The organism is Amycolatopsis sp. NPDC045836, assembly GCF_056431745.1.
The window spans coordinates 381,862-439,532 of sequence record NZ_JBWKKF010000005.1 but is presented as its reverse complement, the minus strand read 5'-3'; the positions used below and the strand labels follow the sequence as shown (position 1 = coordinate 439,532).

The window sequence follows — 57,671 nt, the reverse complement described above, 5'->3', positions numbered from 1 at the left end:
CTGGCCGGCATCGGCCTCACCCAGCTGCACCTCGGCGCCGCGCCGGAGGCGGCGGAGACCGGGCAGCGGCTGGTGCGGTTGCTGCCCCAGGCGGCTCCCGTGCCCACCGCCGGGCTGGAGAACGGCTGGGCGGGGGCGGCGCTGCTGTTCGTGCGGCTGTACGAGCACAGCGGCGACCCGAGCTGGCTCGACCACGCCGACCGGGCGCTGCGGCGGGACCTGAGCACGTGCGAAGCGGTGCCGGGGGGTGGCCTGCAGGCCAGGGACACCGAGGCCGACAGGGTGCTGCCCTACCTCGGTGCAGGCTCGGCGGGCATCGCGCTGGCCGCCGCGGCGCTGGCGGTCCACCGCCCCGGCGCCCCGGCCGTGGCCCGCCTGCCCGAACTGCTCCACGCCTGCGAGGTCGAATTCACCATCCACCCGGGGCTGATGCAGGGCCGGGCGGGGCTGATCCTCACCCTCGCTTCGGCCGGTGACCGCGCCGGTGACCCGCTCGCGCGGCACCTGTCCGGCCTCGGCCTGCACGCGGTCACCGAGCACGGCGCCCTCTGCTTCCCCGGCCACCAGCTCCTGCGCCTGTCGACGGATCTGGCCACCGGCAGCGCCGGGATCCTGCTCGCCCTGCACACGGCCATCGGCGTCAATGAGACCAGTGCCGCCGGTGCCGCCCTGCCGTTCCTGCCGCACCAAGACCGGGTGCCGGCGGGAACGCCCTGAACTCGGCCGACCGGCCGGGAAGCCACACACACCGTTCCACGAAAGGGGACACCATGGAATCCATCTTCGACCTCCAGGCACTGCCGGTGGCGCACCACCGGCACACCGAGGCCGCACCGAACGGCAGCGTGCTCAGCCTGCTCATCTGCGAGGTCGACGACGACCACTGGTGGGACGACTGAGTCTCGCCCCCAGACCGCGGGAGTGGCCAGCACGGCCACTCCCGCGGTCGGCCTACGGGTGGGTCAGCCCCGCCATCAGCAGGCCGGTGAAGTGCTTCATGTCGGCCTTGAGGCAGGCGGGCTGCGCGTGCTTGCCGTTGCAGCCCTCGGCCCAGGTGCTGCCGTCGCCGTAGTCGATGAAGGTGTGCGGGATACCGGCCGCCACCAGGTTGTCCCGCGTGACGAGGTTCGTGTCGCGCGCCACGCTCTCGGTCACCGCCTGCGGTGCGTTGTCGGCCAGGTTCCCGCCGTTGCCGGTGTACATCGCCACGCCCATGCCCCGCAGCGACCGCACGTGCTGCGCCGGGCTTGTGGCGTTCCACACCGCGTCCAGCGGCCAGACCGGCACGCCGAAGATGGCGTCCGCCGGCACCGTCGGGGTGCCGCTGCCCGCCAGTTGCGTGGTGGCCACGACCGCCGCGCGCTGCACCTGGTTCAGCAGGTCGAGCCCGCCGGAGAAGCTACCGGCGTAGGCGAACAGCTCGGGCCTGCGCTCGGCGTAGTGGAACGCGCCGAACCCGCCCATCGAATGCCCCGAAATCGCCCGGCCGTCCCGTGACGCGATCGTGCGCAGGTTCGCGTCGACGAACGGGATCACCTGGTCCAGGTGGAAGTTCTGCCAGTTCTGCGGCCCGAGCGCGGCGGGCGGGTTGACCCAGTTCGAGTACCAGCCGCGGCCGGAACCGTTGGGCGCCACGGTGATCAGCGGCACGCCACCGGCGGTGGACTCCTCGAACATCTGCTGGTTCAGCGGGTGGTCGGGGTGGCCGTGCAGGTGGTACTGCACCGGGTAGCGGGTGCTGCCGGAGGTGTCGTAACCCTCCGGCAGCGTCACCATGACGACGTGCTCACCGGAGACCTGACCCGGCAGCACCGAGTACCCCGGCACCTCGGCCGTCCGCACGGCGAAGGTGAACGTGCGGTGGTTGCCGTCCACCCACGACGGTTGCCGGACCACGGTCAGCCCGTGACCGTCGGTGAACACCGGTGGCGCGGGCTGCGCCTGCGCGGTGGCGCCGGTGAGGCTCCCGGCCAGCACGACCGCGGCCGTGAACGCCGCCGCCCTCGTCCAGCGCAGCATCAGGACTCTCCTTCACACAGGGCGGCATTGGCCACGTCGATGATCCCCGGGTCGGTGGGCAGGATGTTGGCGTTGGTCAGCACCGAGGCGAACCGGCCGTCGTCGGTGACCATGGTGATCGAGGCGTGCCCGGTCGGCGAAACGCCGTCGTGGCCCCAGGCCGGGACACCGCACGACAGGGGCGTGGTGAAGACGCCGAGGCCGTAACCCGCCGGGGAACCCGGCGCGAACGGCACGGTGGTGCGCATCTGGGCGAGCGCGTTCGCGGATACGACCTCACCGCTGGAAAGGGCGCGGTAGAACCGGGCCAGGTCGGCCAAGGTGGACTCCATCGCGCCCGCCGTGGCTGCCTTGGACAGCTCGTACAGCGTGGTCGCGTCGACCCAGAAGAAGAGGCCGCCGATCCGGCCGCCCTGGTAACCGGGCACGAACGGGGTGCGCAGGGCGCGGTTACCCGGGGCGGGGAACGAGGTGCCGGTGAGCCCGAGCGGGGTGATGATCCGCTCGGTGATCGCGGCACCGGCCGACTGCCCGGTCAGCTTCTCGACCAGCAGGCCGAGCACGAAGTAACCGGCGTTGGAGTACTTGACCTGGCTGCCGGGCGCGGCCTGCGGGGCGTCGTCCATCGCCGCCCGCACCAGTTCGGCCAGCCGGTAGGTGCCGTCCGCCTCCGCCTTCGCCCCGCTGGGGTCGCGGGTCAGCCCGGCCGTGTGGTTGAGCAGCTGCCGCACGGTGATCACGTTGCCGTCGTAGTTGCCGGTGACCACCCCGGGCAGGTACTGCTCGATGGGCGCGTCGAGCGCGACGCGCCCCTCGTCGAACAGCTGGAGCACCACCGCCGCGGTGAAGGTCTTGGTCTGGCTGCCGATCCGGAAGTGGTCGGCCGCGGTGATCGCCCGGTGCTGCTGGGTGCTGGCGGACCCGCTGGCCAGCGTCCAGCCGCCGGTCCCGGCCCCGGCGTGCACGGCCGCGCCGGGACCGGCCTTCGCCTGGTACTGGTCGAGCACGGCCCGGGTGGCCGCGTGGTCCTGGGCGTGCGCGACGGGTGTGCTGAAGACGAGCGCCAGCACGCTTATCCCGGCCAATCGCCGGATGGTTCGGTTCCTCATACCTGGTCCTCCCTGACCGGAATCCACGCACCGTCCAGCGGGTGCTGGACGGTGTCCGCTTCGGTGCCTTCCTGCTCGGTGGCCCCATGGCTGGCCTGACCGGCCTGGCCGGTTTCGCCGCTCTGGCTGCTCTGGCCGATCTGGCTCGCCTGACTGCTCTGGCTGACCTGGCCAATCTGGCTGCTCTGGCCGGTTTGGCTGGCTTGGCCGACCTGGCCGGTCTGGCTGCTCTGGCCGGTCTGGCTGCTCTGGCTGGCCTGACCACTCTGGCCGATCTGGCTCGCCTGGCTGGCCTGGCCACTCTGGCTCGCCTGACTGGTTTCACCGCTCTGGCCGATCTGGCTGCTCTGGCTCGCCTGGCCGGTCTCACCGGCCTGACCGATCTGGCTACTTTGGCTGACCTGGCCGGTCTGGCTGGCCTCGTCGCTATGGCTGGTCTCGCCGGTTTCGCTGGGGCTCGACGAGCCACTGGCCACGTCGCCGATGACGGTGAGCGCCTCCTTGGTGACCTCGAGCACGCCGACCGCGCCCTCGATCAGCTTCACCAGGTTCTCCCCGCTGGTGAGCAGCGCGCCGAGCTTCCCGGCGAGCTGGCCCCCGTAGTCCACCGCGATCGCCACGCACCGCGGGATCGCCTGCGCGATGCTGGCGCCGAAGGTCGCGGGCGCCGCGGCGATCGCCTCGGTCATGATCGGCACGATCTTGCCGACGGCCTCGGTGATCAGCCGGGTGACGATGTCGACGACCTGGGCCACCACCTCACCCGCGGCCACGATCGCCTTCGCGTTGGCCGCCGCCGCCTCGGCGATCACCTTGATCCCGTCGACCACCTTGGTGGCCGTCGCGGTGTAGTCCTCCTTGCCACCACCCGACCATTCGCTGGTCTCGGTGTCCACAGTGGAGTGATAGTCGCCGGCGACGGTGGTGGCGCCGCGGGCGGCCCGCTCGTGCTGCCCGGCGGGCCCCGACACCGAATCCGGTTCACCGCGCAGCTGGCCGAGCGGCTCCTCCAGGAACGAGATGACCGGGGTGAGGAACTCGCAGCCCGCGCTGGCCAGCGCGGACAGCGGGCTCGCCGTCGAACCCAGCATGTCCAGCGAGACAACGGGTTCGCCGGCGAGTTCGGCCGAAACCCAGTCCTTGCCGCCGGCGGAGTCCCCGGCGATCCGCAGCTCCGCGAGCGCGGTGGTGATCTCCAGCGCGGAGGTCTCCGTGGTCGTGCCGTTCATCGGGTCCCCTCCTCGAAACCGGCGATCCGCTGGGCGTTTCCATCGTCCTCGTCCTGGTACCGGTCGGCGGCCTGCCGCAGCCCGTCCCCCAGTTTGTCCACAGTGGACGAGGCTTGGGTGAACGCGGCCGTGGTCGCGGTCATCGCCGCGCCGAGGCCGGTGGTGATGAACTGCGCGAACGCGCCGAGCGACCCGGCACCCAGCTCACCGGGCAGGGCGGCGCCGATCGAGGACAGCTCGTCGGCGTGCGCGGCCAGCCTGCTCGCGTGCCCGCGCAGCTGCTCCGGGTCGACCCGGGCCCCGCCGGGGCCGGTCATCGCACGACCTCCGCGGGCAGGTGCTCGGTGATCCGGGTGAGCGCCTGGTTGTCCCCGAGGTAACCCGCCATCACCTCGGCCACCTGCGTGGCGGCCAGCCGCTGCGCCTCGCGGGCGGTGGCCACGATGAGCGCGGCGAGCGCTCCGGCTTCGAGCTTGCGGGCCATCGGCGTCAGCTGGAGGCCGTCGAGCGCGCCCGTGGCGGTGACCGAGACGGTCACCTCGCCCCGCGGCGACCGCGCGCTCGCCCCGGCCCGCCGCAGGCTGTCCCCGGCCCGCCGGGCGCCGTCCGCCGCGCGTTCGAGGCGGTCGCGGTAGTCCGCGAGCCATTGTGCTGGATCCATGGTCTTCCCCTTGGTGTTGTCGGTCATGACGCCGCCGCCGCCCGCACGGCCCGGACCAGTTCGGCCGGTCGCAGCGGGTTGACGCTCACCCAGTCGCCGTCGTCGCGGTCCACCCGGACTCTCCCTTGTGGACAGTCCAGCCAAGACAGCTCGAACGGGCGCACCGGCTCCCCGGCCGCCGGCCGGACCACGGCGCCGAGCTGCCCCCGGCCCGGCACCGACGACAGCAGGCCGGTGAGCACGTCGACCGCGGCCTCGTCGCCACCGCGTTCGCGGACCAGGGTGCGCACCCGCTGCCGGGGTGCGGTGTTCTCCAGCAGCCGCGTGGCGTCGCCGAGGACCCCGGGTGGCAGGGTGACCGGCATGGTGGGTGCCGCGGCCACCTCCGGGATCCGGCTGGTGAACTCCCCGGTCAGCGCGTCCGCCGCGATCCGGGTGACGGTGACCGGGCCCGGCGTGCCGCCGATCGGCTGGCCGCACACCACGGCGTGGTCCCCGAGCACCATCGCCACCACGCCGGTCACCCCGGTGCGGTCGGCCACCACGAGGTCGACCGCACGCCGGTGCTCGCGCAAGGCGGTGACCAGGTCGGCGGCGAGGCCCTCCGGTCCGTCCGCCCCGGCGAGGCCGCGCCCGATCAGCCGCTGCCCCGCCGCCGTGAGCAGTTCCCGTCGCTCGCCTTCGATCCGGCCGAACGACGGCACCCGCAGCGGGAAGGGGAACCGGGTGCCCGCGCAGGCCCCGAGCAGGTCCAGCTCGACGAGGTCGAAGCGGGCGGTCACGAGGCCCGCCCCGCCGGGCTGAGCCGGTCCGCACCGGTCTCGTCCCCTTTCCGCACATCTTCGCCGGACCGGGTGTCGTGGTCCTGGTACTTGCCCTTGGCCTCGTCGAGCATCTGCTGGAATTCCCGCACCTCCCGCACGGTCGCCTCGATCTCCCCGGCCAGGCCACCGCTGCCCGCCGCCTCACGCAGGCGCACCGCCAGGTGCACCGCGGGCGGGGCGGTGCCGAGCATCGGCAGCCGCTCGGCCAGCCTGCTCGCCGTGGCCACCAGGTCGCCGGTCAGGTCGCCGAGTTCGGCCAGCGTCACGATCCGCTGGTCGAGCAGGTCCAGGTCGAGTTCGAGCCCGTTCACCGGTGTTGCTCCGGCGGCAGGCCGATGACCGCTTCACTGGCCGGTTCCTCGATCGGGAACAGGCCGTGGTCGATCGTCGGCAGTGAGTTCTCGTGGTCCTCGTCGGCCGAACCCCGTCCGGCGCCGGCGCCGGGCGGCACCACGCCGGTCATCGCGCCCGACCGGCCCGCGGCCGGCTCCGCCGCGACCCGCGCGGCGGCAGCGGATCCGCCCGGCACCCCCAACGCACCGCTCCGCCTGCCCTGGGCCAGCTGGCTGGTGTAGTTCAGCCCGCCGGTCAGCCCCGCCCCGGCGATGGCACCGGCTGCCAGTCCCCCGGCCACGCCCCCGGTCCGGGCACCGGTGCCGGTTCCCGTCGCGCCGACGAGGCTCCGCCACGACGGCGTGCCCTCGGCCGCCACCACCGCACCCGAGGGCCGGGTGGCCCGGCTGGGCAGCGTCGCGGCGGCGGGAATGGTGCTCCGCGCCTGCCCGATCAGCTCGCTCGAATCGGTCAGGCGGGCTTCGTAGTTCTGCATCGCGTGGACCGCCTGCTGCTTCTGCAGGTCGGTCGCACCGGCGCCGAAGTAGAAGCTGAACCCGGCGCCGCCCACCGCCCCGAACGCGGCACCCGGAGCCGCGGGGGCGGACGGGGTGAAGGGGGCCGGTGCCGCGGTCAGGCCCGCCCAGTTGGTCACCGGGTCGGCCATCGGCGCGGCCGGGTCCCCCGGCGGTGGCGGCATGTTCGCCCGCGCCATCGACAACGCGTCGGCGGCCTGTCCCGCGGCCCGCTCCCCCGCGTGGGCCAGCTCGGCGAGCGTGTCCACCCGGTCGGCGAGCACGCCGAGCCGGCGCGCCGCCTCCTCGGCCCCCGGCCCGCGCCACCCCTCCAGCAGCGCGGCCCGCTGCTCGCGCAGCACCTCGGCGTGGTTGACCAGCGCCGCCCGGTGCTCCGCCCACTCCGCGGCGATCGTGCTGACGTCGGCGACGTCCGCGTCCTGCCACAGCATCTGGTACAGCTCCTCGTGGCTGTACGCCTCCCAGTTCACGCTGCCCGCCGGTGGTGCCGGCAGGCCGAAGTACGAGTCCCACACGCCGGACGTGCCCGTCACGGGTGTCACGGCACTCTCGCTTGCCACCCCGGATCCCCTTTCGAGTTACCTCAGCTCCTCGGTGCGGCCATGCTGGTCCGGCTCGGGGCACGCGGGGAAGGGCAGCGGGCGGCCATCCGTGGCCGGTGGGGCTGATCAGGCGAAACGCCTCAACGACCGGCGCGGTGGGTCTTCGCGAGGTGTTCCTGGAGGCGGGCGTGGCGGAACTGGTAGACCGCGCCCGACTGACGCAGCACCCCCCGCCGGTAGGCGTCTTCGAGGAAAGCGCGGACCGCCCACGGCAGCCTGCCGAGCAGCGGGAGGCGGAAGCGGGCGAAGACCAGCCACTGCCCCCAGGCGGTGAGGGTGACCACGTAGCCGAAGGCGGCCGCGAGGCTCCCGGTCAGGCCGAGCAGCAAGCTCGCTTTGACCGTCCAGGTGAGCGTCAGGGACGGACCCGTCAACCCCTGCAACGCGCTCGCGGCCGCGAAGCCGCCGAAGGCGACGCGAGCCAGAGCGCCACCCCGAGCAACCCGGCCAGGCGGAGCGTGGTCACCCGGTTGACGGTGAGCAGATCGGCGGGGCTGGTGGCGGTGGTCAGGTTCGCGGGTGTCTCCAGCACGACCAGGAACGCCAGCAGTGCCCCGCAGACCGGGCCGAAGATCAGCCCGTAGGCGGCGACGTTGACCGCCACCGCGTGCACGAGCAGCCCGGGGTCGCCGATCAGCGAGGTGTCGGGCGAAAGCGAGGTCACCAGCACGGTCGTGACCGCGTAACCGGCGCCGGCCAGCAGGCCCCCGGCGGTGCCCGCCACGAACCGCGTGACGACCTTCCGCCGGATCCCGGGTTGCCGCGCCGAGCGGCCGATCAACCGCACGCGGACCCGCGTCGGCTCCAGCACCCCGCCCTTGCGGAGCACGGTCAGCCAGTACAGGAGGCCGAACGGCACGGCCAGCACCGGGCCGTTGACCAGCCCGTCCAGCAGCACCAGGTACGGCCGCATGGGCCAGTCGTAGAAGATGGTGTTGATCGGGCTGAACACCAGCACCACGACCAGCGTGGTGACCAGCCACACCAGTGCCGTCACCAGCAGCACGCGGGACCTCGGGCGCAGGTCCGAACTGCCCAGCCGCCACCACTCGAGGTCGCCGGTGCCCCGCCGGTCGAGGTCGTCGGCGAGGAAACCCAGCCAGCGGTGGACGTGCTCGGCCGCCCAGCCCGGGTCGTCGCCGGAACCGGGCTGCTGCCGGTAGACGGTGGGCACGAAGCTGTCGAGCAGGTGCTCCTCCAGCGCCTGCGTGGTGGGGAAGCGGCCGGCGTCCAGCAGGTCCGCCGGATCGCGGTCACGCGGATCGCTGTAGACGGTGCGGGCGAGGCCGACCATGAGCGGGGTGCGCAGCACCTCGGCGAGCTTGGCGGCCGGGTCCGTTTTCCCTTCGCGCAACGCCTCCAGCACCGGGTCCCACGGCGTGGCCGCGCTGCCGGGGGTGACGCGCCGGGCGGTCCGGGGCAGGTACCCGGCCAGGTCGTCCGGAGTGAGGTCGGTCAGTTCGACCACGGCGGCCGAGGTCAGCACGTCGACCACGGTCACCGCGCGCTCGTACTCGCCGAACCGGCTGGTCAGCACCAGGGGCATGGACAGCGAGTTCAGCGTTTCCAGTGCCGGTCGGTGCAGTCCCTCGGCGATCTCGTCGAACCCGTCGAGCACGGGCAGGATGCGGCCGGTGTCGACCAGCACGGCCGCGAGCGTCGCCCCGCCCGGCGCGGAGGCGGCCAGGCCGGGGTGGTCCCGCTGCAGCAGTTCGACCAGCCAGCTGCGCAGGGGCGTCGAGGTCGGGTTCCAGCCGCCGATGTTGAAGATCACCGGGACCGCGTCGCCGGGGGTGCGCGTGGCCAGGGTGTCGAGCACGAACCGCAGGGTCAGCACGGTTTTGCCCGAGCCGGCGCGGCCGAGCACCACCAGCCGCCGCGACGGCACGCGCCGGTAGGCACCGGCCGGGTCCCCCACTTCACCGGAAAGGTCCAATGGGGCGGCGGTCATCCCGGCCGGCACGCGGCAGACGTTGTCCCAGTGGTCCGCCAGGTGTTCCGGTGCCTGCCGCCACCGCACCGGCAGCGGGAACGGGTCGTGCACGCGGCGCAGTTCCTCTTCGCGCCGCAGCCGGGCGGCGATCACCCTGGCCAGGTCGTCGGCCGCCGCGGCGACCTCCGGCGGCACGGCGGGCAGCCTGCTGGGAACCGGGGTGGCCGGAACGGCCGGTGCGGGCGCGGGTTCGGGGTCGGGCGGCGGGGTGCCACCGGCGGCGACCAGGAGGTTGCGCCGTTCGTCGGGACCTACTCCCAGCGCGTCGGCGAGCAGGGTGACCGTGCCGATGCGGGGATCGTTGCCGCTGCCGTTCTCCAGCCGCCGGATGGTCCGCACGCCGACACCGGACCGCGCGGCCAGTTGCTCCTGGGTCAGTTCGGCCCGCCGCCGCGCGTCACGCAGGAGGACGCCGAAACGGTTGGCCACGTCGGGAATCCTCCAGGCAGGCGGTGGGGCGGATCGAGCTTAGTGAAAAACCCACCGCCCGAGAACACCGGCTCGGCCTGCCTGGGGGCCACCGATCGGACCGGCGTCCACTCGCTTTCGCCGCCGTCGCGCACCCTCGCGTTCAGGCCGCGAAGCCCAGCTTGGTTTCGATGGTGTTGCCGAAATCGTTGTCGACGTCGTGGTCCCCCGGCAGCGGATCGCTTGCGGCCCGATCGTGGGCGCGGCGGTGAGTTCACGAGGCCAAGTCCCCGGCCAGGGGAACAGGCGCTGGTAGCGGCCCGGCCGGTTGTCGTTTCCGTCCAAGACCCCGCCCCGCCGCCGCCCTTAGGATCACCGGGACGTTGCCATTCGGTGAAGGAGTTCCCTTGTCTCGAGAACTGGTCTACACGGGTTTCATGTCGCTGGACGGCGTGGTGGATTCGCCGGGCGGCAAGGAGGAGGGGCACCGCAGCGGTGGCTGGGTGATGGAGACGGAGTTCGTGCCGGAGGCGTTCTCGCTCAAGGGCGAGGAACTGGCGGAGACGACCGCGCTGATGTTCGGCCGCCGGAGCTACGAAGCCTTCGCCGCGACCTGGCCCGGCTCGGCGGACCACGCCGACTACCGGGAACTGCCGAAGTACGTGGTCTCGACGAGCCTGTCCGAGGACGAACTGGTCGGGGGCTGGGGCCCGACCACCATCCTGCGGTCGGCCGAGGAGGTCGAGGCGCTCAAGCGGTCCGACGGCGGGGCGATCTTCATCCACGGCAGCGCGGAACTCACGCGGCGCCTGTCGGAGGCGGACCTGGTCGACCGGTACCACCTGCTGGTTTTCCCGGTGCTGCTGGGCGCGGGCAAGAGCGTGTTCAGCCGGGCCGACCGCGACAAGCAGAACCTGCGGCTGCGGGAGTCGGCCGCCTACGCCAACGGGGTGGCCAAGCTGGTCTACGACGTGGTGCGCTGAGCGGGGTCGAGGGCGATCGCACCGCCCTCGCCGGAACGCAGTTGCTGCGCGGTGCGGCCGACGTACCGGCGCAGCGCGCGAGCCAGGTGCGGCTCGTCGTAGAAACCGAGCTTGTCCACCACGTCGGCCGTCTCGGCACCCGAGGTGAGCAGGACCGCGGCGGCACGGCTGCGCTCGATCTGCCGGACGGCGCCTCTGGTCAGGCCGGTCGCCGCCCGGAACCGGCGTTCCAGCGTGCGCTCGGCCACGGCCGGGCGGTGCCCGCGGCGCAGGTCGGCCACCAGCGGGTCGCGGACCACGGTGCCGTGCCGGACCAGCCGCTCGACCAGCGCCTCGGCGTCGTCGGCCCCGGGGGTCTCCCACCGGTCGCCGTCGAGCCAGAACGCCCGGCTGGTCACGTCGGGCAGCACGATGCCGCCGTCGACCACGGATGGCGTCGACACGGCCCGCAGCGAGGTGCCGACGGCGAACTGGATGCCCACGAACGCCGCCCCTTCGGGCACCGGCGCGGTACCGGTCCGGGTTTCCGGGCCGGTGACGGCCGCGTGGTTCCGGCCACGCTGCTGCCAGAACACCAGGCCCCAGGTCTCGGTCGCGACCGAGGTCATCCGGGCGACCCGCTCGCTCCGGCAGGTCCACACGGTGTCCACCCACGCCGAGTCCGACCACCGCGTTTCGAACCGGAGTCCCGTTCCCACCGGTGGATCTTAAGCCGGTGGACCGGAAGGTACAGCTCGCCCCGCAGAAGCGGGCCGAAGGTCACCCGGATCGGCTGCGGGTGCCAGGACTTCAACCGGGTGGGCGTGGTCGGCTGGTCCGGCTGACCGGCACCACCGCGACGGCCTAGAGTCCTCGGCAGGCCGAGCGGAGGAGCAGACCAGTGGTGGACCTCATCGGGGCCGGGTTCGGCAGGACCGGCACCATGTCCCTGCACAGCGCGCTGGAGACCCTGGGGTACGCCCCGTGCCACCACATGAAGGAGGTGCTGGCGCAGCCGGCCACCACCGGTTTGTGGGCCGACGCGCTGCGGGGTGACCGCGAGGCGCTGCGCGCCGCGGTCGACGGCTATCGGGCCACTGTGGACTTCCCCGGCTGCCTGCTGTGGCGGGAAATGCTGGAGTTGTTCCCCGACGCCAAGGTGCTGCTGAGCGTGCGCGACCCGGAGCGGTGGTACCACAGCGCCGCCGCGACCATCTACCACCCGGTGATGGAGCAGGTGGCCGCGAAGTTCGCCGCCGGGGACAGCGGGGTGAGCCCGGACATGATGGAGGCCATGGCCGAACGCGGCTTCGGCGACCGGGGCAAGGACGAGACGATCGCCGGTTTCGTCCAGCACAACACCGAGGTGATGGCCACGGTGCCCGCGGACAAGCTGCTGGTCTACCAGGTGGCCGACGGCTGGGAACCCCTGTGCGAGTTCCTCGGCGCCGGGGTGCCGCAGGAACCGTTCCCACGGGTCAACGATTCCGCGGACTTCGCCGAAAACGTCGACCGCTTCCTGGAAGACGGCACCCTCGGCTGGTGACCAGGACACCAGGCTCGGCCGGAGCCCGGCACGACACGGCTTCCGCACTCCGCCGGAGACCTAACGCACCACAACCTCCCCACCAGCCGTGGCGATCACGGCGCTGTGCAGCTGGGGTGACCCGCCGGTGAAGTGCATCGGCACCTCGATATCAGCCGTCCACCGGCGTACCCCGGCCTCGTCGCCGCCCAGGTTGAGGCGGAGCACCCGGCCGGGCGCGTTCCCGTGCGCGGCCGCGGCGTAATCCCGCCGCCAGCCCGCCAACCGCCGCGAGCGGGGTACGTCGTATTCGATGAGGAAGGGGTGGCTCGGCTCGACCGCGCCGAGCAGTCGCCACCGTCCCGTGTCACCACCGCCGTGCAACGGGGTGAGGCCCAGGTCCGCCGCCCGCGCGTCCAGGTCGCCGGGTTCGATCGCCCAGGTGAACAGCCGGTCACCGGCTTCGATCGCGGCCGCCAGGCCCGCCGCGGCCTCGCTCGCCCCGGCATCGGTGACCGTCACCAGTTCGAGGTACACCGGCGGTTCGAGCGGCACGACGGCGTTGGCGATCCCCGGCGCCGGTGAGCCACCGGGCACCGTGCCCCAGCCCCACTCCCGGCGGATGCGCTCCGCCGCGGCCCGCAGATCACGCACACCGAACAGCAGGTGGTCGAGTAAGTCCATGAGGGCGACGGTAACCAACCCCCACTTTTATTTTATAGCAGATCCGCGCCCCTCATGAGCCGCCGATTTTTGTTCCATACTGCGCGTCCGAAACCGACCGGACCCGAGATGGAGCAACGGAATTGGACCACGTGCTGGGCTTCGAGCAGATCGACCGGAACGCCGCCGCGGTCGGCGGCAAGGGGGTGCACCTGGCCGAACTCGCCCGGATCGACGGCGTCCGCGTGCCCGGCGGCTTCTGCGTGACCACCGGCGCCTACCGCCGGATCCTGGCCTCGGTGCCGTCGATCGACGCCCGGCTCGACCGGCTGTCCCGCGTGCGGCCGGACGACCGCGCGGCGATCAGCACCCTCAGCGCGGAACTCCGCGAGGCGATCGAAGGCGCCGAGGTGCCCGGCGAGCTGGTGGCGGAGATCAACGCCGCGCTGACCCGCCTCGGCGCGCAAGCCGCCTACGCGGTGCGGTCCAGCGCCACGGCCGAGGACCTGCCCACCGCGTCCTTCGCCGGTCAGCAGGATTCGTACCTGAACGTGGTGGGCCCGCAGGAGGTCCTCCGCCACATCCGGCGCTGCTGGGCCTCATTGTTCACCGAACGCGCGGTCACCTACCGGCTGCGCAACGGCTTCGGCCACCGCGACGTGCGGATGGCGGTGGTGGTGCAGCGGATGGTGTTCCCGGACGCGGCCGGAATCCTGTTCACCGCCGACCCGGTCACGTCGAACCGCCGGGTCGCCACCGTGGAAGCGGGCTGGGGCCTCGGCGAGGCACTGGTCTCCGGCCTGGTGAACCCGGACGTCCACACCGTGCGCGACGACCGGCTCGTCACCACGGTGGTCGGCAGCAAGCAGCAGGCCGTGCTCGCGGTGCCGGGCGGCGGCACCCGCGAGGAGCCGGTCGACCCGGAACGGCGGGCGCGGACGGCGCTGACCGAGGCGCAGGTGCTGCGGCTGGTGCGGCTGGGCAGGCGGGTCGAGGCGCACTTCGGCCGTCCCCAGGACATCGAGTGGTGCCTGGCCGGCGACGAGTTCCACCTGGTGCAGAGCCGTCCGATCACCACCCTGTTCCCGATCCCGGAGACCGGGGACGAGGACAACCACGTCTACATCTCCGTCGGCCACCAGCAGATGATGACCGACGCGATGAAACCGCTGGGGTTGTCGGTGTGGCAGCTGACCACCAAGCGGCCGATGCACGAGGCCGGCGGGCGGTTGTTCGTCGACGTCGCCAAGGAACTGGCGACGCCGTCGGGCCGCGCGGCCATCCTGGCGGGCGTCGGCCGGTCCGACCCGCTGATCCACGACGCCCTGCAGACCCTGCTCGACCGCGGTGACTTCGTGCCCACGCTGCCGGACGAGCAACCGGCGGTCACCCCGCCCGCCCCGCCCGCGCCGATCGAGACCGATCCGGCCATCGTCACCGAACTGATCACGCGGAACCGGGAGTCCGTCGCCGCCCTGCGGCGGGAGATCGAGCCGCTGTCCGGAACGGCGCTGCTCGAATTCATCCTGGCCGACCTCAACGAGCTGCAGCGGATCCTGTTCGATCCGCGCAGCAGCCAGGTGATCATGGCCGGGATGGAGGCGAACTGGTGGCTCAACGAGAAGCTGGCGGACTGGCTGGGGGAGAAGAACGCGGCCGACGTGCTCAGCCAGTCCGTGCCCGGCAACGTCACCGCCGAAATGGGGCTGGCGCTGCTCGACGTGGCGGACACGATCCGGCCGCACGCGGAGGTGGTGGCGTTCCTGCAGCGGGTGGCGGACGAGGGCCGCGACGACTTCCTGGACGAACTGGCCGGCCTGCCCGGTGGCGCGGCGGCACGCGACGCCATCCGCGGTTACCTCGACGAGTACGGCATGCGCTGCGCCGGTGAGATCGACCTCACCAGGCCGCGGTGGAGCGAGCGCCCCGCCACGCTGCTGCCCACGCTGCTCGGCAACATCAGGAACTTCGGGCCGGGGGCCGGCAAGCAGCGCTTCGACCAGGGGCTCCGGGAAGCCGAGCGCAAGGAGGAGGACCTGCTGGCACGGCTGGCGGCCCTGCCGGACGGCGAGGGCAAAGCCGCCGAGACCAAGCGGATGATCGACCGCGTCCGCACCTTCGCCGGTTACCGCGAATACCCGAAGTACGGCATGATCAGCCGCTACTTCGTCTACAAGCAGGCGCTGCTGCGAGAAGCCGGGCGCCTGGTGCGCGCCGGTGTCCTGCGCGCGCAGGAGGACGTTTTCTACCTGCGCCTCCAGGAATTCCACGAGGTCGTGCGCACCGGCGAGGTGGACGACCAGCTCATCCGGGAACGGCGTGAGGCGTTCCAGTGGTACGAAACGCTCACGCCGCCCCGGATCCTCACCTCGGACGGCGAGGCCATCACCGGGCAGTACCGGCGCGACGACCTCCCGGCGGGCGCGCTGGCCGGGCTGCCGGTCTCCGCGGGCAGCGTCGAGGGGCGGGCCCGCGTGGTGGTGGACATGGCGCGGGCCGATCTGGCGGCGGGCGACATCCTGGTCACCGCCTACACCGATCCCAGCTGGACCCCGCTGTTCGTCGCGATCGCCGGGCTGGTCACCGAAGTCGGCGGCCTGATGACGCACGGCGCGGTGATCGCCAGGGAGTACGGGCTGCCCGCCGTGGTGGGCGTGGAGCGGGCCACCCGGCTGATCCGGGACGGCCAGCGGATCCGCGTCCACGGCACCGACGGCTACGTCGAACTCCTCGACTGAAACTCAGTGCTCGCCGAACAGGTCGAGCACGGCCTGGGGGACGTCGTCGCCGAAGAGGCTTTCCAGCAGGAGGGCCTCTTCGGCGGGGGTTTCGACGCGGGTGAACATGGCTTGCTCGTACGCGCCGAGCGCGGCTTCGACGTCGCCGGGGTTGGCGGCGAGGGCGGCGCCGTCGAGCATGGCGTGGTTGGTGCCTTCGCCGTCCGGGGCGGCGAGGTGGGCGGCGTCGCCGACCAGGGTCACCCCCGGCACCCGCGGCCACCGGTGTCCCTTCGGCAGCGCGTAGTGGGGGCGCCACACCGGCGCGGTGTCGCCCTCGGTGATCAACGCGGTGATCTCCGGCGCCCACCCGTCGAACCCCCGCGCGATCTCGGCGGTGGCCGCGGCGGCGTCGGTGAAGTCGATGGCGGCGAACCAGTCCGGTGGCCCGGTGAGCGAGACGTGGGTGTGCAGGGTGTCGCCGCTCTCCCGGTGCGCGTTGCTGCCCTTGCCCGCCGCGGGCACGATCAGCATGCCGCCGCCGACCACCTTCGCCGCGGCCGGGTGCCGGGTGCCGGCGTACTCCGGGGTGGCGGGCGAGAGCAGCGGCCGGACCCGTGACCAGGCACCGTCCGCGCCGACCAGCAGGTTCGTCACGACCGCGCTGCCGTCGTCGAAGGTGACCTCGTGGCGGCCGCCGGCCAGGGTGCGGGTGCCGCCGGCCTGGTGCCCCCAGCGGACGGTGCCGTCCGGGAGCGAGTCGAGCAGCAGCAGCCGCAGTTCGCCGCGGTGCACCTCGGGCCGCCCGCCGGTGCCGTCGTCGGCCTTGTCGACCAGGACGGTGCCGTGCGGATCGAGCACCCGCATCGCCTGGCGGCCCTCCAGGCCCAGGCCGCGGAACTCGTCCTCCAGCCCGGCCGCGGCCACCGCGAGCTGGCCGTTGTAGTCGTGGATGCCGAGCAGCCCGCCCTGGCCAGGGCCGCCGGGGACGTGCAGCACCCGGGCGAGGGCGAGGCCGCCGAGACCGGCGCCGATGATGGTGACTGGTTCGTGCACGGTGGCTCCTGCCGCTGGTCGGGGATCGCCCCAGGCTGGCGCCCCACCGGCACGGGACGCACACACCGCTGGTGCCGGCACGCCACCGGTGAGGCGACCGGGCAGATCCCCGTGGCGGATCGGGCAAAGTCGGCGAGTTGCGCCCGGAGCGCCGTCGTTCACCCGGTTGACTCGGGCGGCACGACCCCCGCGACGGACGACAGAAGGCGGAGCTGTGAGCAATCCCCTGGTGGCCGAGGTCAAGGATTCGACCACGGCGATCTCCGGCATCCCGCTGCTGGAATCGGTCAGCGAGACCAGCAAGGCGATCGAAAGCGGTGACTGGGCCGGTGGCGTGCTCGGCGCGGTCGGCACCGCCCTCGACGCCCTGGGCATGGCCATGGACCCCTTCGGCTCCATCCTCGCCGCCGGCGTCGGCTGGCTCATGGAGCACGTCGGCCCCCTCTCCGACGCCCTCGACGCCCTCACCGGCAACCCCGACGAGATCAAGGCCCATTCCGAGACCTGGAAGAACGTCGGCACCGAACTCTCCGCGATCAGCGCCGACCTGGCCAAGATGATCGAAGAGGACACCGCCTCCTGGACCGGACCCGCCGGGGACACCTACCGCACCCGCGGCGCCGACACCGCCACCCTGATCTCCACCGCCCAGACCGCCGCCGAAGGCGCCTCCAGCGGCATCGGCACCGCCGGCGAGGTCGTCGGCGCCGTGCGCAGCCTGGTCCGCGACATCATCGCCGAACTGGTCGGCCACCTCATCAGCTGGGCGCTGCAGGTCCTGTTCACCCTGGGCATCGGCCTGGCCTGGGTCGTGCCCCAGGTGGTGGCCGCGGTCGCCAAGACCGCGGCCAAGATCGCCGACATCACCAAGAAGCTCGTCGACGCCCTGCGCAAGCTCTCCCCCCTGCTCAAAAAACTCGGCGATTCCTTCGACGACGCCACCAAAGCCCTCAAGAACATCAAAAACGGCAAACCCGCCAAGCCCGACGAGGTCAAACCCGGCGGCGGCACCACCCCCAGCGGCGCCGGCCCCACCCCCAAGGACCCGCCCGGCCAGAGCAACGGCGGCACCACGCCCAGCGGGGCCAGGGGTGACTCCGCTTCGGGTGGCGGCACCCCGCCGCCGAACACCAAGGCCGACCCGCCGCCGGACCCGCCGGTGACCAGCCGCGGCCTCGACGGCGGCACCACCCCCTCCGGCGCCAAGGGCGGCGGAGGCAACTCCAAGGGCAACGGCGGCAACGACCCGTCGAAGAACAAGGAGCCGGGCAACAAGGCCTGCGAGTTCGACCCGATCGACGTCGCCACCGGTGACGTGCTGCTCACCGAGGTCGACCTCAAGGTGCCGGGGGCGCTGGGCGAACTGGTCGTGCGCAACCACGTTTCGTCCTATTCGGACGGACGGTGGTTCGGCCGGTCGTGGGCGTCGGTGGTCGACGAGCGGCTGGCGCTGGTGAACGGCGCGATCCGCTACTGCTCCGCGGACGCCATGGTGCTGACCTTCCCGGTGCCCGAGCCGGGGGCCGCGACGGGGCCGGAGTTCGGCCCGCCGCGCCTGCTGCGGACGGACGGCTCGGACTTCGTGCTCACCGACCCCGGCCGCGGCCTGGACCGCCGGTTCGTGCCCGCGCCCGGCGGCTCCGCCGAATACCTGCTGCGCGAGGTGCGTGCCGAGGACGGCGAGTTCGTCGAACTGGAGCGCGACCCCGGCGGTGCGCCCGTCCTGCTGCGGCACTCGGGTGGCGCGCGCCTCGCCTTCGACACCGAAAACGGGCGCGTGCGGGCGATCCGGGCCATCAGCAACAACACCGACAACACCGAGGTGCCGGTCGCCCGGTACGAATACGACCAGCACGGGCACCTGGCGCAGCGCACCAACTCCTCCCCCCGGCCCGCGCGCTACGACCACGACCCCCGTGGCCGGATCCTCGGCTGGACCGACCACAACGGCGCCTGGTACCGCTACGTCTACGACGAAGCGGGCCGCTGCGTGCGCACCGTCGGCGACCAGGGTTACCTCGACGGCACCCTGAGCTACGGCGAAGGCCGCACCACGACCACGGACTCGCTGGGGCACACCAAGGTCTTCGAATTCGACGCCGCGGGCAACGTGGTGGCCGAAACGGACAAGCTGGGGCACACCACCCTCAGCGAATGGGGCAGGCACGACCTGCTGCTGGCCAGGACCGACCCGCTGGGCAGGCGCACGGAGTTCGAGCACGACGCGGCGGGCATCCTGCGTGCGGTGCGCCGTCCCGACGGCACCGAGGTGCTGGTCGTCGAGCGCAGCGAAACCGCGCTGGAGATCGCGGTGACCGTGGACGGGCGCACCTTCCGGCGTCGCTACGCCGCCCCGGCGCTGCCCGACCCCTACGTCGACCCGCTCGGTGTCTTCGACGACTTCGACGAGCTGCCGCTGAACCGGGGTGAGGAGCCGGGCGGGGAAGCACCCGCGCCGCGGCTGGACCTGTTCGGCAGGCCGCGGGTCGTGCACAACTCCGGCGTCGAGACCGCGTTGAGCTGGACGGTCGAAGGCAAGCTGCGGGCGCTGACCGGTCCGGACGGTGCCCACCAGCGGTGGACCTACGACGGCGAGGGCGCCATCGCCTCGCACACCGACCCGCTGAACCGCGTGGTGCGCACCGAGCACGGCCCGTTCGGCCTGGTCACCGCGGTGACCAACGCGGCGGGCGCCCGCACCACCCTGCGCTACGACACCGAGCTGCGGCTGGTCGCGGTGACCAATCCGGCCGGGCAGAACTGGGAGTACAGCTACGACGCCGAGGGACGGCTGGTGGCCCAGACCGACTTCGACGGCCGGGTCACCCGCTGGACCTACGACGCGGCCGGGCAGCTCGTCGGCGCGGTGAACGCGGCGGGCGAGCGGATCGAGTACCGCTACGACGCACTGGGCAACCTGCTCGAACGCACCAGCGCCGGGGTGGGTGAGCGCTACCGCTACGACCCGGTGGGCAGGCTGGTGCACGCGGCGGGGCCGGACCTGGCGATCGAGCTGGCGCACGACGACCAGGGCCGGGTGGTCCGCCAGACCACCGGCGGGCGCACCACCGAATTCGACTACGACGGCGTTTCCGCCACCACCCGCCGCACCCCGTCCGGGGTGGACGTCCGCTGGGCGCGGTTCGAGGAACGACTGGACGAGCTGGTCGTCGGGAGCACCACGCTGCGGTTCCAGCGTGACTCCGCCGGGCGCCCGGTCGCGCTCACCAGCGGGCCGAACGCGTTGCTGCGCCAGGAGTTCGGCGAGACGGGTGCGCTGACCGGCCAGGAGACCCCGGCCGGTGTCCGGCGCTACCACCGCCGCCCGGACGGCAGCATCGCCCGGCGGGAGGACCCGGCCGGTGGCGCGAGCTACGAGTTCGACCAGCTGGGCCGGATCTCGGCGGTGCACAGCCCCGCCGGGGTGGAGCGCTACGCCTACGACGTGCTCGGCAACCTGGTCTCGTCGTCGGCCGGGACCGGTGCGGAAGCCGGGCCGCGGCAGTACCAGGGCGGCGTGCTGCGGTCGGCGGGCGCGGTGCGCTACGCCCACGACGCGCAGGGCCGGTTGACCCAGCGCACGGTGGCCACCGCGCAGGGCGAGCTGACCTGGACGTTCACCTGGGACGCCCACGACCACCTGACCGGTGTCCGCACCCCGGACGGCACCCGGTGGCGCTACCGCTACGACCCGCTGGACCGGCGGGTGGCCAAGCAGCGGCTGGACCCGGCCGGTGGCGTCGCCGAGCAGGTCGACTTCGTCTGGGACGGCAACAAGCTGATCGAGGCGGCGCACACCGTCGGCGGCGTGCCGACGGGCACGCTGACCTGGGTGCACCACCCCGACGACGACCGCCCGGTGGTCCAGGTGTTCACCGCGCCGGACGGCACCACCCGGCTGTCCGCGCTGGTCACCGACGAGGTCGGCACGCCGGTGGAACTCGTCGATGCGAGCACCGGCGCGGTGCGCCCGCTGCGCACCAGCCTGTTCGGCCTGGCGCGGGCGGGTGACGCGGACGCCACCCCGCTGCGCTTCCCCGGCCAGTACCACGACCCGGAGACCGGGCTGCACTACAACGTGTTCCGGTACTACGACCCGGCCAACGGCCGGTACGTCTCCCCCGACCCGCTCGGCCTGGAACCGGCGCCGAACCCGCAGGGGTACGTGGCGGACCCGCTGCGCGCGGCCGACCCGCTGGGCCTGACCGGGCGGTACTCCGAGCGGCTGGCGCTGGAAGCCGCGCTGGAGGCGTCCCGGCGGGAGGCGCAGGCCGCGCAGGCAGCCCAGTCGGCGACCCAGTCGCCCAACCCCTCGGCCGTGGCGGCGGCGCAGTCGGCCACCGGCACCGGCAAGTGCGGCAAGGGCAAGAACACCGGCAACCGGTACAACCCGATGGGCGGGCGCCCGGCGAAGGGCGGCGGCTCCGGGGGCACCTCGTCCAGCGGGCCGAAGGTGCCGCCGGGCGCGAAGGACCCCGACAGCGGGCGGACCGAGGCGCAGGGCGGCGGCCGCAGTTCCGGCAAGCAAACCCTGGACGGGTCCCCGATCAGCCGCAACGCGGACTGGAGCCCGAAGAAGGGCCACCTCACCGACGTCGAAGACCTCAACGGCACCAAGCACAGCAGCTACAGCAAGGAACTGCAGGACAAGCTGGCCGACGTCGACGGCTACCACCCCGACAGCAAGAACCCGCAGTGGGTCAAGGGGCACCTGCAGAACGACAACCTCGACGGGGCGGGCACGAAGGACAACCTGACGCCGCTGACCCAGACCGCGAACAAGAACATGTCGAAGAGCTTCGAAGAGCCGGTGAAGGCGGTCAACGACCAGCTCCGGCTGATCAAGAGCGACGTGCCCAACGACCGGAAGCTGGAAGCCGCCGGAATCGACTCGAAGCAGTTCGAGAAGGTCCGCGACGACCTGAAGAACCTGAAGCTGGACTACCAGGTGGACGTGAGCCCCGGCAAGGAGGGCCTCAAGTTCCCCGATTCGAACAACGCCTTCGAACGGTCCATCCGCGACCACCTCACGCTCAAGGCGGAGTACCAGAACCTGACCCCGGACGTGCAGAAGTACCTCGATTTCCGCTACGGGCCCGGTTACCTGCCGGACTTCCCGCCGCACGGCCAGAAGCTGGACACCCTGACCGGGAAGCTGACCGATCTGCCCGGCCCGGGTGGTTCGCGTTCGTCCACCCCGGACAGCGATGTGGTGATGACCGGGGTGTAGCGGTGGTGGCGGTTCAGCTCGCCGGCGGCGCGAACTCGGGCTGGTCGAGCACCCGGAGCCAGCTGCCGTCCGGCTGGCGGCGGACGACCTGCGCGCGAGCCCCGGTCCCGTCCTTCGGCGGGGTCGAGGTGAGCGCGAGGTCGCCGCTGAGCAGCGTCGGCAGCGGTGGCTCGGGCTCGAACCGCGGCCGGTTGGCGAGCACCTTCTCCCACATCACGCGGATCGCTTCCCGCCCGACGGTCTGGCTGCCGGGCGGGAACGCCACCACCGCGTCCACCTCGTAGAGCTCGGCGACCCCGGCCGCGTCCCCGGCGTTGGAGCGCTCGACGAACAGGCGCGTGAGGTCTTCGGGGCGCATGGCTTTCTCGTACACGGTTCCTCCTGGTTGCTTTTCCTGACAACCAGCGTGACCGCGGATGGCCCAGAAGTCCAACAGATAGAACTCATGGACTCCAGAAGCAGAGCTTCTAGGTTTTGGGCCAGGATCACGCCATGGCTCGACCTGCCCGAAAGCTACGGCCGTGGAAGGCCGCGCACGAGCGGTGGCGCACCATCCCTGAACGCGGCGGCCAGATCGCTCACCGCAAGCCCGGGGCTCGGCCTCGGCAAGCCGCGCAACGTGATCGAGCGATGCGTCAACCGGCTCGAGCCGGGCGGGTCGTATCGGCGCCCCGAGTGGTCGCACCCGCGCTCAGGCGGTGACCAGTTCCCCGTCCACCCGTGGTTTGCGGCGCAGTGCGCTCATGCCGATCACGGCGAACGCCACCACGACGACCGCGCCGAGCACGGCGACGGTGTGCAGGCCGCTGGTGAACGCCTCCCTGGCACCCGCCAGCAGGGAAGCGTCGCCGGTTGCCAGGGCGTCGGTCAGGCTGAGGCCGGCTCGGGGGTCTGCTTCGGCCCGGTAGACGGCGGTGCCGATGCTGCCGAAGACCGCGATCCCCATGGCGATGCCGAATTCGCCGGTGGTCTCCGACATGGCCGAAGCCGCACCCGCCTTGCGCGGCGGCACCGCGCTGATCACCATCTCCGTGCACAGCACCCCCTGCGGCCCCATGCCGAACGCCGCCACCGAGATGCCCAGCACCACCAGCAGCAGGCCGTCACCGGCGTCGACCAGGGTGAACAGCAGCATGCCCGCGGCGGCGACCAGCATTCCGGCGCCGAGCACGAACTCCGGCCGGAAGCGCCGGGCGAACCGGGGGGCGATCAGCGAACCGGCGACCACCGCACCGGCCTGCGGCAGCAGCGCGAACCCGGCCTGGGCCGCCGAAAGCCCCTCGACCAGCTGCAGGTACTGGTTGACCAGCAGGAAGACCCCGCCCATGGTGAGCGCGCCGACCAGCATGATGCTCAGCGCCGCGGTGAACTTCCGGTCGCGGAACAGGCTCAGGTCCAGCATGGGGTGCGCCAGCACCCGCTGCCGCCGCACGAACACCGCGGCGAGCGCGAGGCCGGCGGCCAGCGCGAGCACGCTGACCGGCTCCGGCCCGTCCTTGGCGAACTCCTTCAAGGCGAACACGATCGGCAGCACCGCGCCCAGCCACAGCGCCACGCTGGCCAGGTCCAGCCCGCCCGCCCGCTCGTCGCGGTACTCCGGCAGCAGTTTCGGCGCGGTGACGAGCAGCAGCACCATGACCGGCACGGCCAGCAGGAACACCGCGCCCCAGTGCGCCACCTCGAGCAGCAGCCCGCCTGCCACCGGGCCGATCACCATGCCGCCCATGAAGCAGCTCATCCACACCGCGATCGCCGTGCCGCGCTGCTTCGCGTCGGTGAACATGTTGCTGATCAGGGCCAGCGTCGACGGCATCAGCGTGGCTCCGGCGACACCGAGCACGGCACGCGCGGCGATGAGCACCTCCGGGCTGGTGGCGAACGCCGCCGCGATCGAGGCCAGGCCGAACGCGGCCCCGCCGATCATCAGCAGTTTCCGCCTGCCGATGCGATCCCCGAGCGTGCCCATGGTGACCAGGAACCCGGCGATCATGAAGCCGTAGACGTCGATGATCCACAGCAGTTCGGTACCGCTGGGCCGCAGGTCGGCGGCCAGGTGCGGGACCGCGAGGTGCAGCACGCTCATGTCCAGCGAGAGCAGCAGCGTCGGCAGCGCCAGCACCGCCAGCCCGATCCACTCCCGCCGCCCGGCCCGCCCGGTCGTCTCCATGTTCATGATCCCGTCCTCACCTCGGTGATTTGCTCGCTCACCAAGACGACGAACGGCCCAGCCGGCAACCGACATCCGGCCGCGACTTTTATCCGGCGGACTCCAGTGCGGCGCGCTGGGCCGGGCTCAGGCGCTCCGGGCTGGTGGTGGCGGTGTACCGCCCGTGCCCGGCGCTCCGCAGCACCAGGGGGTCGGCGATCCCGGGCCGGCGGCGGATCAGGTCCAGGGCGGCGGCGGTGCGTTCACCGGACCAGCCGAGCGCGGTGGCCAGCGCGGCCGGGGTGAGCGGCCGCCCGGCGTGCACGAGGGCGGCGAGCACGGTCAGCGCGTCGTGCCCGGCGGGTTCGGTGAGCTCGGCCAGGGCGCTACCGCTCATCTGCGCGCTGAGCCGGGCGAAGAACCGGCCCGTCTGCCCGAGCCGCACACCCGCGGTGGTGCCGGCGCCGAAGATCTCGATGCCTCGCCGGGCCGCGTTGGCGATCTCGCCGTGGGCTCCGGTGTCGGCCTGCCACGCCCGGAGCCAGACGTCGTCGTCGATGCCGTACCGCTCACGGCGGCCACCGGGGTCCGCCCGGCGCACCACCAGTTCCATGGCTTCGAGGAAGCCGATGGACTTGGACACCGAGGCCGGGCTGACCCGGAGCCGGTGCACCAGTTCGGCCGAGGTCAGGCCGTCGGCCTCGGCGGTGAGCAGGCAGGCGAACACCCGGGCGGTCATCCGCGGCAGGCCGGTGGCGGCCAGCAGGGTGGCGAACTCGCCGACGAACCGGTGCCGCTCGTCCGGCACGGGTTCCGGCGGCCGGGCCGGTTTGCGCCGCCGGGCGCGGTGACCGGCGATCCGCTGCGCGTGCTCGGCGAGGTAGTCACCGGAGGCGGCGTTGCGGGCGACCTCACGGCTGATCGTGGACGTCGGCCTGCCGAGGCGCCGCCCGATCTCGGCGTACCCGAGCCCGTCGGCCAGCCACGCCGCGATCCGGCGGCGGTCCTCGTGGGTCAGCCTGCCCCCTGGCACCGATCCCCCCTCCTTTGCCTTCCCGCACAGTACAGTGCAACGCCCGCGGAAGGTAATTGCATTCATTCACAATCCTGTTGCAACGATTGTTGATATACATGGGTTTCTGCGTTGACGACAACTGAAACGCAACGTAGCTTTTCCGCATCCGGAAACAGGGAGGAAAGCCATGATGCAGGTGCTGGCCGTGTCGGCCGTCTCGGACGAGAACGGGTTCTGGACCGGGTTGAAGCAGGCGCACGCCAAGCTGCCCGCGGGAGCCCGGTGGACGCTGGCGGTCGCGAGCACGGACGGGGCCAAGGCGGTGAACATCATCACCCACGAATCCGTCGAAGGTGTCCGGGAATTCTTCGAAGCGCACGCCGGCGCCCACGCCACCACGGAGTACTTCGAGGCGGACGCGGCGAACGCGGTCGGCCTGCCGAAGTGATCCGCGCCGAACTCCTCGCGGAGCACGGGATCCCGAGCGCGGTCGCCGGAATACTCCACAATGGACATATCAGCGAATTCGCCACCGGCGTGAAGAACGTGGAAACCGGTGAGCCCGCGACGGCGGACACCGTCTACCAATGCGGCTCCATGACCAAGACCTGGACCGCGCTGGCCTTCCTGCAACTGGTCGACGAGGGCAAGGTCGAGCTGGACGATCCGGTGCGCACGCACCTGCCCGATTTCGCGGTGGCCGACCCCGGAGCGGGTGCCACGATCACCGTGCGCCAGCTGCTGAACCACACCAACGGGATCGAGGAAGCCTTCGGTGATCCCGGCGAAGGCGACGACGTCTACCAGCGCATGGTGGAGAACATCGCCGACGCGCCCCAGGTGTTCCCGCCCGGGTACACCCACGGCTACAGCGCGGCGCTGGGTTACGCGCTCCTCGGGCGGATCCTGGAGGTCTGCGACGGCAAGAGCTGGGACGACGTCATGCGGGAGCGCATCTTCGACCCGCTGGGCCTGACCAGTACGCACACCCGGCACGAGCAGGTGGACCCGGCGCGGGCCGCGACCGGGCACCTGATCCGCTCCCTGGACGAGGGCCCGATCGTCACGCCGGTGGACCACCTGCCGCGGGCCTACGGCCCCGGTGGCAACCTCACGTCGACGATCCGGGAAGTGCTCGCGATGGCACACGTCCTCCTCGGCGAAGGCGTGACGCCGGCAGGAAAGCGCGTCGTCTCGGCGGAGAGCGTCCGGGAGATGATGCGGTCACGGGTGCCGGTACCGGATCCCCACCTGTTCGGGCCGGAATGGGCGCTCGGGCTGATCGTCTGCGACTGGCACGGCGAGACCGTCTACGCCAGCGACGGCAGCACGATCGGCCAGAACGCCCGGCTGCGCATCCTGCCGGAATCGGGCACCGCCATCGCGCTGCTGACCAACGGCGGGCCGCGGGAAAACTTCTACCGCAGGGTGTTCGACGAAATCCTGGGTGAGGGCACCGTGCCGGGCCCGCCCGCACCCGACCCGGCGCTGCGGCTGGACCCGGCCAGGTACACCGGCGTCTACGAACGCCCCGGTTCGCGGTACGAGGTGTCGGCCGAAGGCGGGCAGCTGCGGCTGACCGTCACCCTCGACCCGCTGCACGCCGCGTTCCTCGGCAAGCCGGACCGCCTCACCCACGACCTGCTCCCGGTGAGCGAAACGCACTTCCTGGTGCCGCCGGCGGATCCGCTGGAAGACACCCGGAGCGTCGCGCTCTACGACTTCACCGGGGGCACGGCGGGATACCTGCACACCAACTGCCGCGTGCACCCGCGCCGGTAGCCCGAGGAATGTATGGCCGCTGTACCGGCCCGGCACAAACTGCGGTCTCCGATGAGGGGAGGCAGTGGTGACGTATCAGGACGGACGGCGGCCGAGCCCGGTCCCGCCCGCGCTGGCCGCCGGTTTCGCGGTGGTGCTGGGCCTGCTCGGCCTGCTGGCGGCGGCGGGCCAGCTCGCCGCGGAGGACGCCCGGCTGACCACCTCCGGGTTGGTGCTGCGGGTCTTCCTGGCCGCCGACGGCGGGTGCTGCCTGGCCGGCGCGGTGCTGCTGCTCCGGCGCCTGCCGATCGGCCGGGTCCTGACCGCGGTGGGTGGCGGGGCCGCGCTGGTCCTGCCGGTGGCGGTGGTCCCGGCGATCGTCGCGGCACCGGAGGACTTGGCGTTCGGCGTGCGGGCCGCCGGGGGTCTGCTGACGCTGTTCGTGGTGGTCCTGTTCGGACTCCTGACGATGGTGCAGAGCCTGCGCCGCGACACCGCCGACGCGGTGGGGCAGCGGCCGTAGCCACCGGCCGGGGGTCAGCCGGGTTCTTCGGCCGGTTCCTCCGGCGCGGTCGTGGACAGCTGCTCGCGCAGGTAGTTCCAGATCACCGCGACCAGCGCCGCGACGGGCACGGCGAGCAGGCTGCCGGTGATGCCTGCCAGGCTGCCGCCGAGGGTGACCGCCAGCAGCACCACCCCGGCGTGCAGGCCGAGGCCGCGGCTCTGCAGCATGGGCTGGAAGACGTTGCCCTCCAGCTGCTGCACCACCACGATGATGCCCAGCACGATCAGCGCGTCGACCAGCCCGTTGGAGACCAGGGCGATGAGCACCGCCACGGCACCGGCGAACAGGGCGCCGACGATCGGCACGAAGGCGGCGACGAAGGTCAGCACCGCCAGCGGCAGCACCAGCGGCACACCGACGATCCACAACCCGATGCCGATGAACACCGCGTCCAGCAGCCCGACGAAGGCCTGCGAGCGGACGAACGAGCCGAGTGTGCCCCAGCACCGCTCGGCCACCACCGGCACGTCCGTGGCCAGGCGCCCGGGCAGCTGGCGCTGAAGCCACGGCAGGAACCGCGGGCCGTCCTTGAGGAAGAAGAACATCAGGAACACCGCCAGCACCGCGGTGACCAGGCCGTTGGCCACCGTGCCGACACCGGTGGCCGTGGCGGTGAGGATGTTGCCGACGCTGTTCTGCACCCGGTCGACCGCCGTGTCCAGCGCGCTGCTGATCTCGGCTTCGCCGATGTTCAGCGGCGGCCCGGCCGCCCACCGCCGCAGCTGCTCGATGCCGCGGACCACACCGTCGACCAGCTCACCGGACTGGCTCACCACCGGCAGCACGATGAGCAGCACCACCCCGGCCACCCCGAGCAGGAACAGCACCGTCACCGTGGCCGCGGCCAGCGCGGCGGGCCACCGGCGGCGGCGCAGGAACCGCGCCACCGGCCAGGTGAGCGTGGTGAGCAGCAGGGCGAGCACCACCGGCCAGACCACCGACCACATCCGGCCGACCAGCCACAGCACCACCCCGGCCAGCAGCAGGACCAGCAGCAGTTGCAGGGAGGCGCGCGCCGAGGTGCGCAGTGCGGACCGGGTCTTCGCAGCATCCAGCGACACACGCATGCGCCCACCCTAAACGGACGGCTCCCGTGGCGCGCTCCGATGACCTCGGAGGTAATCGCCACCACGCCCGCCCGGATGCCACGATCAGCACCGAACCCGAACCCCAGGAGGAACCCGTGCCCGCCTACGTCATCGCCCGCCTGGCCGACGCCGACCCGCACCCGGAGATCGCCGAGTACATGGAGCGGCTCGTCGGCACCTTCGAGCCGCACGGCGGCCGCTACCTGGTGCACGCCACCCCGCACGAGGTGAAGGAGGGCGAGTGGCCCGGCCACCTGGTGATGATCGGCTTCCCGAGCCTGGCCGACGCCCGGACCTGGTGGGATTCGCCCGCCTACCGGGAGATCGCGCCGCTGCGCTCCCGGCACATCGACGGCGACATCATCATGGTCGACGGGGTTCCCGACGGCTACCGGCCGACCGCCGCCGTGCAGGCGCTGCGCACCGCGCTGGCCGACGGCTGAGCCCAACCGCGAACCCAGCCTGCCGCAGCATCCGGCGCGGGTAACCGGTGATCTCCCCGGACTGCCCGGCTCCAGGAGCAGGTGGTGGCTGACCGCACCGGCCGTCGTGTCCAGCAGCAAGTCGAGATCGGCGGCGGCTCCGGCACCCCGCTGCGCTGGGCCGCCGGAGCCGGGCCCAGTCCTGCTCCCGCCGCGGGAGGACGTACCAGTAGGCCGCCGGGTGGCCCGGGCCGAGCAGGCGGGCGGACAGCGCCCGGTACCGGGGGCGGCCAGCGCCTCGCCCCACCGCGGCAGCAGTTCGCCGAGCAAGTCCGGCAGCTCTTCGGCGGCGGGCACCGCACCCAGGCCCGGGATGCCGTCGCGCACCTTCTCGATCGCCTCGGCGAGCAGGTCCCCTTGGACTGCCAGCGCTGGCAGACGGTCACCTTCGCCAGCAGCGCACCGGCGTCCTCCCGCGCCAGGAGCACCAGGCGGGCGACAGCTCGGTGTGCAGCCGGGTCGAAGGGTCCCGTCGGCGCGGCGGCAGGCCCGGTCCGGCACGCGGTCGCCGGGGCGCGGGTACCCGCCCCGGCCGCCGAGCGGGCCGCGGCGGCAGCTCACGCTTTCGCCGACCAGGACCCCGGTGTTCGCCCGCCAGCGGCGGGCGGCCCCGCCGGTAGCCGGTGGATGCGGAGACCGAGGCCCACACGGCCTCGCGGACGCGCACCCCGGTCTCCCCGGCGCGCTCGGCCAGCAGCCGCTCGAACCGGGCGACGAGCTCGGCTTCGGTCAGGGGGCGGGCACGTCGGCCATCAGCCGCCACAGGCCGTCCGGGGCCAGCGACCGTTCACGCAATCCGTCGCCCGCACCCAGCCGGTCGAGCGCCTCCACCCCGCGGGCGGGCAGGATGTTCGCCCGCGAGATCACCGCCGGGCCGCCCCACATTTACATACGCATTCGTACACGTATGGAAACTACCGGGGTCACGGTTCGCGCGTCAGGATTGAGCCCCCCGCTCCGGCCGGGCAAACTGGTCGGCATGGTTTCGACGGCTCCGGACGAACCCCCGCTCCAGACCGACCTGGTCCAGGCCGGTGCCGTCACCGTGGTCACCGTCACCGGTGAGGTCGACATGGCCACGGCGCCGGAGCTGGCCGCGGTCCTCCGGCGCGCGCTGGCCGGGTCACCGGAGGCGGTGGTCGTCGACCTCACCGCGGTGCCGTTCCTCGGCTCCTCCGGCCTCGCGGTGCTCGCCGAACTCCGGCAACACCACGAAGAGGTCGAGGTCCGGCTCGTCGCGCGGCAGCAGGAGGTGCTCCGCCCGCTGCGGATGACCAAGCTGGACGCCCTGTTCGCCGTCTTCGACGACCGCCGGGACGCGATCGGCTAGGCGCCCGGCTCACCGCCAGGACGGGAGCCAGAGCTCGGCCTGCCAGTGCTCGCGGGTGATCGGGTCGCCGTTGAGGATCGGCCACAGCCAGGCGAAGTTGGCCACCACGAGTCCGATGTAGAGGGACACGGCGAGCAGCCCGGTGCCCCGCCGTTCGAAGCCGCCGCGGGCGCTGCCCAGCACTTGGCCGCAGACCAGGGTCAGGCCGAGCACCAGGAACGGGGCCATCGGCGCGGCGTAGAAGTAGTACATCTGCCGGTCGAGGTTCGGGAACCAGAACACCAGCCCGGCCAGGTAACCGACGACCACCGCGGCGTACCGCCAGTCGAAGGCGAACAGCCAGCGCCACAGGCCCCAGGCGAGCACCGGCAGCGACAGCCACCACATGGCCGGGGTGCCGACCAGCATCGTGGCCCGCACGCAGTCGTCGGTGCCGCAGCCGTCCGAGGCGTAGGAATACAGGATGGGCCGCAGGCCCATCGGCCAGGTCCACGGTTTCGATTCCCACGGGTGCGGATCGTTTTCCGGGGTGAGCAGAGTTTCGTGGAAATCGAGCACGTTGACCGTGTAATAGACCAGGGAACGGACCGCCGCCGGGACCCAGCCCCAAATACCCGGCACCAATTGCTCGGTTTCCACGGCGTGCCGATCGGTGGCCGTTTCACTGGCGAACCACGCCCACCAGGTACCCAGGTACACCAGTACCGGAATGACGAGCAGCCCCCACAGCGCCGGGGCCACGTCGCGGCGCAGCGCGCCGAGCCACGGGCGGGGCACCCCGGCCGCCCGGCGGGCCGCCACGTCGAACCCGACGCACAGCAGCCCGAAGCAGGCCACGTAGTACAGCCCGGACCACTTCACCCCGACCGCCAGCCCGAGCAGCACCCCGGCCCCGAACCGCCACCACCGGAACCCCAGCCGCGGCCCGTACGGCCCGCTCAGCCAGCCGCACCGGGCCGCTTCGGCCAGCCGTTGCCGCACCTGGTCGCGGTCGGCCAGCAGGCAGCCGAAGGCGGCCACGACGAAGAGCACCAGGAAGATGTCCAGCATCGCCATCCTGGACTGCAGGTGCAGCATGCCGTCGCACAGGGCGAGCACGCCGGCCACCGCGCCGAGCAGGGTGGACCGGGTGAGCCTGCGGGCGATGCGCACCACCAGCAGCACGATCAGCACCCCGGCCAGGGCCGAGCTGATCCGCCAGCCCCAGCCGTGGTAACCCAGCGCCCACTCCCCCAGCGCGATGAGCTGCTTGGCCAGCGGCGGGTGCACGATCACCTCGTAGCCGGCGTTGTCCTCGAACCCGCCGTTGCGCCGCATCTGCCAGGCCTGCACCGCGTAGTACTTCTCGTCGAAGACCGGGGTGCCCTTGTCCGTCGGCGTGCCGAGGTCCTGCAGGCGCACCACGGCGGCGGCGAGCGTGATGACCGCGGTGACCCACCACGACCGGGCGCGATCGGTCAGCTGTCCGGTGGCGAGGTGCCCGGGGGTCGACGCGTGCGGGGCCGTGATCACGCATCGGGATTCTAGCCCCGGCGGCCCCGCCGGCCGCGAGGTGATCGACTCGCAATTCATTTCCCATCAATTCGGCAATGGCAATACCGCGAAAAAATGACGCCTCCACCGACCGCACGTACAGTCGAGCACACCGCGGGAAAAACGACTGGTCAACGTGAATCTCTTTCCCGTCCACCATGATCAACTTTCGGGTGGGGTTCTTCACACGATCGTCGGACGCACCGCATGGAACCGGCTGAATCGGCCATTCGAACCGCAGCGGCGAACCCGTCCAACCAGTAGTTTCACGGTGGTTGAACCACCTTCGCCCGATTCCGGCAAGAAAATGAGGAACCTTCATGGCAACGTCCGTCAGGTGGCGTCTCGTGGCCACCGGAGTCCTGTGCCTGCTCCTGCTCCCGTCCGCCGCGGGCGCCACCCGCTACCCGCCGCGGGTCCAGGTTTTCGTGGCCAACACCGGGTCCGACAACGTCACCGTCTACGACACCCGGCACGAGGAGGTGGTGACCACCATCCCGGTGGGGGACTCACCGGTCGGGGTCGGCGTGCTGCCCGCGCTCGAACGCGTCTACGTGACCAACGAACTGGCCGACACCGTTTCGGTGATCGACGCGCGGAACCACACGGTGGTGGCCACCGTTCCGGTGGGGGCCAACCCCTTCGGCGTCGCGGCCACCCCGGCGCACGTGTACGTGACCAACTTCGGGTCGGGCACGGTGACCGTCATCGACGCGGTGACCAACGTCCCGGTGCTGGACGTCCCGGTCGGCCGCTTCCCGCACACCCCGGTGGCCAGCCCGGACGGCGAACGCGTGTACGTGACCAACAACGGTTCCCAGAACGTGTCGGTGCTCGACACGAGCACGCAGGAGGTGGTGGCGACCTACCCGGTCGGCCGGTACCCGGCGGGGATCGCGACCAGTCCGGCGGGCGACCGGCTCTACGTGTCCAACACCGGGTCCGACAACGTCACGGTGATCGACACCACCACCGGCACGGTGGTGGCGACCGTGCCGGTCGGGGAAGCGCCGATGGGGGTTTCGGTGACCCCGCAGGGCCAGGTCTACGTGGCCAACGCCGGTTCGGACGCGGTCTCGGTGCTCGACGGACCGGCGATCGCCGCCGGCGCCCCCGGCGCGGTGAGTTCCACGGTCGCCGTGCAGGCGCAGCCGGAGGGTTCGGCGGCGGCCCCGGACAACAGCTACGTCTACATCACCAACACCGCGGCCGACACCATGTCCGTCATCGACACCGGCACCTTCACCACGACCACCACCGTGCCGGTCGGCAGCGAACCGGAAGGGGTCGCCGTTTCCTCCTGACCCGGAGTCGCGTGTGGACGGTCAGGTGGCCACCGGGGCGGGTGCGGACAGGGCCGGGATCTCCGGGTGGTCGAGCAGCGCCGCCACCACCGCGTCCACCGCCGCCCGCGGGGCCGCGCCGCGGCGGACCACGACGGCGACGTTGCGGTGCACCGGCGTGGTCAGCTCCCTGGTCACCACGGCGTGGTCCGGCGACACCGCCAGCGCGGGCAGCAACGCCACCGACCGCCCGGCTTCGACGTGCTCGACCAGCAGCAGGTAGTTGCCGAACCGGCAGGCCACCTTCGGCTCGAACCCGGATTCGCGGCACAGCCGCGTGGTCAGCTCGGCCATGTACGAGCCGGGCCGGTCGCACGCCCAGGTCTCCCCCGCGCACGCGGCCAGGTCCACCACCGGCCGCCGGGCGAGCGGGTGGCCCGGCGGCAGCACGAGCACCACCGGATCGGTGCCCAGCGGCACGATCTCCAGGTCACCGCCCCACGGGAACTCGACGTAGTCGGTGGTCGTGACGATCACGTCGACCGCCCCGGAGCGCAACGCGGAACCGCTCTCGTGGGGTTCGGACTCGATCAGCTCCACGTGCAGCTGCGGGTGCGAATCGGCCAGCCGGGCGGCGGCGGGCACGGCGAGCGGGTGGATCGCGCTCTGGAACACCCCGAGCCGGACGGTGCCGATCGGCTCGTCGTTCAGCGCCCGCAGCTCGGCCTCGGTTTCGGCCATCCGGTCCAGGATCTCGCGGCCCCGCCGCGCCAGCACCGCACCGGTGCGGGTCAGGCGCACCCGGCGCCCGGAGCGTTCCAGCAACCGGCTGCGGGTTTCGGCCTCGAGCACGGCGAGCTGCTGGGAGACCGTCGACGGGCTCAGGTGCAGCGCTTCGGCCACCGCGCGCACGGTGCCGAGGCTGTCGAGCAGGGTGAGCAGGCGCAGGCGCCACGGGTTCAGCACCCCGCCATTGTGCGGTCCCGTCGAACAGCGGGTGTGCCTTTGTGCGCTGGACGCACCGCGGTGCTCGTTCGTAGCGTCGGCACCATGACCGATGTCGCTCGCCACCTCATCCGCTACTCCGGGCACGGCGCGTTCAGCCCGTGGCTCGCCGACCGCGCCAAGGGCTGCTCGGTGTTCACCGAGGACGGACGCGAACTGCTCGACTTCACCTCGGGGCAGATGAGCGCGATCCTCGGCCACGCGCACCCCGAGATCGTCGCCACGGTCCGCGAGCAGGTCGGCAAGCTCGACCACCTCTACAGCGGCATGCTCAGCCGCCCGGTGCTCGACCTGGCCCGGCGGCTCGCCGAGACGCTGCCGGACCCGCTGGACAAGGCCATGCTGCTGACCACCGGCGCCGAAGCCAACGAGGCCGCGTTGCGGCTGGCGAAGCTGGTCACCGGCAAGCACGAAATCGTCTCGTTCGCCCGGTCCTGGCACGGCATGACGCAGGGCGCGGCGAACGCCACCTACAGCGCCGGCCGGGCCGGGTACGGCCCCGCCGCCCCCGGCAACTTCGCCCTGCCGGTGCCCGACCGGTACCGGCCCGGCCTGGTCGACGCCGAGGGCAACCTGGACTGGCGGCGCCAGCTCGACCTCGGTTTCGACCTGATCGACGCCCAGTCGGTCGGCAGCCTCGCCGCCTGCCTGGTCGAGCCCGTGCTCAGCTCCGGCGGCGTGGTCGACCTGCCGCCGGGTTACCTCGGGGCGCTGCGCGACAAGTGCCGGGAACGGGGCATGCTGCTGATCCTCGACGAAGCCCAGACCGGGTTGTGCCGCACCGGCGACTGGTACGCCTTCCAGCGCGACGGGGTGGTGCCGGACATCCTCACCCTGTCCAAGACCCTCGGCGCCGGGCTGCCGCTGGCCGCCGTGCTGACCAGCGCCGAGATCGAGCGGGAAGCCCACGAGCGCGGTTTCCTGTTCTTCACCACGCACGTCAACGACCCGCTCCCGGCCGCCGTCGGCGGCACCGTGCTGGACGTGCTCACCCGCGACCGCCTCGACCTGCGGGCCCGCGAACTCGGCACCCGGCTGCGCGACGGCCTGCACGAGCTCGCCCGGCGGCACCCGGTGATCGGCGACGTCCGCGGGCGCGGGCTGCTGGTGGGCCTGGAACTGACCGGTGACGGCGACACCGACGAACTGGGGGCCGCCATCACCCGGCGCTGCGGCGAACTGGGCCTGCACCTGAACATCGTGCAGTTGCCCGGCATGGGCGGCACCTTCCGCATCGCTCCGCCGCTGACCGCCACCGACGCCGAAATCGACCGTGGCCTGGAAATCCTCGACCGGGCCATGGCCACCTGACCGGCTGCTCGCGAACGGACCTCCGCGAGCAGCGCCACAGCACCAGCAGGGCCAGCACCAGGGCGGTCGGCCACAGCACTGCGCCGCCGGTGGCCAGCACCACCCCCGCCACCAGGGCCAGCCCGCCGAGGACCGGTTTCGCCACCGGGCCCTGGTGCGCGGAGAACACCAGGGGCGGGTGCGGGGCGACCACCCGCGGTTTCCTCCCGAACGCCTTCGGCGTCCGCGACTGGGGACCGTGCACGGTCACCTCCGGTTTCGTCGGTTCGAACGTTCCGAGCACTGTCGGAGGCACCCGCCGCCTGGCAGAATCGACGGTTGGGACGCGAAGAACGCCTCGGCCGCGGGTGCCCGTGCACCCATGTTGGCGACTCGAGGGAGCGGGCGGTGCGTCAAATGGAACGCAGGGCGTGGTTGAGGTTGTCCGAGGCGGAACGGTCCGCCCTCACCGAGGCGGGCCGGCGCGGGGTGTGGCGGCCCGGGCAGGTGCTCGTGCTCCAGGGCAGTCCGCCGGAGGCCGTGTTCGTCGTCCAGCGCGGGTGGGTGAAGATCAGCGCCACCAACTACCGCGGTGAGGACGCGCCGCTGGCCGCCCGCGGCCCGGCGGAGATCATCGGTGAGCTGGCGCCGATCAGCGGGCTCCCCCGCACCGCGACGATGTCGGCCATCGACGAGGTGCACGCTCTCCTGGTACCGAGCACGAAATTCCTCGGTGTGCTGCGGTCCCGGCCGCGCATCGCCGAGGAAATCTTCCGCACAGCGGCAATCCGGCTGCAGCAGTCCGACCGCCTCCGGCTGGAAGCCGGTGGCCCGGACTTCCCGCAGCGGCTGGCCGCGGTGCTGCTGGAACTGGTGCTCCAGCACCCCGCCGGCGAGGCGGTCGTGCTGCAGTTCAACCAGAGCGAACTGGCTGGTTTCGCACGTGTTTCCCGGAGCACGCTGAGCCGCGGCCTGGACGGACTCCGGCGGCTCGGCGTGGTCCGCACCGCCCGCGGGCGCGTCACGATCACCCGCCCGCACGCCCTGCGGGAACTGGCCGCGGGCCGCCCGCCGCCGGACGGCGCCTAAAATTCCGCGGATTCCGGTTATCCTTGGCAGGTCCAGCTCTCACAGCCGTTCGACGGTGGAGGGAATCGGCACGATGAATTCGTTCTCGGCAAGCACCGAACCGGAAATCGAATCGGCACTGCTCGACCTCGACGCGGTTCCGCTGAGCACCCTGCGCACCCTGGACGGCGACGCCTTCCGCCGTTCGGCACACCACGTGGTCGAACGCACCCGGCAGCTCCGCGCGCGTTACCGCAGCGGAGGTGCGAGCGGAGGCGAGCGGATCGACTGATGCCACCACCGGCGGGTGCGCCACCCGCCTTCCACCGCCTGTCCTGGCCGGATTTCGACGCCCTCGCCCGGTTCGAAGGTGGCGAGGAGCCGGTCCGCCGCCTGCGCCGGGCCGAGCGGAGCCGGCGCAAGCTGCTGATCCACGCGTTGCTGACCGAGGCCGCGAAGAACCCGGGTTCAATGGGGCCGCTACCGCCGCTGGACTCGGCCTGGGAACTCCTGGCACGCGCCGAGGCCAGGTCACCCCGCGCGGTGCACCGGATGCTCGTGCACCCGTACACCGGCAGCTGGGCCGGTTACACGACCCGGTTGCTCCGCAACGGGATCGACGGCGTCGGTCCACTGTGGATACACCTGGGCCACGTGCACGCGATCGCGGCCGCCGCGGCGATCCGGGCGGAACTGGCTTTCGAAACCACCGTCCCGGTGTGGCACGGCAAGGCCATGCTGCCTTCGCTCGGCATGGCGCGACTGCCCGCCACGGCACCGTTCTCGCGGGCCACGGTAGGCGGCGTGCCGGGCGGGTACGTGGTCTCCGAAGCCGGCACCACCGTGCCCGTCACCCCCGGTGCGGACAGCGCGAACTGGTGGGCGATCCGGTCCGTGCGCAGCCAGGTCGGCACACACCGGTTTTCCCTTCGGCTGGAGGATCTCGACCCGTACCGCGGCCTGTACGAGCCGATCCCGCCGGAACGCCTGCCGGACCGGGAAGCCGCCCAGTGGCAGCGGCTGGTCGACGAAGCCTGCCGCCTGATCGCCACCCACCTGCCCACCCCGGCCCGGACCATGCCGATCGGCCTGGTCTCCCTGGTGCCGAAACCACAGGTGCTCTTCCGCAACCCCAGTGCGTCGACCGGGGAAGCGTTCGGCAGCGCGGTGGTCGGCCTGCCCGCGGATGGCGCGTCCCTCGCCGGGACGCTGATCCACGAGTTCCAGCACATCGTGCTCGGTGGCCTGCTGCACCTGGTCGAACTGTACGAACCGGACCCCCGCGAGCGGATCTACGTGCCCTGGCGCGACGACCCGCGTCCGCTGAGTGGCGCGTTGCAAGGGTTGTACGCCTTCTTCGGCGTCACCGCCTTCTGGCGCGCCCTGTCCGCCGCCGGTGTGCTCCGGCGGGCCGGATTCGAATTCGCGTACTGGCGCAGGCAGAGCTGGCACGTCCTGCGGGCGCTGCACACGGACGCGACCCTGACCGGGGCCGGGCGCCGCTTCCTCGACGGCATCGCCGAACGCCTCGGTGCCTGGCAGGACGAGGCGGTACCGGCCGAGGCGAGGGAACTGGCGGAGGCCGCCAGCCGGGACCACCTCGCCGGCTGGCGCGCCCGCCACCTGCGCCCGGACCCGGCCCTCGTCGCCGAGCTGGCCGCGGCCTGGCAGCGTGGCCGCCCCCGGCCACCCGCCACCGTCACCACCACGGACCTGCCGCCCACACCGGTGCCGGACGGGTCCTGGTCCCACGCCAGGACCGACCTCGTCCGGCTCGTCGTCGACGGTTCACCGGCGCTGTGCTCGATGGTCCCCGGCGCCACCGCTGCCGACTTCGCCTACGCGTCCGGCCAGTTCGCCCAGGCGGCCAACGGTTACCGCGCGGAGCTGGCCATCGATCCGGATCGCCCGGCGGCCCTGGCCGGGCTCGGCCTCGCGCTTTCCGCACGAGGCCCCCACCCGGCCGCCCGCGCCCTGCTGCACTGCCCGGAACTGGTCCGCGCGGTGCACCGCCACCTGCGGGCCACCACACCACAGCCACCCGCCGTGGAGCACCTCGCCTCCTGGCTCGGCCAGCTCGTCCCGGACTGAGCGCTACATGAGCATGGGGTCGATGTCGCAGTCCGCACGGGCTCCCCGGCCTGCCGCCTGCGTGCCCGGATGTGCTTCGCCGAGCACCCGCCGGTACTTGGCCAGGATCGGCTGGCCGAAGGGGACCGCCTCTTCGGCGTGCCCGGCGGCGAGCAGGTCCAGCCCCAGGTTGTGGGCGGCGGCGAGCACGGTCGGGTGGTCCGCACCGAGCACCTGGCGACCGCGTTCGACCGCGTCCCGGCCCAGTTCGATCGCCTTGCCGTGCTCACCCAGCGCCGCCAGATCGCTCGCCAGGTTGGCGGCGGTGATGACCGCGTAGGGGTGGTCCGGGCCGATGCCCGCCCGGAAGTGCTCCAGCGCGCGCTCGTCGAGCACGCGTGCGCCCGCGGCGTCACCCTGGAGCCGCAGGGTCACGGCCAGGTCGACGCTGGCCGCCAGGGTGTGGGGGTGGTGCTCGCCGAGACCGCCGCGGTACCGCTCGAACGTCTGCTCACCGAGTTTCTTCGCCTCGGCCAGGTCACCCGAGTGCCGCAGATCGATCGAGTGGGCCAGCGCGCAGGCCATGGTGGTGGAGTGGTTCTCCCCGTAGGACAGCCGTAACCGGCCGAGGGCGTGGGTGGACCGCTCCAGCGCACCGGCGTGGTCGCCGTCCTTCCTCCTGGCCACCGAAAGCAGGAAGGAGTTGACGACGAAGTCCAGTTGCTCGTCACCGTAACGAGCCCGGAAGCTTTCGGTGAGCCGTTCCTGCTGCACCCGGGCCTGGCCGTACTCACCGGCCTCCCGCAGATCCACCACCAGGGCGCTGTTCGTGCTGAGCGTGCGGGTGTGGTCGCGGCCGAGCACCTCGACGCGCCGCCGGTGGGTGTCCTCGTCCAGTTCCGCGGCGGCCCGGTAGGCGCCGGAGAGCCGCAGGCTGATCCCGTGCTGGTAGGCGGCGTTGAGCGTTTCCGGATCGTCCTCGCCGAACATGCGCCTGGTCTTGTGGTAGATCTCTTCGCTCAGCTTGGTGGCCGCGGCGAAGTCGCCTTCGGCACGCAGGTCGATGGTGATGTTCCGCTGGAGGGTGAAGGTTTCCTCGTTCTCCTCGCTCGACACCTGCAACCGCAGGGCGAGGGTGCGCTGGTTGAGTTCGGCGGCCTCGGCGTAGCGGCCGACGGCCCACAGGTAGAGACCGAGCCGGGCGGAGACGTCGAGCGTCTGCGGGTGCGTGGGCCCCAGGGTTTCGGTGAACCGCTTGCGTGCCTCGAGCCCGAGCCGGGCGGCTTCCTCGTGGTCGCCGTATTCGAACAGGTAGCGCATCAGGTTGATGTAGAGCTGCCGTGGCCAGCCGTCGTCGCAGTCCAGCACGTTGGCGGCGTAGGCGTGCGGCAGCAGTTCGCGGTAGCGCGGCCAGTGCCTGCTCGACTCCGGGTCGTTCGGGTCGAGCGCGGCGAGCAGCTGGTGCGCGCCGTGCTGCATCTGCGCGTGGACCTGCGGGGCCATCACCCGGTTCCGCAGCACCAGCTGGACCAGGCGGTGCAGCTGGAGGGTGTTGCTGCCGTGGTCGATCTTGGCCAGCCCGTACCGGTTGATGTCGCGGATGGCGCGGGCCAGTTTGATCGGCTCGCGCAGGGCGGCGTCGAGTTCCGGGGAAATGGACACCCGGCTGACCCCGGTGAGCAGGTCACGGGAAATGGGTTCCGGGGAGAAGAAGGCGCAGATGTGCAGGATCTGGTGGGCCGCCGGATTGCGGGTCTTCAGCTCTTCGAACGAAACGTTCCACGCCGCGGCCACCGACACCTCGTTGTCGGGTGCCGCCGCGGTGTCGAGGATTTCCGCCACCGAATCGTCGAACAGGCGCAGGTACTCCTGCACGGGCATGCCGGTCACCGCCCGCCAGGCCGCCGCCTGCTCGACGGCCAGCGGCAGATCGCCCAGCTTCTCGGCGAGTTCGTTGGCGTCGCCGGCGTCGATCTCCGGGCCACGGCGGCCCAGCAGTTCGATGCTCTCCTCCCGCTTGAACACCGCCAGTTCCAGCGGACGGGCGATACCCGCCCAGTCGGCGTTGCGGGAGGTGATCAGGATTTCCCCCGGACCGTTCCGCGGGAAGAACGGCAGCACCATTTCCGGGCTTTCCGCGGCGTCGAAGACCAGCAGCCAGCGGCGGAACGGGCGGCCGGTGCGCAGGGCCTCGATCACCGCGGGCACCGCGATGTTCGCCTCCGCCGCCCCCGGCAGGCCCAGTGCCCCGGCCAGATCGGTGAGCCCGGCCTTGATCTGGGTGGTGTGGGTGGCGTCGATCCACCACACCAGGTCGTAGTCCTGCAGGTGGCGGTAGATGTACTCGGCGGCCATCTGGGTCTTCCCGATGCCGCCGAGGCCGTGCAAGGCCGAGGGCAGCACGGCGGTGGTACCGCTGCGCAGGCGTTTGCCCAGCTGGTCCAGCAACTCCACCCGGCCGGTGAAGTTCGGGTTGCGCGGCGGGACCGGTCCCCAGATCTGCGGTGGGTCATCGGGCTGGCGGGCCGGGAAACCGGCCACCGCGCCCGGCGCGAAGGGGTGGGTGATCGGGCGGGTCACCGACTCGGCCAGGCCGGAATCGTCGGAGGCGGGCGAGTGCCCCTGCACCGGATCAGTGGAGTCGGGAGGACGCTCAGCTGTCTCGCGCATCGGGGGGCTCGCAGGGTTTATCGTTTTAGCACCGGGCATCGCGGAATCGTGCCACAAGCTTGCCGCGCTACGCAGGCGATCCCCCCTGGAGAGATAGGGGCCTGACAGCGCGCGCATGACTGCGCTCTCCAATTGTACATCGGCTGGGGACTCGAGGGTAAGTACGGGATCCGGTGTGTTGTTCGGGTCGGCGATGGCGTCCCGCAGGCGGCCGAGCACCGGAAGCCGTTCACTGAAATGGGTGGCCGCCAATCGAACCACATCAGCCGTCTCGGAACGGCGAGCACCGCACAGCAGCAATTCCCGCACTTCTCCGGGAAACGTGAAAACCTCACCACTTTGCCAGGCGGACCGTTCTTCCGCCGGCGTCCGAGTGGACAAAATCCCTGATAGAACGAGTTCGATGAGGTGGGCCAGTCCCGCTTCCGGCACGAATCTCCTGCCGATGACGCGGGCTATGTCGAGGTGGACCGGTACCGCCGCGAGCAACTGGGCCAGCCGCAGCGCCGGCGGTGACGCCACGCTCCGGAACCGGTGCACCCGTTCGCCGGGTGAGGGCACCTCGGGCGGGCGCCGGAACTCCACCACTTCCTCGGCGCGGTCGGTGGCGAGCACGACGGTGCCTTCGACGGCGCCGGGGTGCTCGGCGGTGATCAGCTTGGCCCACCACGCCAGCCACCGCGGCTGCAGTTCGAGCACCGGCACCGGCACGGCGGGCCGCGGCGGTGCGGGATCGAGCCAGGCGTCGGTCGGTTCGCAGGTCCAGCGACTGTTGGGGGTCAGCGCCCCCGGCACGTGCAGCCGGGCCCGGCGCTGGCTGAGCCCGCACCGCCCCCAGAGCCACTGCGGCAGCAGGTGCACGATGCTCACCGGCATGGCCCGGCCCCAGCGGGCCAGGATCGGGTAGAGCAGTTCCCGCTGCCACGCGTCGCTCACGCCGTCGGTCAGCAGCAGGACCGCACGCCGGCCGGACGGGTCCAGGATCTCGCCGGGGTCGCGGGCGGGCGCACCGGGCGTACCACCGCGGAGCACCAGGGTGTCTTCGCCGTTGGCCTTGGCGGTTTCCAGCAGGCGGAGCTGGATGGAGCGGAACGCACCCAGGCGTTCGAGCACTTCGACGAAGGCGGAGACCTGCGGCCGCCACAACGTCATCGACGGGCCGTTGTCCAGCACCAGCGTCAGGTCCAGCCAGCGCTCCTCCTTCGACCGCGTCACCGGCCACCACAGCCCGGTCTCGGCGGCGCGGACGGCGGTGGCCTCCTCGTCCAGGACCACCTCGCGGTGGCGTGGTGCGGCCGTCCGGCGCTTCAGTGACTTCAGCGCACGGAAGTAATCCAGTCCCCCGGCCAGGGTGACCTCGCCGGTGCCGTCTTCGGCCGGTTCGCGGGATTCGGCGGCGGCGAAACCGGGCACGGGCTCCGGAACGGCGGTGCTCGGCGGGAGGCGCCGTTCGGGCTCCGGCGCCGGGGCCCGTTCCCGCGGTTCGGGTGGCGAGGGCCGGACCGGGAGCGGACCGCTGTCGAACACCGGCTCCGGTTCCGCCCGCGGTTCCGGTTCGGTGGTGGTGCCGCCGGGGCTCATCGCCGCGGCCAGCCAGACGACGTCGGCGACCTCGGTCCAGCTCAGCTCACCCAGTTCGAGCCGCTGCCCCGGCCTCGGCGCGCCGCGGGCCGCCGGCTCCGCCGCCGAGGCGGAGCGCGGCTCGGGGACATCGGCCGGCTTGCCCACGTCACCGCACCGTGAGCCGTTGCCAGAGGGCGTCCACCAATCGCGGCCACGCCTCGCGATCGGGCTGGTAGGCACCGGAAGTGGCCAGGTACACCGCGTCGAGCAGCCGGTCGGTGGGCAGCCCGCCCTGGGCCTTGCTGCGTTCGGCGAATTCGCGGACCAGGGTGTCGCGGAATTCGCCGCGCTCGTCGACCAGGTGGCTGGCCACGATCGCGGCCAGCTGCTCCTCGTCCGGGTTCTCGATCCGCAACTGCAGGCAGCGGCGCAGGAACGCGGGCGGGAACTCGCGTTCGCCGTTGCTGGTCAGCACCACGACCGGGAAGGCGTGGCAGGCGACCCGGCCGTCGCGCACCACCGCGGAGCGCTGCGGATCCGCGGTGTGCACGGTGACTTCGGGGTGCCGGTGGCGCACGCGGGTCAGTTCCTCGACGGTGAATTCGCCGTCTTCGAAGATCGAGAGCAGGTCGTTCGGCAGGTCGGCCTCGGATTTGTCCAGCTCGTCGATCAGCAGCACGCGGGGCAGCCGGGTGGGCAGGAAAGCGGTGCCCAGCGGGCCGAGCCGGACGAAGTCGCCGATCGGCGGTTCCTCGCCTTCGCCGCCGAGCTGGGCCTGGCTGGTGGCGGCGGCCTGGACCCGGCCGATCGCGTCGTAGCCGTACAGCCCTTCGGCCAGTGTGGTGTGGCTGGTGATCGCCCAGCGCAGCACCCGGCCGAGGCCGAGTTCGCGGGCGATGCGGTAGGCCAGGCTGGATTTGCCGGTGCCCGGGTTTCCGGTGACCAGCAGCGGGCGGCGCAGGTAGAGCGCGGCGTTGACCAGGTTGAGTTCGTTCGGGTCGATTTCCTGCTCGGAGAAGGTGAACGCGGTGCCGAGCCGGCGTTCGGCCTCGCCGTCGTCCGGTGGGGGCACGTCGCGCTCGGGCAGCGGGCCGCCCCGGTAGGCGCGCCACGGCGGCGGAGCGGGCAGGAGCGCGGCCAGGTCGATGTCGTGCATGGGCCTGCCGGTACCGCGGTAGATCCACCAGTCGGGTGGTTCGGACCGCGCCGCCCGGACCGGGGCGAAGGGCGTGTCCTGTTCGTTCACGCTCATCCGCGGTATCCCCTCACTGCCGGGTCGGGATCAACGGCTGGTCGAGAACGATGAGCCTTTCGGGATCTTCCCACATTACCACCAGATCCTGGGCCAGCGAATGCTGGAACGGTGCCGCTGGGCGGGAATTCGCCAGCTTGCGGCGTTCGGGCAGGTCGATGAAGCCGCCCTCGGCGGCGAGCACCCAGTCGAGCAGTTCCCGCAGGCTCGCCGGATCCGCTTCCGGGTGCCAGAGCACCACCGGCAACCCGCCGCGCAGCGCACTGGTCAGCTCGTCCGGCGCGTCGCCCGGCCGCGGCCGGGGAGGCGGTGGTTCCGCCAGCACCAGGCCGACCCAGTGGGCGTCGCTGAGCACGGCGTCGATGGGGTGCTCGCCGAATTCCGGGCAACCCGCGTAGTGCAGCCGATCGGGCGACGGGTCCTTCAGCATCGATTCCCAGCGGACGTGCCACGCGCGGTGCCAGTGCTTGGACCGCATCCGTTCCAGCGAACGGATTCCGAGCCGGTAGCCGTAGCGCAGCGGCTCCGGCTGGCCGGTGGCGTGCTCCTTGGCCCAGCGCTGCACCGGCAGGTCGATCAGCCCGCGCGGCAGGAGGAATTCGACCGCCGCGGAGATGCTCTGGTCCGACCAGACCCGTTCGGCTTCCAGCACCACTTCGTCGACCCGGTATTCGATCTCGTCGATGTCGATTTCCCGCACGCCGCCGAGCGGGGGCGGCCACACCGCCGGATCGTCCTGGCGCCAGAAGGCCAGCGTGCAGCGGGTGGGTTCGGCGGGAACGGGTTCCAGCATGATCATCAGGTGCAGCAGCGGGTGCTCGGGCAGCGGGGGCCGGAGCTGCCGCTGCGCCCCGAACGCGGTGCCGAGGCGCAGGCGGCGCGTCTGGTTCCCGAGCCACTTCCCGATGGCGGCTTCGGCCTCCCCACCGGCACCTTCGGCGAGCAGGCGCAGGAAGGTGATCGACGGCGGGATGCCGTCCGGGCCGGCGTTGAAGTCGGCGAGCAGCTGGAAGGCGTCCCACGCGTCGGTGATGCCGTCGAGGCGCGGCAGGGGGATGGCCGGCCCGAGCGCCCGGCTGATCACCATCGGCAGTTGGGGCACGGCCAACCCGGTGAGGTGCTGACGCAGTTCCGCCAGGTCCTGGTGCGGCACGACCTCCAGGACAACGCTGTTCACCTCATCCGGCGACCGGGCCTCCGCCGGCGCGGGGGTCCGGTTCGGCGGCGTGAGTTCACCGTGCAGGCGCAGATAAGCCATTCCGGTGAAGGTTTTCACCGAAACGGCTATCCGGGTGTAGGAATCGGGCGCCAATCCCGGGTCGAGCGCGATCACCTCGTCGTAGAACCGCTGCGAAGAGATGAACGCGACCGCCCGGTCGGATTCGGCGAAGACCTCCTTGGCCTGCGGGGCGTCCAGGATGCGGAACGCGGTGTCGATCGCGTCGCCGACCCACCCCTTGCCGTCGTACCGCACGTCCCCGGAATTGACCCCGACGCGCAGGCGGATCTGGGCCTGCGGCACGTGCGTCCAGTTGTACCGGCGCAGTTCCACCGCGATGCGCTCGGGCAGCCGGTCGGCGATCGCGAGCTTGGAATTGCCGTCCGGCAACACGATCAGGGCCCCGTCACCGCGGTCCTCGGTTTCACACGCGTCGTAGGCGACGCCGCTTTCGGTCAGCGCCGTTCTGAGCACCTCGTACATGCCCCGGCGCACGGCGAGGCGGTCGTGGAGTATCCGGCTGGGTGCGGTGAAGCCCACGACGTCGACCACGACGATGGTGCGGTAGGAAGCCGGTGTCAGCGGCGCCACGGGCTCCCCTCCCGACGAACGACCTCGGCCCCGACGGCCGATCGGGACATTATCGCCTCAGCCGTCCTGCCGTTGTGCATCAAATGATGAACAACGCGGTGACGGGCCACAGATTAGCGAAGGCCCCCGGAACCAGGGTGGGATTGTCCACTTCCGGTCAGGCGGTTTCCGGTTTGCGGTGAATGCTCAAGCCGCTCTCCCCCGGCGCCAGTCCGGCACGGAGCCGGCGGTCACCGGTGTAGTCCCCGTCGGCCAGGGCTCGGTAGGGGATCGCGCTTTCCGCGTCGAGACCGGTGAGGCGGGTGCGCAGCCGTTCCGCCTCCGGCTCGAACCGGTCCCAGCCGGGGCGGTCGGCTCCCGCGACGAGGTGCGGTCGCAGCGGGTGCATCCCGGTGTAGAAGAAGATGCCGTGCAGGAACGGGAAGAACAGTTCCTCCGCCGCACCGTTGAGGCCACGCGGCTCGAAGGCGGTGGCCCGATCGCCCGCGGTGATCACGGTCAGGGCGCGCTTGCCCGCCAGGCCGCCGTCGCCGTACTTGCGGGTCCGGCCGCCGGCGTCCTTGAGGCCGAAGGCGAAGCCCTTGACGAAAACGCGGTCGAACCAGCCCTTCAGCATCGCCGGCATCCCGTACCACCACAACGGGAAGTGGAAGACCACCACCGACGCACGCCGGAGCTTGTCCTGTTCGGCGAGGATGTCCGGAGCCAGGTCCCCGCTCGCGAACGCCGCCGCGGACTGGTCCGCGACGGGGCGGCCCGCGTCCGCGGCGGCACCGAAGTCGTGCGTGGTCACGGCCGGGTTCCAGCCCATCGCGTAGAGGTCCGAGGTCAGCACCGCGTATCCGGTGTCCTCCAGCGCTTTCGCGGTGACCTCGGCCAAGCGCGCGTTGAGCGAGTTGGCACTGGGGTGTGCGAGGACGACGAGGGCGTGCATGTGTCTCCTTGCCGGTGGTTCGACTGCCACCGGTCAACCTAAGAAGGCGCTACGCTTCCCACAAGTACGCACATTGGCGGCACATACTGACGTTTCGGATAGTGAGGAAAAAGCGACATGCGGGATCCGGTGCGGGGAGCGCTCGACGTCTGCCCCGTCGAGGTGTCGATCGCCGTGCTGGGCGGCGCCTGGAAGCTGAGCGCCGTGCGCTACCTGCTCACGCGCACGCACCGCTTCGGCGAACTGCAGCGCGCCCTCGGCGAAGTCACCCCGAGAACGCTCACGCGGGTGTTGCGTGAACTCGAAGCCGACGGCATCGTCACGCGGACCGTGTACGCGGAAGTGCCGCCCCGCGTCGAATACTCGCTCACCGCACTGGGCGAATCGTTGCGCCCCATCGTCGGCTGGCTCGAAGAGTGGGGAAATTCCTACGCGGCGAGCGTTACCGCCTGACCACGGCCGCCGGCTGGCGTTGTACCGCCCATTCGACCGCGGTGTCGAACAGGTGCAGCGCGGCCGGGGTGACCACGTCCGGGTCCAGGCCGTCGTCGCCGAGGAAGAGGCCGGCGCGGGCAGCCGGGGCGGTGCCGCCGAGCATCGGGGTGCCGGGCGGGTAACCGAACAACGCCACCTGCTCCGGGTGGCCCGGCAGGGTGGCCGCGCGCTCCGCGGTGTCCGGCAGCACGCCCCAGCGCAGCCGGTTCGGTCCTTTGTAGACGATCTGCTCCCCGGTCAGCCCACCGGCCAGCGGTCCGGCGGCCTCGGTGATCAGCAGCCGGTCCACCCGCCACGTCTCGCCGACCGCACCCGCCATGCCCAGGTCGTCGAAGGCGAAGGACTCCCAGGTCAGCAGCGGTACCGGGGTGTCGCGGAACTTGGTGCCGAGATCACCGGAGGCGATGGTGGACGGCGCCACCACCAGCGCCTTGCCCGCGGCGTCCGCCTCGGTGGCCGCGGACGCGGGCACGGCGACCACCGGGAAGCCGAGGTGTTCCAGCCGCTGCCGCACGGATTCGTCGGCCGCCGGTTGCTCGGTCCCGGTGAGCAGCAACGCGGGCGGCGGGTCTCCCGCGGTCAGCCGGACCGGGGCGGAGGTCACCACCTCACCGCTGGCGGCCACGGCCCGCGCGGTCAGCACGTGCCGGGCGGGTTCCGGGGCCCAGTCCAGTTCGTACGGCGCGGTGGTGTCCCGGCCGATCTCCTCGTCCCCGCTGTAGAACTCGACCCGGTCGACGGGGGTCCGCCCGGCTCGCACGGACGCGGTGAGCGCGTGCTCCGGCCCGGCGGCCAGGGTGACCACGCGGCTGGCGGCCACGGCCTGCTCCAGGAACGGCCGCACCACCCCGGCGGCCAGTTGCTCGTACACGTCGCTCGCGGTGCGCGCGGCCCGGTCGGCGAGCACCCGCTGCCGCCAGGCCGTGGTGTCGTCGCCTGCCAGTTCGGCACGCAGCCCTTCGGTCAGCGCCTGCCCGGCCACGCCGTACCAGCGTGCCTTGGCCAGCCACGGCCCGGCCTGCGTCGCGAACTCCGGATCGGGCATGCCTTCCCGCAGTCGTCCCCCGGCCGCGGCCAGTCCGGCGAACCGGTCCGCCAGCGCGGTTCCGGCGGGGCCACCGGGATCCGCCCAGAACGCCTCGATCAACGCGGCCAACTCGGGTGCCTCGGCCGGGTCCAGTGGTGAGGACCGGGCCGCGTCGGCGAAGACGCGCAACGCGTCCGCGGCCGGGCCGCCCAGTTGCCCGATGGCCCGGTGCCACGATTTCGACGGCTGGTAGGCGGCCGGGTTCCAGCTGTAGTCGGCCGAAGTGAGCAGCGCGAGCGCCGACGGCCGCGCCTGCGGCATGGGGTTCGCGGTCAGCCCGGCGACGCCGTGTTCCGGGAGGTCCGGCGACCGCCCGGTCAGCGGACCGAGGAACAGCCTGCGGGGTTCGTAGTCGTTGACCGGGTAGTTGTCCCAGAGCAGCAGGTCGTGGCGGAACACGTCGGCGGCCTTCGCCGCGTCGTCGCCGGTGATGGTGGCGGGCACGGTGCTCGGCCCGGTCCAGTACACCAGCACCTCCGGCGCCACCAGCTCGCCGAACCGCCGCTGGTACCCCGATCCGCCGACCCCGGTGTACTCGGTCGGCACGGTGCTCAGGCGGCCGGGGAACACCCGCCGGACCTCGTTGAGCAGGTGGGCCTGCGCGGCGGCCAGCGGTGCCGGGTCGCCGCCGAACCGGAGTTCGTCCTCCGGGCAGTGCAGGCCGCCGCCGATGTCGTCGAAGAACACCGCGAAGTCCCGGACGCCGAACTGCCACAGCGCTTCGGCCTTCCGGATGAGCGCGTCCAGTTCGGCGGGTGCGGAGTGGCAGATGTCGAGGCCGGGTGAGATGGCGAAGACGAACCGGACGTGCCGGGCCCGCGCGTGCTCGGCGACCCGGCCCAGTTCGGCGAGCTGGGCCGGCGGATACGGTTCCCGCCAGCGTTCCCGGTGGTACGGGTCGTCCTTGGGGGCGTAGACGTAGCTGTTCAGCTTGGCGGTGGCGGCCAGGTCCAGGTAGGCCAGCCGGTCGGCGGTGGTCCACGCGGGGCCGTAGAACCCTTCGACGAGCCCGCGCCAGGCCAGCGCGGGCCAGTCCCGCACCTCGACCGCGGGCAACCGGTCAGCCGCGAGCTGACGCAGCGTCCGCACCGCCCGGTAGGTGCCCGTGGGGTCCACCCCGGACAGCACCACGGTGCTCCGCCGGGCCACCAGCACGTATCCCTCGGCGGGCAGCCCTTCCGGCCCCGCCACCCCGAGCCACCGCAAGGCATCCGCGGCACCGGGGTTCTCCTGCGGGGTGCCCAGCCACACGGTCAGCGGCGCCGGGCGGTCGCGGCGGATCTCACGCACCCCGAGGTCCCGCAGGACGGCTTCGACCTCGGTCAGCGTCGCCGGATCCGTGGTCGTGCCGGTGTTCAGCGAGACCACCGGTGGTACCGCGACCGGTTTCCCCCGGACCGCAATCGTTTGCGGCACCGGGAAGACCGCCGGGATCGAGACCGCCGCCGCTGGGGCCGGAACCGGTCCGGCCAGCAGGACGAGGGCGAGGGCCAGCCGCAGGAAGGTCATCCGCCCACTCCGATCGCGAACACGTGCAGGTCCCGGTCGGTCACGTCGGCGGGCAGGGTCACGCTCGCCACCGTTCTCGCCGGGTCCAGCGGAACAGCGGTGTGGAACAGGTAGGTGCGGGTGTCGTCGGGACCGTCCGGGTGGTTTCGGTACGGCATGTCGGCGGCGACCTCGTTCCCCGGCAGCACGGGCACGCTGCCGCCCTTGAGCGTCCAGTCCGACAAGGCGAGCGTGAACGTGGCGGTGGTGCCGTCGGTGTAGGTGACCGTGCCGGTTCCCTGCCCGTGCCCGCCGAGCGCGGCACCGAGGAAGCCCAGCACCGGCGCACCGGGTCGCGCGCCCGGCACGGCGATGGTCTGGCCGTGGGCCACCACGTTGTCGGGCTCCCCCGGCGCGGCGGCGGGCCAGCGGTAGGTCACGCCGTGCCGGACTACCTCGGCACCGGGGGTGAAACCGTCCGCCGCCAGCTGCGTGGCCGAATAGCTGCCGCCGTAGTCGTTGAGGTCGGCGCGTTCGGGAGCGTCGTCGGCGCTGGTGCCGAGGCTGTCCGCCACCCGGAGCACGCTCTCCGGTGGAGCGACGACCAGGCGTGCCGTCGGCGCGGGGATCTTGTCCGTTGTGGACAGGTGCAGCGGAGCGCGGCGGTAGCCTTCGGCCGCCCCGGCGTCGGCGTGGACGGAAAGCGGTATGTCGACAGTTCCACCCGCGGGCACGGTGGCGCTCCCGGACGACGGGGTGACCGTCAGGTCCGCGAAGGCGTCGAGCGCCCAGTTCACCGTGACCGGCTGCTCGGCGAAGCCCTGCAACCGCAGGTGCGTCCGAGCCTCGCCGCCCGCTGCCGCGCTCGCCGGGGCCACCGCACCGGCCACCGGCGCCTGGCCACCGGAGAAGCTGGGAAGCCCATCCGTCCAGGGTTGCCGCGGGGTGTCGCCGAGGCGGAAGTCCAGCACCCCACCGGTTCGGCTGAACCCGGGATCGAGGTAACCGCGGTCGTGCGGGCGGCCATTCACCGTCACGCCGTGGACATAGCCCGCCTCCGCCGCCCCGGGAGCGCGGATGACCAGCACCTGCCCGGAACCGCGGTGCAGCACGGCCTTGCCGAACAACGGCGTGCTCAGCGCCAGTTCGGCCCGGCCGGGGATGACGGGGAACAGCCCCAGCGCCGTCCACACGTACCAGGCCGACAACGCCCCGAGATCGTCGTTGCCGGACAACCCGTCCGGCAACGCGGAGAACAGTTCCCGTTGCGCGCGGCGCACGACCTCCTGGGTCCGCCAGGGCGCGCCCGCGGCGTGGTAGGCCCACGGCGTGACGAGGTTCGGTTCGTTGCCGAGGAAGGCGTGCCGGGAACGGGAGCCCTCGTTGAGTTCGGCGAAGTGGTCGTCCAGCCGGGCGACCGCCGCCTCCGGGCCGCCCGCCGCGGTGACCAGGCCCGCCAGCTGGTACGGCACCATCCAGGCGTACTGCGCCTGGCTGCCTTCCACCCAGCCGGTCATCCGGGACGGGCTGCGTTCGGGCAGCAGCGAGCCATCGGTCAGCCGGGGCGCGAGCGAACCGGTTCCCGGGTCGAGGAGGTGCTGCCAGTTCTGGGCGCGCCGGGTGAACTCCGCGGCGGTACCGGAGTCGCCGAGCGCGGCGGCGAACTGGGCGATGCTGAAGTCCGAGGTGGTGTACTCCAGCGTGATCCCGGCCGCGCCGCTCCGCTCGAGCAGGCCGATCGGCAGGTGACCGTGGTCCAGGTAGTGGCGCAGGCCCTCCCGCGGCACGTAGCCCTCGGCCGGGTCGCCGGGCACGGTGGCGCCGCGGACCATGGCCGCCAGTGCCGCGGTGGTGTCGAACTCCCTGGCCCCGAACGCGTGCGCCCCGGCCAGCAGCGGGCTCGACGGGTCGCCCGCCATGAGGCCGGTGTGGCGGTTGGCGAAGGAGGTGCGCGGCAGCCAGCCGCTCTGCGTGGCCGCGTCGACCAGCGACTGCGCCATGTCCGAGGCCCGCCGCGGGTCGAGCAGCGCGATCAGCTGCAGGTGCGTGCGGTAGGTGTCCCAGCCGGAGGAGTTGGCGTACTGCAGCCGCCCCGGCCGCACGTGGTGCACCCGGTCGTCGAAGCCGCGGTACCGGCCGTCGGCGTCGCTGAACACGTTCGGGCCGAGCATGACGTGGTACAGCGCGGTGTAGAAGGTGCGCAGGTCCTTGGCACGGCCGCCGGCCACCCGGACGCGGCCCAGCTCGGTGCGCCAGGCGCGGTGCGCGGCGGCGGCGACCTCGGGGTGCGACCGGGTTTCGAGATTGGTCAGCGCACCTGCGGCATCGGTGAAGGAGATCCCGACGGCGGCTTCCACGTCGTGCTCGGCGAAGGTGACCCAGCCGCCGGATTCCGGGCCGTCGGCGGACCGCCCGCCCGGGGTCATCGTCTCGCCGGACCAGGTCCCGTGGGCGTGGAACGGGCGGCTGAACCGGTAGGCGAAGTACAGCGTGTAAGTGGCGGGGGCACCGCAGAAGCCCCCGCTGGTGACCTGCCCGGCCAGGGTGTCGTCGCCGACGACGCGCACGCTCGCGGCCTGGGCGCCGTTGGCGCTGCCACCGGCGTCGACCAGCAGCGTCGGGTCCGCACCCGCCGGGAAGGTGAACGCTCCGGTGCCCCCGCGCAACGCGGCGGCGAGGCGCACCTCGATCCCGGTGGCCAGCCGGACGTCGTAGGTGCCGGGTGCGGCGCGTTCCTCGTCGTGGCCGAACGCGCTGTGGTAGCGGGCGGGGTCGGTGGCCGGGGACACCGCGGGTGGCTCCGGCACCGGCATGATCGGTGCGTCGCCGTACATCGGGCAGCCCGCTCCCGATTCGCGGGTGAGGCCGAAACCGGTGATCGCGGTGTCTTCGTGGGCGTAACCGCCCGGTGGGGCGCTCGGGGTGTGCGGGCTCCACTGGGTCATGCCGTGCGGCAGGGTGGCACCGGGATGGGTGTTGCCGTTGCCCCAGCCCTCGCCCATCTTGGCGTTCAGCTCCGGGTCACCGGGGGCGGTACCGGTCAGCGGATTGACGTACGTGGTGGGATCGAAGGGGTGCGCCGCGACCGCGGGGGTACTGGCGCACAGCAGCGGCAGCACCAGGAAGACCAGGCCCGATCGGCGGAGGAGTGCCATGTCCCTGTCACCTGCCCGTCGCTCGGGGGAAGCACCATCGTGGGCACGGCGGGAGCGGCCGGTCAAGGGATACGGGTGGACGCTGGTGGTCTCCCTGCTCGCGGTGCTGCTGGTGGCACCACCGGCGGCCGCGGCCCCACCGCACGCGCTGACCCTGGCCCAACTGCACCGCGCGTTCGCCCAGCACCGCCTGAGCTGCACGGACGTCATCCGGGACGCGCTGGACCGCATCGCCGCGCTCGACCGGACCGGGCCCGCGCTGCACGCCGCGCTCACCGTCAACCCGGACGCCATGGCCGAGGCGCGGGCCAAGGACGCCGACCGGGGCGGGCCCCTGCCACCGGCCCACTGCGTCCCGGTGGTGCTCAAGGACAACATCGACACCGCGGCGCTGCCGACGACCGGCGGCTCCCCGCTGTTCGCCTGCTGGCAGCCGCACGCGGACGCGACGGTGACCGCCCGGCTGCGGCGCAGTGGCGCGATCGTGCTGGCCAAGGGCAATCTCGACGACTTCGCCGCCGCGGTGTACGGGGTCAGCTCGCTCGGAGGCGCGGTGCGCAACCCCTACGCCACCGGGCGCACGGTCGGCGGTTCGAGCGGTGGCCCGGCCACCGCGGTCAGCGCCGGTTACGCCCCGCTGGCCTTCGGCACCGACACCGGTGGCTCGCTGCGCATCCCGGCCGCGTTCACCAGCGTGGTCACCGTGCGCCCGACCGTGGGCCTGGTGTCCAGGGCGGGCACCATGCCGCGGGCGCTGACGCAGGACACCCCGGGCCCGCTGGGCCGCACGGTGGCCGACGTGGCCACCGGCCTGCAACTGGTCGCCGGTCCCGACCCGGCCGATCCGGCGACCACCACCGCCCGGCTGCCCGGCCGCGGCTACCCGTGGCACGCCGGGCACGGTTCCCTGGCCGGCAAGCGCATCGGTATCGTCCGAAGTGGACTAACCTTGTTCGGCGCGGATGATCCCGGCGTGCTGGCCCTGCTGGACCGCGCGGCGGCGGACCTGCGTGCACGGGGTGCCGCGGTGGTGTTCCTGCCCGCCCCGGACCGGGCGCTGCTCGGTGCTTCCCCGGTGATCACCTTCGAGGCGAACCGGGACCTGACCGGTTACCTGCGGGCGGCCGGTCCGGGTGTGCCGGTGCGCTCGTTCGCCGAACTGCACGCCTCCGGCGCCTACACCCCGTACGCCAAGGAAGCCTTCGACCGGGAGATCGAGATCGACCCGGCTTCCCTGGATTCCAATTTGGACTACCAGAACGCGTTGCGGGCGCGTGACTCGCTGCGCGAGCACACCCTGGCCCTGATGGGCCGGGAACGGCTCGACGCCATCGGGTACGCCTCGGCGACGCGCACCCCGGAACCGATCGGCGTCGAGCAGGGCGGCGTCTTCACCAGGTGGAGCGAGAACACCGGCTTCCCCGCCATCGCCGTGCCCATGGGTTACACCGGCGGCCTGCCGGCGAGCCTGGAACTGCTCGGCAGGCCGTTCGCCGAACCCCTGTTGTTCGAACTGGCCGGCGCCTACGAGCGGTACACCCGGCACCGGGTGGAGCCACCGCTCTGACCGGGCTCTGAGCCGGTACCGCGGTGGCCGGTGCCCCGGCTAGGCGGGCACCATCCGCCTGCGGATCACCGGGGCGAGGGCCAGCAGCAGCACGCCGAGCACGACCGCCACCAGCCCGATCGAGCCGAAGTACAGCGGCGCCGAGTCGCGGTCGTAGAAACCGACGATCTGCGCCGAGATGCCCTGCCCCGCCGCGCTGGAGGCGATCCAGAGGCCCATGGTCTGGGTGGCGAAGGCGGCGGGCGCCAGCTGGGTGGTGACCGACATGCCGATCGGCGACAGGCAGATCTCCCCGACGGTGACCAGCGTGAAGCTGCCGACCAGCCACAGCGGATGCGCCTCCCCGGCAGACAGCGCCGGAAGGACCAGCAGGGCGTAGGACAGTCCGGCGACCACCAGGCCGAAGCTGAACTTCGCCGGGGTGGACGGCTGCCGGTCCCGCCGCGCGAGGCGCACCCACAGCACGGCGAACCCCGGGGCGAGCAGGATGAGCACCAGCGAGCCGACCGACTGGAACCACGAGGCCGGGATGCCGAAGCCGAACGCGTCCAGGTCGGTGCTCTCCTGCGCGAACTGGGCCAGCACGACCGCGCCCTGTTCCTGGATCACCCAGAAGCACACCGCGGCCAGGAACAGCGGGAGGTACGCCAGCACCCGGGAACGCTCGGCGCGGGTGGTGCGCGGGCTCCTCAGCATCACGGTGAAGTAGGCCACGGGCAGGGCGATCGCCAGCAGGCTGATCAGGTCGATCACCAGGTCCGCGCCGAACGAACCGGTGAGCACGCTGACCACCACCACGAGCGCGAGCACCCCCGCGCCGCCGAGCACCCAGCCCGCCTGGGCGCGAGGAACCTCCGCCAGGCGGACCGGGTTGGCCGGTCGCCTGCTCCGCTCGCTGAGCCTGCCGCGCCCCCGCACGAAAACCAGCAGCCCGATCGCCATGCCGACCGCGGCCAAGCCGAAGCCGAGGTGGTAGTCGTACTCCTCGCCGAGCGTGCCCACCGCGAGCGGGGCGATCAGCGCGCCGACGCTGATGCCCGTGTAGTAGATGGTGAACCCGGAGTCGCGCCGGTCGTCCTGCCCCGGGTAGAGGTGGCCGACCGAGGTGGACACACTCGGCTTGAGCAGTCCGGTGCCCGCCACGATGAACAGCATCGACAGGTACAGCGCGGTGGCACCGGCGGGCAGAGCGAGGCAGATGTGCCCGCACATGATCAGCAGGCCGCCGTACAAGGTGCTCCGGCTCGCCCCGAACACGCGGTCGCACAACCAGCCACCGGCGATGGCGGCCAGGTAGATCGACGCGCCGTACACCGCCACCAGCGACCGGGCCGTTTCGCCGGGAATGCCCAGCCCGCCGTCGCTCACCCGGTCGTACATGTAGTACAGCAGGAGGGCTTTCATCCCGTAGTAGGAAAACCGCTCCCACGCCTCGGTGAAGAACAGCGTGGCCAGCCCGCCGGGGTGGCCGAAGAACCCGGACTTCCCCACCGCACCCCCACGATCTCTTCGGCGTCCCACGCCCGGCGGACGCTAATCGCCGTCCGCCGCTCCGTCAAACGGACGTCCCGCCGTACTCCCCCGGGAGTACCCGGAAAACGGGACCGGCGGACGACGCCCCCGTGCCACCCCGGCGGCAGGCTGGAATTCCCGGTCCCGGCAAGAAAGGCCGTCATGCCCAGTCGAATCCAGCTCACCGTGGCCGGGTGCTCGGCCGTGTTCACCGTCGGCACCGCGTTGCAGAACTTCGTCATCGTCGACCACGAACTGGTCGCCACGATGATGCGTGCGGCCGGTACCGCCGAATCCGAAGCCGCCACCTTCACCTCCTGGTTCCGCGTGGCCGGCTGCGGGTACCTCCTCGGCAACGCGCTGGGCCTCCTGGCGTTGCGCAGCCGCTCACTGCTCCTGTGGTGGACGGTGCTCGCGGTCAACGCCACCCAGGCGCTCGGCGTCATCCGGATCCCGCCGTCGATGTGGTCGGCCGCGTTCGACGCGCACGGCGTCTGGGGGCTGCTGCCGAGCGCGGTCACCGACGGCGGTGCCCTCGCACTGGCGGTCGCCATGCTGGTGCGTTCTCGCACGCCGTGGGGCCGGCCAGCCGTATCGTCTCGGGCGTGAGCCAGCGCGTGCCCGTCCGCCTCGCGATCGGGGTCGTGCTGGCGGCGTTCTGCGTGGCGGCCACGCTCAGCGCACCGGACGGCCGCCCGCTGCGGCCGCTCGACCCGGCCGGGGTCGCGTTGCTGGTGGTGCCCGCCCTCGCCGCCGGGTGGGCCTCGGCCGCGTTGCGCCCGGTGCTGGCGTTGACCTCGGGGGCGGCCGTGGCGTTCTACGCCTTCGGTTACGCCAGCATCTTCGCCCCCGCCCCGGTCTTCGTCGCGGTGTTCACCGCGGTGCTGTCCGGCCGGGCCCGCGCGGCACTGGTGACCGCGGCCGTGACCTGCGCCGGTGCGTACGCCGCCGGGCTCGGTCACGGCCTCACGGCCGGTGCGGCCGCGCTCGGCCCCGGCTGGATCGCCGGCTGGCTGGCCGCCGCGGCCGCCGGGGGCGAGGTGCTGCGCCAGCGCCGCCAGGCCTTGGCGCACGAACGCCTCCGGGCCGCGCAGCAGGAGCGGCTGCGCATCGCCCGCGAACTGCACGACTCGCTCACCCACAGCATCTCGGTGATCAACGTCCAGGCGTCGGTGGCCGCGCACCTCGGCGACCGCGATTTCGCCGCGCTGGCGGTGATCCGCGCGGCCAGTGCCGACGCCCTGCGTGAACTCCGCGCCACGGTGGAGGTGCTGCGCCGGGACGAGCCGGGGCCCGGGTTGGCGCGGCTCGCCGACCTGGCCGATCGCGCCCGTGCCACCGGCGTGGTGGTCACGGTGCGGGCCGCGCCGCTCAGTCTGCCGTCCGAAGTGGACCGTGCCGCGTACCGGGTCGTCCAGGAGGCACTGGCCAACACCGCCCGTCACGCACCCGGTGCCCCGGTCCGGATCACCGTCGCCCGGGAGGATCGGGCGTTGCGGGTGACGGTGGACAACGGCCCCGCCACGGCTCCGGCAACCACCACCGGCGGCGGCACCGGGCTGACCGGTTTGCGGGAACGCGTCAGCGGTCTCGGCGGCAGCCTGCACGCCGGGCCGCACGGCGACGGCTTCCGCG

The 57,671-nt window shown here is 72.4% G+C and carries 47 protein-coding genes (2 of these 47 only partly in view); 20 read left to right on the top strand and 27 right to left on the bottom strand.

Annotation, left to right across the window (positions count from 1 at the left end):
• Positions 1–717 carry the end of a class III lanthionine synthetase LanKC gene (gene lanKC, locus AC07EG_RS11835; protein WP_478253025.1) on the top strand. The gene continues 1,779 nt to the left of window position 1, outside the view, so only the last 717 of its 2,496 coding nucleotides appear in the window; its start codon lies off the left edge, out of view; its stop codon occupies positions 715–717.
• Between the two features lie 53 nt (positions 718–770).
• Positions 771–899, top strand: a complete 129-nt coding sequence (locus AC07EG_RS11830) for a hypothetical protein (protein WP_478253024.1) — start codon at positions 771–773, stop codon at positions 897–899.
• A 52-nt stretch (positions 900–951) separates the two neighbouring features.
• Here AC07EG_RS11830 and AC07EG_RS11825 read toward each other — a convergent pair whose 3' ends face one another.
• From AC07EG_RS11825 to AC07EG_RS11780, 10 genes are all read right to left on the bottom strand, one after another.
• A complete protein-coding gene (locus AC07EG_RS11825) occupies positions 952–2,019 on the bottom strand; it encodes an alpha/beta hydrolase (RefSeq protein ID WP_478253023.1) in 1,068 nt (355 codons plus the stop codon).
• Complete coding sequence (locus AC07EG_RS11820) at positions 2,019–3,128, bottom strand: serine hydrolase domain-containing protein (RefSeq protein WP_478253022.1); 1,110 nt, start codon at positions 3,126–3,128, stop codon at positions 2,019–2,021. Before AC07EG_RS11820 ends, AC07EG_RS11825 begins: the two co-directional genes overlap by 1 nt.
• Entirely contained in the window at positions 3,125–4,357 is a 1,233-nt protein-coding gene (locus AC07EG_RS11815) for a hypothetical protein (RefSeq protein WP_478253021.1), read from the bottom strand. The genes AC07EG_RS11820 and AC07EG_RS11815 overlap by 4 nt, the downstream gene beginning before the upstream one ends.
• Entirely contained in the window at positions 4,354–4,674 is a 321-nt protein-coding gene (locus AC07EG_RS11810) for a type VII secretion target (protein WP_478253020.1), read from the bottom strand. Before AC07EG_RS11810 ends, AC07EG_RS11815 begins: the two co-directional genes overlap by 4 nt.
• The gene (locus AC07EG_RS11805; RefSeq protein ID WP_478253093.1) at positions 4,671–5,018 is read right to left on the bottom strand and encodes a YbaB/EbfC family nucleoid-associated protein; all 348 of its coding nucleotides are present in this window, start codon (positions 5,016–5,018) and stop codon (positions 4,671–4,673) included. Before AC07EG_RS11805 ends, AC07EG_RS11810 begins: the two co-directional genes overlap by 4 nt.
• A 23-nt stretch (positions 5,019–5,041) precedes the next feature.
• Positions 5,042–5,800 carry an ESX secretion-associated protein EspG gene (locus AC07EG_RS11800; protein ID WP_478253019.1) on the bottom strand — a complete coding sequence of 253 codons (759 nt, stop codon included), beginning with the start codon at positions 5,798–5,800 and terminating at the stop codon, positions 5,042–5,044.
• A complete protein-coding gene (locus AC07EG_RS11795; protein WP_478253018.1) occupies positions 5,797–6,153 on the bottom strand; it encodes a hypothetical protein in 357 nt (118 codons plus the stop codon). The genes AC07EG_RS11800 and AC07EG_RS11795 overlap by 4 nt, the downstream gene beginning before the upstream one ends.
• Positions 6,150–7,244, bottom strand: coding sequence for a hypothetical protein (locus AC07EG_RS11790; RefSeq protein WP_478253017.1), 1,095 nt, complete (start codon positions 7,242–7,244; stop codon positions 6,150–6,152). The genes AC07EG_RS11795 and AC07EG_RS11790 overlap by 4 nt, the downstream gene beginning before the upstream one ends.
• 149 nt (positions 7,245–7,393) lie before the next feature.
• Positions 7,394–7,687 carry a hypothetical protein gene (locus AC07EG_RS11785; protein ID WP_478253016.1) on the bottom strand — a complete coding sequence of 98 codons (294 nt, stop codon included), beginning with the start codon at positions 7,685–7,687 and terminating at the stop codon, positions 7,394–7,396.
• On the bottom strand, positions 7,684–9,735 hold the full coding sequence (locus AC07EG_RS11780) for a helix-turn-helix transcriptional regulator (protein ID WP_478253015.1): 2,052 nt from the start codon (positions 9,733–9,735) through the stop codon (positions 7,684–7,686). Before AC07EG_RS11780 ends, AC07EG_RS11785 begins: the two co-directional genes overlap by 4 nt.
• A 386-nt stretch (positions 9,736–10,121) precedes the next feature.
• On the opposite strand from AC07EG_RS11780, the gene AC07EG_RS11775 reads away from it, so the two are divergent.
• Positions 10,122–10,697, top strand: a complete 576-nt coding sequence (locus AC07EG_RS11775) for a dihydrofolate reductase family protein (RefSeq protein ID WP_478253014.1) — start codon at positions 10,122–10,124, stop codon at positions 10,695–10,697.
• Here AC07EG_RS11775 and AC07EG_RS11770 read toward each other — a convergent pair.
• Positions 10,679–11,395 carry a helix-turn-helix domain-containing protein gene (locus AC07EG_RS11770; protein ID WP_478253013.1) on the bottom strand — a complete coding sequence of 239 codons (717 nt, stop codon included), beginning with the start codon at positions 11,393–11,395 and terminating at the stop codon, positions 10,679–10,681. The genes AC07EG_RS11775 and AC07EG_RS11770 overlap by 19 nt on opposite strands.
• 185 nt (positions 11,396–11,580) lie before the next feature.
• On the opposite strand from AC07EG_RS11770, the gene AC07EG_RS11765 reads away from it, so the two are divergent.
• Complete coding sequence (locus tag AC07EG_RS11765) at positions 11,581–12,222, top strand: sulfotransferase family protein (RefSeq protein ID WP_478253012.1); 642 nt, start codon at positions 11,581–11,583, stop codon at positions 12,220–12,222.
• 60 nt (positions 12,223–12,282) lie between these two features.
• Here AC07EG_RS11765 and AC07EG_RS11760 read toward each other — a convergent pair whose 3' ends face one another.
• Positions 12,283–12,885, bottom strand: coding sequence for a VOC family protein (locus tag AC07EG_RS11760; RefSeq protein ID WP_478253011.1), 603 nt, complete (start codon positions 12,883–12,885; stop codon positions 12,283–12,285).
• Between the two features lie 131 nt (positions 12,886–13,016).
• Between AC07EG_RS11760 and rph the strand changes: the two genes are divergently transcribed.
• Positions 13,017–15,602, top strand: coding sequence for a rifamycin-inactivating phosphotransferase (rph, locus tag AC07EG_RS11755; RefSeq protein WP_478253092.1), 2,586 nt, complete (start codon positions 13,017–13,019; stop codon positions 15,600–15,602).
• Positions 15,603–15,605: 3 nt separating this feature from the next.
• Here the strand turns inward: rph and AC07EG_RS11750 are convergent, their stop codons facing one another.
• Positions 15,606–16,637 carry an FAD-dependent oxidoreductase gene (locus tag AC07EG_RS11750; protein WP_478253010.1) on the bottom strand — a complete coding sequence of 344 codons (1,032 nt, stop codon included), beginning with the start codon at positions 16,635–16,637 and terminating at the stop codon, positions 15,606–15,608.
• A 214-nt stretch (positions 16,638–16,851) separates the two neighbouring features.
• Here AC07EG_RS11750 and AC07EG_RS11745 point away from each other — a divergent pair, with 214 nt between their 5' ends.
• Entirely contained in the window at positions 16,852–21,867 is a 5,016-nt protein-coding gene (locus tag AC07EG_RS11745) for an RHS repeat-associated core domain-containing protein (RefSeq protein WP_478253009.1), read from the top strand.
• A 13-nt stretch (positions 21,868–21,880) separates the two neighbouring features.
• On the opposite strand, the gene AC07EG_RS11740 is transcribed toward AC07EG_RS11745, so the two are convergent.
• From AC07EG_RS11740 to AC07EG_RS11730, 3 genes are all read right to left on the bottom strand, one after another.
• Positions 21,881–22,225: a YybH family protein gene (locus AC07EG_RS11740; protein ID WP_478253091.1), complete on the bottom strand. Its 345-nt coding sequence runs from the start codon at positions 22,223–22,225 to the stop codon at positions 21,881–21,883.
• A gap of 333 nt (positions 22,226–22,558) precedes the next feature.
• Positions 22,559–24,040: an MFS transporter gene (locus AC07EG_RS11735; protein WP_478253008.1), complete on the bottom strand. Its 1,482-nt coding sequence runs from the start codon at positions 24,038–24,040 to the stop codon at positions 22,559–22,561.
• Between the two features lie 82 nt (positions 24,041–24,122).
• Positions 24,123–25,046 (bottom strand): GbsR/MarR family transcriptional regulator, encoded by a 924-nt coding sequence (locus AC07EG_RS11730; RefSeq protein ID WP_478253007.1) that lies wholly within the window; start codon positions 25,044–25,046, stop codon positions 24,123–24,125.
• Between the two features lie 169 nt (positions 25,047–25,215).
• Here AC07EG_RS11730 and AC07EG_RS11725 point away from each other — a divergent pair, with 169 nt between their 5' ends.
• The 3 genes from AC07EG_RS11725 to AC07EG_RS11715 all read left to right on the top strand — a co-directional run bounded on the left by AC07EG_RS11725 (position 25,216) and on the right by AC07EG_RS11715 (position 27,312).
• Positions 25,216–25,476, top strand: coding sequence for a hypothetical protein (locus tag AC07EG_RS11725; protein WP_478253006.1), 261 nt, complete (start codon positions 25,216–25,218; stop codon positions 25,474–25,476).
• Complete coding sequence (locus AC07EG_RS11720; protein ID WP_478253005.1) at positions 25,473–26,810, top strand: serine hydrolase domain-containing protein; 1,338 nt, start codon at positions 25,473–25,475, stop codon at positions 26,808–26,810. The genes AC07EG_RS11725 and AC07EG_RS11720 overlap by 4 nt, the downstream gene beginning before the upstream one ends.
• 67 nt (positions 26,811–26,877) lie before the next feature.
• Positions 26,878–27,312, top strand: a complete 435-nt coding sequence (locus tag AC07EG_RS11715; protein ID WP_478253004.1) for a hypothetical protein — start codon at positions 26,878–26,880, stop codon at positions 27,310–27,312.
• 14 nt (positions 27,313–27,326) lie between these two features.
• On the opposite strand, the gene AC07EG_RS11710 is transcribed toward AC07EG_RS11715, so the two are convergent.
• Positions 27,327–28,421, bottom strand: a complete 1,095-nt coding sequence (locus AC07EG_RS11710) for an AI-2E family transporter (protein WP_478253003.1) — start codon at positions 28,419–28,421, stop codon at positions 27,327–27,329.
• Between the two features lie 116 nt (positions 28,422–28,537).
• Between AC07EG_RS11710 and AC07EG_RS11705 the strand changes: the two genes are divergently transcribed.
• Positions 28,538–28,885, top strand: coding sequence for a DUF1330 domain-containing protein (locus AC07EG_RS11705; protein ID WP_478253002.1), 348 nt, complete (start codon positions 28,538–28,540; stop codon positions 28,883–28,885).
• 768 nt (positions 28,886–29,653) lie between these two features.
• On the opposite strand, the gene AC07EG_RS11700 is transcribed toward AC07EG_RS11705, so the two are convergent.
• A complete protein-coding gene (locus AC07EG_RS11700; protein WP_478253001.1) occupies positions 29,654–29,809 on the bottom strand; it encodes a hypothetical protein in 156 nt (51 codons plus the stop codon).
• A gap of 94 nt (positions 29,810–29,903) precedes the next feature.
• Here AC07EG_RS11700 and AC07EG_RS11695 point away from each other — a divergent pair, with 94 nt between their 5' ends.
• The gene (locus tag AC07EG_RS11695; RefSeq protein ID WP_478253000.1) at positions 29,904–30,254 is read left to right on the top strand and encodes an STAS domain-containing protein; all 351 of its coding nucleotides are present in this window, start codon (positions 29,904–29,906) and stop codon (positions 30,252–30,254) included.
• A gap of 9 nt (positions 30,255–30,263) precedes the next feature.
• Here AC07EG_RS11695 and AC07EG_RS11690 read toward each other — a convergent pair whose 3' ends face one another.
• Positions 30,264–31,826 carry a dolichyl-phosphate-mannose--protein mannosyltransferase gene (locus AC07EG_RS11690; protein WP_478252999.1) on the bottom strand — a complete coding sequence of 521 codons (1,563 nt, stop codon included), beginning with the start codon at positions 31,824–31,826 and terminating at the stop codon, positions 30,264–30,266.
• 308 nt (positions 31,827–32,134) lie between these two features.
• On the opposite strand from AC07EG_RS11690, the gene AC07EG_RS11685 reads away from it, so the two are divergent.
• Complete coding sequence (locus AC07EG_RS11685; RefSeq protein ID WP_478252998.1) at positions 32,135–33,091, top strand: YVTN family beta-propeller repeat protein; 957 nt, start codon at positions 32,135–32,137, stop codon at positions 33,089–33,091.
• A 21-nt stretch (positions 33,092–33,112) separates the two neighbouring features.
• Here the strand turns inward: AC07EG_RS11685 and AC07EG_RS11680 are convergent, their stop codons facing one another.
• On the bottom strand, positions 33,113–34,036 hold the full coding sequence (locus AC07EG_RS11680; protein WP_478252997.1) for a LysR family transcriptional regulator: 924 nt from the start codon (positions 34,034–34,036) through the stop codon (positions 33,113–33,115).
• 84 nt (positions 34,037–34,120) lie between these two features.
• Between AC07EG_RS11680 and AC07EG_RS11675 the strand changes: the two genes are divergently transcribed.
• The 4 genes from AC07EG_RS11675 to AC07EG_RS11660 all read left to right on the top strand — a co-directional run bounded on the left by AC07EG_RS11675 (position 34,121) and on the right by AC07EG_RS11660 (position 38,524).
• Positions 34,121–35,386 (top strand): aspartate aminotransferase family protein, encoded by a 1,266-nt coding sequence (locus AC07EG_RS11675; protein ID WP_478252996.1) that lies wholly within the window; start codon positions 34,121–34,123, stop codon positions 35,384–35,386.
• Positions 35,387–35,782: 396 nt separating this feature from the next.
• Positions 35,783–36,454: a Crp/Fnr family transcriptional regulator gene (locus AC07EG_RS11670; protein WP_478252995.1), complete on the top strand. Its 672-nt coding sequence runs from the start codon at positions 35,783–35,785 to the stop codon at positions 36,452–36,454.
• Positions 36,455–36,527: 73 nt separating this feature from the next.
• On the top strand, positions 36,528–36,725 hold the full coding sequence (locus AC07EG_RS11665) for a hypothetical protein (protein ID WP_478252994.1): 198 nt from the start codon (positions 36,528–36,530) through the stop codon (positions 36,723–36,725).
• On the top strand, positions 36,725–38,524 hold the full coding sequence (locus AC07EG_RS11660; protein ID WP_478252993.1) for an HEXXH motif domain-containing protein: 1,800 nt from the start codon (positions 36,725–36,727) through the stop codon (positions 38,522–38,524). The genes AC07EG_RS11665 and AC07EG_RS11660 overlap by 1 nt, the downstream gene beginning before the upstream one ends.
• A 3-nt stretch (positions 38,525–38,527) precedes the next feature.
• Here the strand turns inward: AC07EG_RS11660 and fxsT are convergent, their stop codons facing one another.
• The 4 genes from fxsT to AC07EG_RS11640 all read right to left on the bottom strand — a co-directional run bounded on the left by fxsT (position 38,528) and on the right by AC07EG_RS11640 (position 46,732).
• Positions 38,528–42,901, bottom strand: coding sequence for an FxSxx-COOH system tetratricopeptide repeat protein (fxsT, locus tag AC07EG_RS11655; protein WP_478252992.1), 4,374 nt, complete (start codon positions 42,899–42,901; stop codon positions 38,528–38,530).
• Position 42,902: 1 nt separating this feature from the next.
• Positions 42,903–43,988 carry an AAA family ATPase gene (locus AC07EG_RS11650; RefSeq protein WP_478252991.1) on the bottom strand — a complete coding sequence of 362 codons (1,086 nt, stop codon included), beginning with the start codon at positions 43,986–43,988 and terminating at the stop codon, positions 42,903–42,905.
• A 13-nt stretch (positions 43,989–44,001) separates the two neighbouring features.
• On the bottom strand, positions 44,002–45,798 hold the full coding sequence (locus tag AC07EG_RS11645) for a VMAP-C domain-containing protein (RefSeq protein ID WP_478252990.1): 1,797 nt from the start codon (positions 45,796–45,798) through the stop codon (positions 44,002–44,004).
• Positions 45,799–45,955: 157 nt separating this feature from the next.
• Positions 45,956–46,732 carry an NAD(P)H-dependent oxidoreductase gene (locus AC07EG_RS11640; protein WP_478252989.1) on the bottom strand — a complete coding sequence of 259 codons (777 nt, stop codon included), beginning with the start codon at positions 46,730–46,732 and terminating at the stop codon, positions 45,956–45,958.
• Between the two features lie 117 nt (positions 46,733–46,849).
• Here AC07EG_RS11640 and AC07EG_RS11635 point away from each other — a divergent pair, with 117 nt between their 5' ends.
• Positions 46,850–47,185: a winged helix-turn-helix transcriptional regulator gene (locus AC07EG_RS11635; protein WP_478252988.1), complete on the top strand. Its 336-nt coding sequence runs from the start codon at positions 46,850–46,852 to the stop codon at positions 47,183–47,185.
• Here the strand turns inward: AC07EG_RS11635 and AC07EG_RS11630 are convergent.
• Together AC07EG_RS11630 and AC07EG_RS11625 are read right to left on the bottom strand one after the other, a co-directional pair.
• The gene (locus AC07EG_RS11630) at positions 47,175–49,823 is read right to left on the bottom strand and encodes a beta-N-acetylglucosaminidase domain-containing protein (RefSeq protein ID WP_478252987.1); all 2,649 of its coding nucleotides are present in this window, start codon (positions 49,821–49,823) and stop codon (positions 47,175–47,177) included. The genes AC07EG_RS11635 and AC07EG_RS11630 overlap by 11 nt on opposite strands.
• Positions 49,820–52,957 carry a GH92 family glycosyl hydrolase gene (locus AC07EG_RS11625; protein WP_478252986.1) on the bottom strand — a complete coding sequence of 1,046 codons (3,138 nt, stop codon included), beginning with the start codon at positions 52,955–52,957 and terminating at the stop codon, positions 49,820–49,822. Before AC07EG_RS11625 ends, AC07EG_RS11630 begins: the two co-directional genes overlap by 4 nt.
• Between AC07EG_RS11625 and AC07EG_RS11620 the strand changes: the two genes are divergently transcribed.
• Positions 52,956–54,524: an amidase gene (locus AC07EG_RS11620; protein WP_478252985.1), complete on the top strand. Its 1,569-nt coding sequence runs from the start codon at positions 52,956–52,958 to the stop codon at positions 54,522–54,524. The genes AC07EG_RS11625 and AC07EG_RS11620 overlap by 2 nt on opposite strands.
• 39 nt (positions 54,525–54,563) lie before the next feature.
• Here the strand turns inward: AC07EG_RS11620 and AC07EG_RS11615 are convergent, their stop codons facing one another.
• Positions 54,564–56,015: a peptide MFS transporter gene (locus AC07EG_RS11615; protein WP_478252984.1), complete on the bottom strand. Its 1,452-nt coding sequence runs from the start codon at positions 56,013–56,015 to the stop codon at positions 54,564–54,566.
• A 183-nt stretch (positions 56,016–56,198) separates the two neighbouring features.
• Here AC07EG_RS11615 and AC07EG_RS11610 point away from each other — a divergent pair, with 183 nt between their 5' ends.
• Together AC07EG_RS11610 and AC07EG_RS11605 are read left to right on the top strand one after the other, a co-directional pair.
• Positions 56,199–56,645: a hypothetical protein gene (locus AC07EG_RS11610; protein WP_478252983.1), complete on the top strand. Its 447-nt coding sequence runs from the start codon at positions 56,199–56,201 to the stop codon at positions 56,643–56,645.
• Positions 56,642–57,671, top strand: the 5' portion of a protein-coding gene (locus AC07EG_RS11605; protein ID WP_478252982.1) for a sensor histidine kinase. It continues 32 nt past the right edge of the window; the window shows 1,030 of its 1,062 coding nt (coding positions 1–1,030); it begins with the start codon at positions 56,642–56,644; the stop codon falls past the right edge of the window. The genes AC07EG_RS11610 and AC07EG_RS11605 overlap by 4 nt, the downstream gene beginning before the upstream one ends.

Coding starts and splice junctions, on each gene's coding strand:
- AC07EG_RS11830 (WP_478253024.1), top strand. CDS start 771: ATGGAATCCATCTTCGACCTCCAGGCACTGCCGGTGGCGCACCACCGG.
- AC07EG_RS11825 (WP_478253023.1), bottom strand. CDS start 2,019: ATGCTGCGCTGGACGAGGGCGGCGGCGTTCACGGCCGCGGTCGTGCTG.
- AC07EG_RS11820 (WP_478253022.1), bottom strand. CDS start 3,128: ATGAGGAACCGAACCATCCGGCGATTGGCCGGGATAAGCGTGCTGGCG.
- AC07EG_RS11815 (WP_478253021.1), bottom strand. CDS start 4,357: ATGAACGGCACGACCACGGAGACCTCCGCGCTGGAGATCACCACCGCG.
- AC07EG_RS11810 (WP_478253020.1), bottom strand. CDS start 4,674: ATGACCGGCCCCGGCGGGGCCCGGGTCGACCCGGAGCAGCTGCGCGGG.
- AC07EG_RS11805 (WP_478253093.1), bottom strand. CDS start 5,018: ATGGATCCAGCACAATGGCTCGCGGACTACCGCGACCGCCTCGAACGC.
- AC07EG_RS11760 (WP_478253011.1), bottom strand. CDS start 12,885: ATGGACTTACTCGACCACCTGCTGTTCGGTGTGCGTGATCTGCGGGCC.
- AC07EG_RS11740 (WP_478253091.1), bottom strand. CDS start 22,225: ATGCGCCCCGAAGACCTCACGCGCCTGTTCGTCGAGCGCTCCAACGCC.
- AC07EG_RS11735 (WP_478253008.1), bottom strand. CDS start 24,040: ATGAACATGGAGACGACCGGGCGGGCCGGGCGGCGGGAGTGGATCGGG.
- AC07EG_RS11725 (WP_478253006.1), top strand. CDS start 25,216: ATGATGCAGGTGCTGGCCGTGTCGGCCGTCTCGGACGAGAACGGGTTC.
- AC07EG_RS11710 (WP_478253003.1), bottom strand. CDS start 28,421: ATGCGTGTGTCGCTGGATGCTGCGAAGACCCGGTCCGCACTGCGCACC.
- AC07EG_RS11700 (WP_478253001.1), bottom strand. CDS start 29,809: ATGTGGGGCGGCCCGGCGGTGATCTCGCGGGCGAACATCCTGCCCGCC.
- AC07EG_RS11695 (WP_478253000.1), top strand. CDS start 29,904: ATGGTTTCGACGGCTCCGGACGAACCCCCGCTCCAGACCGACCTGGTC.
- AC07EG_RS11690 (WP_478252999.1), bottom strand. CDS start 31,826: ATGAATTGCGAGTCGATCACCTCGCGGCCGGCGGGGCCGCCGGGGCTA.
- AC07EG_RS11675 (WP_478252996.1), top strand. CDS start 34,121: ATGACCGATGTCGCTCGCCACCTCATCCGCTACTCCGGGCACGGCGCG.
- AC07EG_RS11670 (WP_478252995.1), top strand. CDS start 35,783: ATGGAACGCAGGGCGTGGTTGAGGTTGTCCGAGGCGGAACGGTCCGCC.
- AC07EG_RS11665 (WP_478252994.1), top strand. CDS start 36,528: ATGAATTCGTTCTCGGCAAGCACCGAACCGGAAATCGAATCGGCACTG.
- AC07EG_RS11660 (WP_478252993.1), top strand. CDS start 36,725: ATGCCACCACCGGCGGGTGCGCCACCCGCCTTCCACCGCCTGTCCTGG.
- AC07EG_RS11650 (WP_478252991.1), bottom strand. CDS start 43,988: ATGAGCGTGAACGAACAGGACACGCCCTTCGCCCCGGTCCGGGCGGCG.
- AC07EG_RS11640 (WP_478252989.1), bottom strand. CDS start 46,732: ATGCACGCCCTCGTCGTCCTCGCACACCCCAGTGCCAACTCGCTCAAC.
- AC07EG_RS11635 (WP_478252988.1), top strand. CDS start 46,850: ATGCGGGATCCGGTGCGGGGAGCGCTCGACGTCTGCCCCGTCGAGGTG.
- AC07EG_RS11630 (WP_478252987.1), bottom strand. CDS start 49,823: ATGACCTTCCTGCGGCTGGCCCTCGCCCTCGTCCTGCTGGCCGGACCG.
- AC07EG_RS11620 (WP_478252985.1), top strand. CDS start 52,956: ATGTCCCTGTCACCTGCCCGTCGCTCGGGGGAAGCACCATCGTGGGCA.
- AC07EG_RS11625 (WP_478252986.1), bottom strand. CDS start 52,957: ATGGCACTCCTCCGCCGATCGGGCCTGGTCTTCCTGGTGCTGCCGCTG.
- AC07EG_RS11610 (WP_478252983.1), top strand. CDS start 56,199: ATGCCCAGTCGAATCCAGCTCACCGTGGCCGGGTGCTCGGCCGTGTTC.